The 56,432-nt window shown below is 69.1% G+C and carries 51 protein-coding genes, 2 pseudogenes and 1 riboswitch (1 of these 54 running past the window's edge); of the genes and pseudogenes, 25 read left to right on the top strand and 28 right to left on the bottom strand.

Annotated elements, in window-relative coordinates; genetic code table 11:
• The 3 genes in view from B5V46_RS18415 to B5V46_RS18405 are tightly spaced (at most 54 nt apart) and all read left to right on the top strand, a layout consistent with a single transcriptional unit that may run on beyond the window.
• Positions 1–311: the end of a TonB-dependent siderophore receptor gene (locus tag B5V46_RS18415; protein WP_080618154.1), read on the top strand. 1,834 nt of this gene lie to the left of the window's left edge; 311 of the gene's 2,145 nt are visible here — the last part of the coding sequence; its start codon lies off the left edge, out of view; its stop codon occupies positions 309–311.
• Complete coding sequence (locus B5V46_RS18410) at positions 305–1,396, top strand: hypothetical protein (protein ID WP_080618153.1); 1,092 nt, start codon at positions 305–307, stop codon at positions 1,394–1,396. Before B5V46_RS18415 ends, B5V46_RS18410 begins: the two co-directional genes overlap by 7 nt.
• A gap of 54 nt (positions 1,397–1,450) precedes the next feature.
• Entirely contained in the window at positions 1,451–2,521 is a 1,071-nt protein-coding gene (locus B5V46_RS18405) for a siderophore-interacting protein (protein WP_080618152.1), read from the top strand.
• 389 nt (positions 2,522–2,910) lie between these two features.
• Here the strand turns inward: B5V46_RS18405 and B5V46_RS18400 are convergent, their stop codons facing one another.
• Positions 2,911–3,897, bottom strand: a complete 987-nt coding sequence (locus B5V46_RS18400; protein WP_080618151.1) for an AraC family transcriptional regulator — start codon at positions 3,895–3,897, stop codon at positions 2,911–2,913.
• 144 nt (positions 3,898–4,041) lie between these two features.
• On the opposite strand from B5V46_RS18400, the gene B5V46_RS18395 reads away from it, so the two are divergent.
• From B5V46_RS18395 to B5V46_RS18375, 5 genes are all read left to right on the top strand, one after another.
• Positions 4,042–5,703: an AMP-binding protein gene (locus tag B5V46_RS18395; protein ID WP_080618150.1), complete on the top strand. Its 1,662-nt coding sequence runs from the start codon at positions 4,042–4,044 to the stop codon at positions 5,701–5,703.
• Positions 5,704–5,712: 9 nt separating this feature from the next.
• A complete protein-coding gene (locus tag B5V46_RS18390; RefSeq protein WP_080618149.1) occupies positions 5,713–6,471 on the top strand; it encodes an SDR family NAD(P)-dependent oxidoreductase in 759 nt (252 codons plus the stop codon).
• 10 nt (positions 6,472–6,481) lie between these two features.
• Entirely contained in the window at positions 6,482–7,663 is a 1,182-nt protein-coding gene (locus B5V46_RS18385; protein ID WP_080618148.1) for an acetyl-CoA C-acyltransferase, read from the top strand.
• Positions 7,663–8,787, top strand: a complete 1,125-nt coding sequence (locus B5V46_RS18380; RefSeq protein ID WP_369822856.1) for an acyl-CoA dehydrogenase family protein — start codon at positions 7,663–7,665, stop codon at positions 8,785–8,787. The genes B5V46_RS18385 and B5V46_RS18380 overlap by 1 nt, the downstream gene beginning before the upstream one ends.
• Before the next feature lie 567 nt (positions 8,788–9,354).
• Positions 9,355–10,071, top strand: coding sequence for a hypothetical protein (locus B5V46_RS18375; RefSeq protein WP_080618146.1), 717 nt, complete (start codon positions 9,355–9,357; stop codon positions 10,069–10,071).
• On the opposite strand, the gene B5V46_RS18370 is transcribed toward B5V46_RS18375, so the two are convergent.
• The 19 genes from B5V46_RS18370 to B5V46_RS18275 all read right to left on the bottom strand — a co-directional run bounded on the left by B5V46_RS18370 (position 10,049) and on the right by B5V46_RS18275 (position 29,989).
• Positions 10,049–10,498, bottom strand: a complete 450-nt coding sequence (locus B5V46_RS18370) for a hypothetical protein (protein ID WP_080618145.1) — start codon at positions 10,496–10,498, stop codon at positions 10,049–10,051. The two genes, B5V46_RS18375 and B5V46_RS18370, sit on opposite strands and share 23 nt — an antisense overlap.
• Positions 10,499–10,508: 10 nt before the next feature.
• Entirely contained in the window at positions 10,509–10,817 is a 309-nt protein-coding gene (locus B5V46_RS18365) for a hypothetical protein (protein WP_080618144.1), read from the bottom strand.
• A gap of 21 nt (positions 10,818–10,838) precedes the next feature.
• On the bottom strand, positions 10,839–12,179 hold the full coding sequence (locus B5V46_RS18360; RefSeq protein WP_080618143.1) for a PASTA domain-containing protein: 1,341 nt from the start codon (positions 12,177–12,179) through the stop codon (positions 10,839–10,841).
• Between the two features lie 4 nt (positions 12,180–12,183).
• The gene (locus tag B5V46_RS18355; RefSeq protein ID WP_080618142.1) at positions 12,184–12,738 is read right to left on the bottom strand and encodes a hypothetical protein; all 555 of its coding nucleotides are present in this window, start codon (positions 12,736–12,738) and stop codon (positions 12,184–12,186) included.
• Positions 12,725–15,256, bottom strand: a complete 2,532-nt coding sequence (locus B5V46_RS18350) for a baseplate J/gp47 family protein (protein WP_080618141.1) — start codon at positions 15,254–15,256, stop codon at positions 12,725–12,727. The genes B5V46_RS18355 and B5V46_RS18350 overlap by 14 nt, the downstream gene beginning before the upstream one ends.
• Complete coding sequence (locus B5V46_RS18345; protein WP_080618140.1) at positions 15,253–15,717, bottom strand: GPW/gp25 family protein; 465 nt, start codon at positions 15,715–15,717, stop codon at positions 15,253–15,255. Before B5V46_RS18345 ends, B5V46_RS18350 begins: the two co-directional genes overlap by 4 nt.
• The gene (locus B5V46_RS18340) at positions 15,714–16,043 is read right to left on the bottom strand and encodes a hypothetical protein (RefSeq protein ID WP_080618139.1); all 330 of its coding nucleotides are present in this window, start codon (positions 16,041–16,043) and stop codon (positions 15,714–15,716) included. Before B5V46_RS18340 ends, B5V46_RS18345 begins: the two co-directional genes overlap by 4 nt.
• A gap of 1 nt (position 16,044) precedes the next feature.
• Positions 16,045–17,526, bottom strand: coding sequence for a phage baseplate assembly protein V (locus B5V46_RS18335; protein WP_080618138.1), 1,482 nt, complete (start codon positions 17,524–17,526; stop codon positions 16,045–16,047).
• Entirely contained in the window at positions 17,523–18,338 is an 816-nt protein-coding gene (locus tag B5V46_RS18330; RefSeq protein ID WP_080618137.1) for a hypothetical protein, read from the bottom strand. The genes B5V46_RS18335 and B5V46_RS18330 overlap by 4 nt, the downstream gene beginning before the upstream one ends.
• Positions 18,339–19,634: 1,296 nt before the next feature.
• Positions 19,635–20,099, bottom strand: coding sequence for a phage tail protein (locus tag B5V46_RS18320; protein WP_042465649.1), 465 nt, complete (start codon positions 20,097–20,099; stop codon positions 19,635–19,637).
• A gap of 63 nt (positions 20,100–20,162) precedes the next feature.
• Positions 20,163–21,371, bottom strand: a complete 1,209-nt coding sequence (locus tag B5V46_RS18315) for a phage tail sheath subtilisin-like domain-containing protein (RefSeq protein ID WP_231119340.1) — start codon at positions 21,369–21,371, stop codon at positions 20,163–20,165.
• Between the two features lie 48 nt (positions 21,372–21,419).
• Positions 21,420–21,896 (bottom strand): hypothetical protein, encoded by a 477-nt coding sequence (locus B5V46_RS18310; protein WP_080618135.1) that lies wholly within the window; start codon positions 21,894–21,896, stop codon positions 21,420–21,422.
• A 570-nt stretch (positions 21,897–22,466) separates the two neighbouring features.
• Entirely contained in the window at positions 22,467–22,838 is a 372-nt protein-coding gene (locus tag B5V46_RS18305) for a hypothetical protein (RefSeq protein ID WP_080618134.1), read from the bottom strand.
• Between the two features lie 498 nt (positions 22,839–23,336).
• Positions 23,337–23,597, bottom strand: coding sequence for a PAAR domain-containing protein (locus B5V46_RS18300; protein ID WP_080618133.1), 261 nt, complete (start codon positions 23,595–23,597; stop codon positions 23,337–23,339).
• Positions 23,597–25,645 (bottom strand): type VI secretion system Vgr family protein, encoded by a 2,049-nt coding sequence (locus B5V46_RS18295; RefSeq protein ID WP_080618132.1) that lies wholly within the window; start codon positions 25,643–25,645, stop codon positions 23,597–23,599. Before B5V46_RS18295 ends, B5V46_RS18300 begins: the two co-directional genes overlap by 1 nt.
• 758 nt (positions 25,646–26,403) lie before the next feature.
• The gene (locus tag B5V46_RS18290) at positions 26,404–27,240 is read right to left on the bottom strand and encodes a metal ABC transporter permease (protein WP_080618131.1); all 837 of its coding nucleotides are present in this window, start codon (positions 27,238–27,240) and stop codon (positions 26,404–26,406) included.
• Positions 27,240–28,100, bottom strand: coding sequence for a metal ABC transporter permease (locus B5V46_RS18285; protein ID WP_080618130.1), 861 nt, complete (start codon positions 28,098–28,100; stop codon positions 27,240–27,242). The genes B5V46_RS18290 and B5V46_RS18285 overlap by 1 nt, the downstream gene beginning before the upstream one ends.
• A complete protein-coding gene (locus tag B5V46_RS18280) occupies positions 28,097–29,014 on the bottom strand; it encodes a manganese/iron ABC transporter ATP-binding protein (RefSeq protein WP_080618129.1) in 918 nt (305 codons plus the stop codon). The genes B5V46_RS18285 and B5V46_RS18280 overlap by 4 nt, the downstream gene beginning before the upstream one ends.
• A gap of 69 nt (positions 29,015–29,083) precedes the next feature.
• Complete coding sequence (locus B5V46_RS18275; RefSeq protein ID WP_080618128.1) at positions 29,084–29,989, bottom strand: metal ABC transporter substrate-binding protein; 906 nt, start codon at positions 29,987–29,989, stop codon at positions 29,084–29,086.
• 289 nt (positions 29,990–30,278) lie between these two features.
• On the opposite strand from B5V46_RS18275, the gene B5V46_RS18270 reads away from it, so the two are divergent.
• Complete coding sequence (locus B5V46_RS18270; protein WP_080618127.1) at positions 30,279–30,704, top strand: Fur family transcriptional regulator; 426 nt, start codon at positions 30,279–30,281, stop codon at positions 30,702–30,704.
• Between the two features lie 94 nt (positions 30,705–30,798).
• Positions 30,799–30,998, top strand: a riboswitch (cobalamin riboswitch).
• A 129-nt stretch (positions 30,999–31,127) separates the two neighbouring features.
• Complete coding sequence (locus tag B5V46_RS18265; protein ID WP_080618126.1) at positions 31,128–32,258, top strand: 5-methyltetrahydropteroyltriglutamate--homocysteine S-methyltransferase; 1,131 nt, start codon at positions 31,128–31,130, stop codon at positions 32,256–32,258.
• 342 nt (positions 32,259–32,600) lie between these two features.
• Here B5V46_RS18265 and B5V46_RS18260 read toward each other — a convergent pair whose 3' ends face one another.
• Positions 32,601–33,296: a Crp/Fnr family transcriptional regulator gene (locus B5V46_RS18260; RefSeq protein WP_155774199.1), complete on the bottom strand. Its 696-nt coding sequence runs from the start codon at positions 33,294–33,296 to the stop codon at positions 32,601–32,603.
• Between the two features lie 533 nt (positions 33,297–33,829).
• Between B5V46_RS18260 and B5V46_RS18255 the strand changes: the two genes are divergently transcribed.
• The 4 genes and pseudogenes from B5V46_RS18255 to B5V46_RS20950 form a co-directional block, all read left to right on the top strand.
• On the top strand, positions 33,830–35,011 hold the full coding sequence (locus B5V46_RS18255; RefSeq protein ID WP_080618125.1) for an NnrS family protein: 1,182 nt from the start codon (positions 33,830–33,832) through the stop codon (positions 35,009–35,011).
• A gap of 451 nt (positions 35,012–35,462) precedes the next feature.
• Entirely contained in the window at positions 35,463–36,176 is a 714-nt protein-coding gene (locus B5V46_RS18250) for an ABC transporter ATP-binding protein (protein WP_155774198.1), read from the top strand.
• A 27-nt stretch (positions 36,177–36,203) separates the two neighbouring features.
• Positions 36,204–37,322: a SufD family Fe-S cluster assembly protein gene (locus tag B5V46_RS18245; protein ID WP_231119339.1), complete on the top strand. Its 1,119-nt coding sequence runs from the start codon at positions 36,204–36,206 to the stop codon at positions 37,320–37,322.
• A 1,536-nt stretch (positions 37,323–38,858) separates the two neighbouring features.
• A pseudogene (locus tag B5V46_RS20950) lies at positions 38,859–39,032 on the top strand (transposase); the annotation flags it as partial.
• Between the two features lie 145 nt (positions 39,033–39,177).
• Here the strand turns inward: B5V46_RS20950 and B5V46_RS20615 are convergent.
• Positions 39,178–39,300, bottom strand: a pseudogene (locus B5V46_RS20615) (IS5/IS1182 family transposase); the annotation flags it as partial.
• Between the two features lie 155 nt (positions 39,301–39,455).
• Here B5V46_RS20615 and B5V46_RS18230 point away from each other — a divergent pair.
• From B5V46_RS18230 to B5V46_RS18185, 10 genes are all read left to right on the top strand, one after another.
• Positions 39,456–39,959, top strand: coding sequence for an RNA polymerase sigma factor (locus B5V46_RS18230; protein ID WP_080618123.1), 504 nt, complete (start codon positions 39,456–39,458; stop codon positions 39,957–39,959).
• Positions 39,956–40,861 carry a FecR domain-containing protein gene (locus tag B5V46_RS18225; protein WP_080618122.1) on the top strand — a complete coding sequence of 302 codons (906 nt, stop codon included), beginning with the start codon at positions 39,956–39,958 and terminating at the stop codon, positions 40,859–40,861. Before B5V46_RS18230 ends, B5V46_RS18225 begins: the two co-directional genes overlap by 4 nt.
• A gap of 98 nt (positions 40,862–40,959) precedes the next feature.
• The gene (locus B5V46_RS18220) at positions 40,960–43,362 is read left to right on the top strand and encodes a TonB-dependent siderophore receptor (RefSeq protein WP_231119338.1); all 2,403 of its coding nucleotides are present in this window, start codon (positions 40,960–40,962) and stop codon (positions 43,360–43,362) included.
• Entirely contained in the window at positions 43,359–44,240 is an 882-nt protein-coding gene (locus B5V46_RS18215; protein ID WP_231119337.1) for an ABC transporter substrate-binding protein, read from the top strand. The genes B5V46_RS18220 and B5V46_RS18215 overlap by 4 nt, the downstream gene beginning before the upstream one ends.
• Positions 44,237–46,180: an iron ABC transporter permease gene (locus B5V46_RS18210; protein WP_080618120.1), complete on the top strand. Its 1,944-nt coding sequence runs from the start codon at positions 44,237–44,239 to the stop codon at positions 46,178–46,180. The genes B5V46_RS18215 and B5V46_RS18210 overlap by 4 nt, the downstream gene beginning before the upstream one ends.
• Positions 46,177–46,974 carry an ABC transporter ATP-binding protein gene (locus tag B5V46_RS18205; protein ID WP_080618119.1) on the top strand — a complete coding sequence of 266 codons (798 nt, stop codon included), beginning with the start codon at positions 46,177–46,179 and terminating at the stop codon, positions 46,972–46,974. The genes B5V46_RS18210 and B5V46_RS18205 overlap by 4 nt, the downstream gene beginning before the upstream one ends.
• A complete protein-coding gene (locus B5V46_RS18200) occupies positions 46,971–47,405 on the top strand; it encodes a siderophore-interacting protein (RefSeq protein ID WP_080618118.1) in 435 nt (144 codons plus the stop codon). Before B5V46_RS18205 ends, B5V46_RS18200 begins: the two co-directional genes overlap by 4 nt.
• Positions 47,406–47,462: 57 nt before the next feature.
• Positions 47,463–47,729: a transposase gene (locus tag B5V46_RS18195; RefSeq protein WP_080618117.1), complete on the top strand. Its 267-nt coding sequence runs from the start codon at positions 47,463–47,465 to the stop codon at positions 47,727–47,729.
• A 337-nt stretch (positions 47,730–48,066) separates the two neighbouring features.
• Entirely contained in the window at positions 48,067–48,261 is a 195-nt protein-coding gene (locus tag B5V46_RS20945; RefSeq protein WP_196774422.1) for a hypothetical protein, read from the top strand.
• A gap of 34 nt (positions 48,262–48,295) precedes the next feature.
• On the top strand, positions 48,296–48,679 hold the full coding sequence (locus B5V46_RS18185) for an IS3 family transposase (RefSeq protein WP_155774197.1): 384 nt from the start codon (positions 48,296–48,298) through the stop codon (positions 48,677–48,679).
• Positions 48,680–48,721: 42 nt separating this feature from the next.
• On the opposite strand, the gene B5V46_RS18180 is transcribed toward B5V46_RS18185, so the two are convergent.
• From B5V46_RS18180 to B5V46_RS18155, 6 genes are all read right to left on the bottom strand, one after another.
• The gene (locus B5V46_RS18180; protein WP_080618114.1) at positions 48,722–49,504 is read right to left on the bottom strand and encodes an SDR family NAD(P)-dependent oxidoreductase; all 783 of its coding nucleotides are present in this window, start codon (positions 49,502–49,504) and stop codon (positions 48,722–48,724) included.
• A 14-nt stretch (positions 49,505–49,518) separates the two neighbouring features.
• Positions 49,519–50,835, bottom strand: coding sequence for a TRAP transporter large permease (locus B5V46_RS18175; RefSeq protein WP_080618113.1), 1,317 nt, complete (start codon positions 50,833–50,835; stop codon positions 49,519–49,521).
• Positions 50,836–50,908: 73 nt separating this feature from the next.
• Complete coding sequence (locus tag B5V46_RS18170; protein WP_080618112.1) at positions 50,909–51,451, bottom strand: TRAP transporter small permease; 543 nt, start codon at positions 51,449–51,451, stop codon at positions 50,909–50,911.
• Positions 51,452–51,455: 4 nt separating this feature from the next.
• Positions 51,456–52,541 (bottom strand): C4-dicarboxylate TRAP transporter substrate-binding protein, encoded by a 1,086-nt coding sequence (locus B5V46_RS18165; RefSeq protein ID WP_080618111.1) that lies wholly within the window; start codon positions 52,539–52,541, stop codon positions 51,456–51,458.
• Between the two features lie 53 nt (positions 52,542–52,594).
• Positions 52,595–54,106: a class I adenylate-forming enzyme family protein gene (locus B5V46_RS18160; RefSeq protein WP_080618110.1), complete on the bottom strand. Its 1,512-nt coding sequence runs from the start codon at positions 54,104–54,106 to the stop codon at positions 52,595–52,597.
• Positions 54,107–54,135: 29 nt separating this feature from the next.
• Entirely contained in the window at positions 54,136–55,311 is a 1,176-nt protein-coding gene (locus B5V46_RS18155) for a thiolase domain-containing protein (RefSeq protein WP_080618109.1), read from the bottom strand.
• Between the two features lie 115 nt (positions 55,312–55,426).
• On the opposite strand from B5V46_RS18155, the gene B5V46_RS18150 reads away from it, so the two are divergent.
• Positions 55,427–55,993, top strand: coding sequence for a LuxR C-terminal-related transcriptional regulator (locus tag B5V46_RS18150; protein ID WP_052677964.1), 567 nt, complete (start codon positions 55,427–55,429; stop codon positions 55,991–55,993).
• Positions 55,994–56,432: the final 439 nt, after the last annotated feature.

The following is a 56,432-nucleotide window of genomic DNA, read 5'->3' as shown; positions in this document are numbered from 1 at the left end:
TCGGCTCTCTCTGGCTGAACCGCAGCTTCGGCGGCGCGCTTGACGGGCTGGAACTGGGTGGCGGGGTGCGCTTCGTCGGGTCAAGCTATGGCGACGATGCGAACAGCCTGAAATCCGGCTCCTATACCCTGACCGATCTGGCGATCCGCTACGATTTGGGCGCGCGCAACCCCGCGCTTTCGGGGCTCGAGGCCACGCTGAACGTGCGCAACCTGTTCGACGAGACCTATTATTCCAGCTGCAGCTACGACTATTTCTGCCAATACGGAGAGGGCCGGATCGTCACCGTCGGGCTGCGCAAGACATGGTAGGCCGGCGCGCTGTGCTGATCGGGGCGGCGGCGGCGCTGGCCGCCCCGCGCCTGGCCCGCGCCCGGGCGGGGATCGAGGCCCGCGACGTGCTGGGAAACCGCCTCGCGCTGCCCGCGCCGCCCGAGCGGATCGTGCTTCTGGATGCGACCGACCTGATCTCGATGGCCGCCCTGATCCCGGAGCCGGGCGCGCGGCTCGCGGGCTGGGCCAGCGTGCCCCGGCTGGATCTCGGGCGTGCCGACTGGCTGGCGCCCGCGGGCCTGCCGGTGGTCGGCAAGCTCTCGCCCGACACCGTCTCGGCCGAGGGCATCCTCGCGCTGTCCCCGGATCTGGTGGTGGCCAGCGCCTATATGCTGCCGCCCGGCGGCTCGGTGCTGGAAGGCGTCCTGCGCGCGGCCGGGATCCCGCTGGCCTGGACCGGCGGCCATGACCGGGCGCTGCCGCCCGGCGAGACGCTCGAGCGCACGATGGGGTTCTGGGGCGCGGTGCTGGAGCAGCCGGGCGCTGCGCGCGATCTGGCGGCCTCGGGCCGTGCCCGGCTTGCGGCGGTGCGCGCAGCGGCTGCCGCCTCCGGATCGCGGCCCCGCACCTATATGGAGATCATGTCGACCTATGACACCTGCTGCTGGGCCGCGGGCCATGCCTTCTGGGGCGGGCTGTTCGGGCTCGCGGGCGGGCAGCTTCTGGAGGGCTCCGAGGGCTGGGGCGCAAAGCTCGGCCCCGAGGGCCTGATCGCCTTCGACCCCGAGGTCTATATCGCCACCGGCGGCAGCTTCGCCCCCGAGCTGCAACCCGGCATCGCGCCGGGGCTCGACCCGGATCAGGGCCGGGCAGGTCTTGTTCGTGCCGCCGCCCGCCCGGCGCTGAAGGACAGCACCGCCACGCGCAGGGGTCGGGTCCATGGCATCTGGTCGGGGCTCGCGACCGCGCCGCTGATGGCGCCGGTTCTGGCCGAATGCCTCGGGCGCTGGCTGCATCCCGAGACCGGCGCGGGCCTCGATCCCGGCCGGACGCTGGCGGCGCTGAACGCGCGCTTCGCACGGCCCCTGCCCGGCCCGCTCTGGCTGTCGCTGGACGCGGCCTGAGCGCGCCCCCCCCCACCCTTCCGGCACCCGCACGGCACTGAGAGGAGAGCTCCCTTGATCGACGTCGAAACCGAACTGGCCTTTGCCGGCGCCGAGGCGGCCCATGCCGCGCTGTCGGCCCATGCCAAAAGCCACGACATCCCGCCCGAGATCGACCGGGCCGGGCATCTGGCCTTTTCCTTCCAGGGCAACCGGCTGGAATTCCTGACCGTTCCGGGACGGATGCGGATCCGGCTCTCGGCGGTCAGCCGGAACACGCTCTATTTCCTCAAGGAGGCGGTCGTGCATCACCTCGAAGACGCCGATCCCGAGGCCGCGCGCAACCTGCGCTGGCCCGGAGACGGCGATGCCGACAGCCGCCGGACGCCACCGAACTTCCGGCTGCTGACGGTGCTCGACCGCTCGCGCCCCGTCGACGGCATGACCCGGCTGTCCCTCTCGGGTGAGGATCTCGGGCCGCTGACCCGCGACGGCATCCATGTCAAGCTGATGCTGCCCGCCGACCGGAGCCGGAGCCCGGTCTGGCCCGGGGTTGCGGCCAATGGTGCCACGCGCTGGCCCAAGGGCCCCGACCGGCTGCATGTGCGCTATTTTACCCTGCTCGGGCTGGAACCGGAGGCGGGCCGCGTGGCAATCGATTTCGCCGATCATCCGGGCGGGCAGATTTCGGACTGGGCCCGCGCCGCCCGTCCCGGCGACCGGATCGGCATCATGGGCCCGGGCGGCGGCCTGCCCCCCGGGACCGACCGGCCGCTGATCCTGATGGGCGACGAGACCGCGCTGCCCGCCCTGGTGCGGATCCTCGAGGCCCTGCCCGCCCGGGCCGAGGGCTGGGTGATCGCGCCGCTGCGCCCGGCCGATGCCGGCTATCTGCCCGCCTCGCCGCTCGAGACGCTGCTGTTGGGCCCCGAGGGTTTTGCCGCCTCTGCCGCCGCGCGCTTCGCCGAGGCGCTGGACGCCCGGCCCGGGGCGCGGGTCTGGGTCGGGGCCGAACACGGGCTGGTGCTTGAGGCCCGCCGGATCGCCGCCGCCCTGCCCCCCGGGCAGAAGGAAATCGGCACCTATTGGCGGCGCGGGCGGCCCGGCGACGCCACACGCGACGACCATGACGACCATGACGACTGAGCGGCCCCCCCGGCCCCGCCCCGGCGCGGGCCGGACCATGCCCGCCCGTATCTTTCAGGGCAGGAACAGGCGGGATCGGGTCCTTGCCCCCCCGCGCGCTGTCGGCAGGTCTGGCCAGAGGCCGCGCCGCTCTCATCCTCGCCTCCCGTGCCCCCGTGCCCCCGTGCCCCCGTGCCCCCGTGCCCCCGTGGTCCGGTGAACCAGTGAGCCGCTTTCCCCGGTCGCGCCCCGCCCTGTCCAGCGCAGGAAGGGTTCCCCTTTCACGGATCCGGGAACGAAGACATTCTTTCCGGGCCTTTCTCTGCGGCAGGGCCGGATGACGCCCAAAGCCCTGCCGCCGCGGCAGGCGGTCGTCCCGGCGGCTGAAGGCCGCGGGCGCCACCCCGGGCTCAGCCCGCGCGCGCCGCGCGAAAGGCCGCGGGGGTCTCGCCCGACCATTTCAGGAAGGCCCGGTGAAAGGCGCTCGGCTCGGCATAGCCGACGCGCAGGGCAATCGTCGCCACGCTCTCGCCGGTTTCGGCCAGAAGCCGCCGGCTTTCGGCAAAGCGCAGATCGTCGCGGATCGCCTGCCAGCCCTGACCCTCGGCGCTCAGCCGTCGCCTCAGCGTCGCGGGCGACAGCGCCAGCTCCTGCGCCAGCGCCTCCAGATCGGGCCAGAGCGCGGGCTCGCACCCGCGCAGCCGCGCCCGGATCCGCGCCGACAGCCCCTGATCGTGACGGTAGCGCACGAGAATGTTCGCGGGCGCCCCGGCCAGGAAGACCTTCAGCGCGCGTTCGTCGCGGATCGTCGGCAGATCCAGATAGCGCGCCGCGAAGCAAAGCCGGCTTTCGGGCTGGCCGAACTGCACCGGCGCGCCGAAGAAGCGCTGGTAATCGGCCCGGTTCGGCGGCGCCGCACAGGCGAAATCAAGCCGCGTCAAGGGGATCCGCCGCCCGATCAGCCAGCAGGACAGCCCCATCAGCACCAGCCAGTAGGTCCGGTAGGCAAAGGCCGAGCGCAGCCCGCGCCGGTCGCTCAGCACGATCTCGGCCTGCCCGTCGCTCACCCGTAAGGCGCCGCTCGGATCCTCGAGCAGGACGCCCAGAAAGCGCAGGGCGCGCCTGAGCGCGACATTCAGCGTCGCCGCATGCAGCACCGCATGGCCCAGGAACACGAAGCCGCCCGGCCGCATCGGCCGCGCCCCCAGCCCGAAGAACTCGTCGCCCAGGGCCTCGGCCACCGCCAGCCATAATCGGCCGTATTCCTGGTTGGTCACCGGCCCGTCCGCGGTCCCGATCCCGGCCCCGGCCAGCAGCGGGCCCGGGTCGATGCCGCGCTGTGCCAGAGGCGCCAGCGCATCCGCCACGAACCCGGCCGAGACGATCCGTCGTTGCATTTCCCGACCTGAATCCATTGCAAAACCGATCACCGATTTTGGACGATTGCGACATTGTTTGCAATGCGTCCCCGCGACAGTATGTCACCGGACCCCGGGAGGCCGCCCCGAAGACGCGGGCGGAGGGGTCAGGGAGGACGACATATGAAGATAGACCGGATCGCGCGCCGCGATTACGCCGATGCCCATGCCCGCTTCTCGATCAAGGACGAGATCGCCAGCCTCGCGGGCGATCTGGATGCCGGGCTGAATGCCGCCGTCGAATGCTGCGATCGCCATTGCGGGCGGAACCTGGTGGCCCTGCGCGCCGTCCCGGCCGAGGGCAACCTTGCCGAATACACCTTCGAGGACCTGCGCGAGCTTTCCGCCCGCACGGCCAATGTGCTCAAGGCCCATGGCGTCGGCCCGGGCGACGTGGTGGCCGGTCTTCTGCCCCGCACCCTCGATCTGATCGCCACCATCCTCGGGGTCTGGCGGCTGGGGGCGGTCTATCAGCCGCTTTTCACCGCCTTCGGCCCCAAGGCCATCGAGCACCGCCTGGTCTGCGCGGGCACCCGGATGATCGTCACCACCGCCGCCCAACGCGACAAGCTGGACGAGATCCCCGATTGCCCGCCTGTCGCACTGATCCGCGGCGCGGATGACCCGCGGCCGGCGGGCGATATCGATCTTTGCGCCGAGCGCGCCGCCGCCCCGGCCGAATTCGCCCCGGTCCTGCGCGACAAGGACGCGCCCTTCATGGTGATGTCGACCTCGGGCACCACCGGGCTGCCCAAGGCGCTGATGGTGCCGCAACGCGCGATGCTGGCCTTCGCGGTCTACATGCGCGACGGCATCGGCCTGCACGAGGAGGACAGCTTCTGGAACCTCGCCGATGCGGGCTGGGCCTACGGGCTTTACTACGCCGTCTGCGGCCCGCTGCTGCTGGGCGCCGCGACCACGCTGCACGAGGGCGGCTTCTCGGCCGAGACCACGATCCGGCTGATCGACGAGCTGGGCATCACCAGCCTCGCGGGCTCTCCCACCGCCTTCCGGATGCTGATCGCGGCGGGCCCCGAGGCCGTGGCCCCGATCAAGGGCAGGCTGCGCACCGTTTCATCTGCGGGCGAGCCCCTGAACCCCGAGATCATCCACTGGTTCGAAAAGCATCTCTCGGTCGCGATCCACGACCATTACGGCCAGACCGAGCTTGGCATGTGCGTGAACAACCATCACGGGCTTTCCCATGACGTGCGCCCCGGCTCGGCCGGATATGCCATGCCCGGCTACCGGATCGCGGTGCTGGACGAGGCGGGCAACGAACAGCCCCCGAACTGCCCCGGCGAACTGGCTGTCGACATCGCGAATTCGCCGCTTCTGTGGTTCACCGGCTATTACGGCACCGAGACGCCGGCGATCCGGGACGGCTATTACCGCACCGGGGATTCCGTCGAGATCGAGCCCGACGGCTCGCTCAGCTTCATCGGGCGGGCGGATGACGTCATCACCTCCTCGGGCTACCGGATCGGCCCCTTCGACGTCGAAAGCGCGCTGATCGAGCACCCGGCCGTGATCGAGGCCGCCGTGGTCGGCATCCCCGACCCCGAGCGCACCGAGCTGGTCAAGGCCTTCGTGATCCTCGGCAAGGGCCATGAGGCCAGCGACGCGCTTTGCGAAGAGCTGCAGCAACATGTCAGGAAACGGCTCTCGGCCCATGCCTATCCGCGGCTGATCGATTTCGTCGACAGCCTGCCCAAGACCCCCTCGGGCAAGATCCAGCGCTTCCTGCTGCGCAAGGCCGAGGTCGAGAAGCAGAACGTCAGGTAAGGATATCCCATGCAGATCGAGAACCGGGTTTTTCTGGTCACCGGCGCGGCCTCGGGCCTTGGCGCGGCGGTGGCCGAAATGGCCGTGGCTGCGGGTGGCCGCGTGCTGCTGGCCGACATCGATGCCGAGGCCGGCGCGGCACAGGCGCAAAAGCTGGGCCAGGCCGCCCGCTTCGTGCAGACCGACGTCACCTCGGGCGAGGACGCCCAGGCGGCCGTCGCCGCCGCATGCGAGAGCTTCGGCGGGCTCCATGTGCTGGTGAACTGCGCGGGCATCGCCCCGGGCGAAAGGCTTCTGGGCCGGGACGGGCCGCACGGGCTGGACAGCTTCCGGCGCGCCATCGGCATCAATCTCACCGGCAGTTTCAACATGATGCGTCTCGCCGCCGAGGCGATGGCGGGCAATGAGGGCGAGGAACGGGGCGTGATCGTCAATACCGCTTCGGTGGCCGCCTTCGACGGCCAGATCGGCCAGATCGCCTATGCGGCCTCGAAGGGCGGCATCGCCGCGATGACCCTTCCGGCCGCCCGCGAACTGGCGCGCCACGCGATCCGCGTCATGACCATCGCGCCCGGCATCTTCGCGACTCCGATGATGGCGGGCCTGCCGCAGGAGGTACAGGACAGCCTCGGCGCCACCGTGCCCTACCCGCCCCGGCTGGGCCGTCCGCAGGAATACGCGCAGATGGTCCGCGCGATCGTCGAGAACCCGATGCTGAACGGCGAGGTGATCCGGCTGGACGGCGCGCTTCGCATGGCCCCGAAATGAGGAAACCGACATGACCTCCGATCCCATCGTCATCACCGGCGCCCGGCGCAGCCCCATGGGCGGCTTTCAGGGCGATCTTGCCGCGGCGGATGCCCCGAGCCTCGGCGCCACCGCGATCCGCGCCGCCCTGAACGGGCTCGCGCCCGAGGCGGTCGAGGAGATCCTGATGGGCTGCGTGCTGCCCGCGGGCCAGGGCCAGGCCCCCGCCCGGCAGGCGGCGCTGGCGGCCGGCCTGCCCCTGGGCGCAGGCGCCACCACCGTCAACAAGATGTGCGGCTCGGGGATGAAGGCCGCGATGCTGGCCCATGACCTGATCGCCGCCGGCTCGGCGCAGGTGGTTGTCGCGGGCGGGATGGAGAGCATGTCGAATGCCCCCTATCTGCTGCCGAAGGCACGGGGCGGTTACCGGATGGGCCATGGCGAGGTGAAGGACCACATGTTCCTCGACGGGCTCGAGGACGCCTATGACAGGGGCCGGCTGATGGGCACCTTCGCCGAGGATTGCGCCGAGGCCTTCCAGTTCACCCGCGAGGCCCAGGACGCCTATGCCATCGCCTCGCTCGAGCGCGCCAATGCCGCCATCGCAGAAGGCCGCTTCCGGGCCGAGATCGCGCCCGTGATCCTTGCCACGCGCAAGGGCGAGCAGGTGATCGACACTGACGAACAGCCCGGCAAGGCCCGCCCCGAGAAGATCCCCGCGCTGAAACCCGCCTTCCGCGAGGGCGGCACCGTGACTGCGGCCAACAGCTCGTCGATCTCGGACGGCGCCGCCGCGCTGGTCCTGATGCGCGCCTCCGAGGCCGAGCGCCGGGGCCTGACACCCCTGGCCCGCATCCTCGGCCATGCCACCCATGCCGACAAGCCCTCGCTGTTTCCGACCGCCCCCATCGGCGCGATCCGCAAGCTGACCGAGCGCACCGGGCTGACGCTGTCCGAAATCGACCTGTTCGAGGTGAACGAAGCCTTCGCCGTCGTCGCCATGGCCGCGATCCGCGATCTGGGGCTCTCGCATGACATCGTCAACATCCATGGCGGAGCCTGCGCGCTTGGTCATCCCATCGGCGCCTCGGGGGCGCGGGTGCTGGTGACGCTGCTCGCGGCGCTCGAAACCCACGGGCTGAAACGCGGCGTCGCCTCGCTCTGCATCGGCGGCGGCGAGGCCACCGCCATGGCCGTGGAAAGGTTCGCCTGATGCTGACGGAAGAGCAGGACCAGATCCGCGAGGCCGCGCGCGCCTTCGCGCAGGGGCGCCTTGCCACCGGCGCCGCCGCCCGCGACCGTGACCATGCCTTCCCCCGCGCCGAGATGACCGAGCTGGGCGAACTGGGTTTCATGGGCATGCTGGTACCGGAGGCCCATGGCGGCTCGGATACCGGCATGGTGGCCTATGCGCTGGCGCTCGAAGAGATCGCCGCCGCCGACGGCGCCTGTTCCACCATCGTCTCGGTGCACAGTTCGGTGGGCTGCATGCCGATCCTGCGCTACGGCACCGAAGAACAGAAGGCCCGGTTTCTGCCGAAGATGGCCGCGGGCGAGTGGATCGGCGGCTTTGCCCTGACCGAGCCGCAGGCGGGCTCCGACGCCTCGGCGCTGAAGACCACGGCGCGGCGCGAGGGCGATCACTATGTCATCGACGGCGCCAAGCAGTTCATCACCTCGGGCCAGAACGGCGCGGTGGTGATCGTCTTCGCGGTCACCGACAAGGCGGCGGGCAAGAAGGGCATCTCGGCCTTCATCGTCCCGACGGATACCCCCGGCTACGAGGTCGTCTCGGTTGAGAGAAAGCTCGGCCAGAACGCCTCGGACACCTGCGCGCTGGCCTTCGACGGCATGCGCGTCCCGGCCGAGAACCTGCTGGGCGCCGAGGGCGAGGGCTACCGGATCGCACTGTCCAATCTCGAGGGTGGCCGGATCGGCATCGCCGCGCAGGCCGTCGGCATGGCGCGCGCGGCGCATGAGGCGGCGCTGGCCTATGCCCGCGAGCGGATCACCTTCGGCCGCCCCATCGCCGAGCATCAGGCGGTCGCGTTCAGGCTGGCCGACATGGCGACGCGGATCGACGCGGCGCGGCTTCTGGTCCTGCGCGCGGCCCGCCTGCGCGAGGCGGGCAGGCCCTGCCTGACCGAGGCCAGCATGGCCAAGCTCTTCGCCTCGGAAATGGCCGAGGAGGTCTGTTCGGCGGCGCTGCAGATCCATGGCGGCTATGGCTATCTGGCCGATTATCCCGTCGAGCGGATCTATCGCGACGTCCGGGTCTGCCAGATCTACGAGGGCACCAGCGAGGTGCAGCGCATGGTCATCGCCCGCGGGCTCTGACCCGGCGAGGGCGGTGCCGCAAGGGGCGTCCCGGGCGCGGGACGCCAGTGCAGGGCGGATCGGACCCGGGCCGCTGCGGTCGCGGCGCCCCGCATTCCCAGGTCGGTGCCGAATGGCTGGGCCATCCGAAGACGATGCCCCCGCAGAGGCTCCCACAGAGAGGCGTGCAGGGGGCCGCGATCATGCCGCCTCGCGCGCCCCGCGCCGGCCCCGGCATGGCGGAGACCGTCGCCTTATCCGCCCGGCACCGGTCCTCTGTGCCCCCGCCGGGACAGGCGGCCCGGCTCATCCGGACAGCGCTTCCGGAGCCGTCCCCAAGATGCGAAAAACCGGCCCGGACCCGGCCCGGACCCGACAAGGGCCGGGGACCGAAGCCCTGGCGCGCCAAGCCCCCTGCAACTGCGATGACTGCCCGCCGCCTTGTGCTTCCGCGACCCCTGCCCTGCCCGACGCCGGGCGGCGCCCGTCCCGACACCGCGCCCAAGAATGAGCCCGAGACTATGCTTGAGAAGGCCGCCTTCTGCGGTATCATGTCCCGACACGCTCGCGCAAAGGGGATGCCGCCCCGTGACCGAGACCCTCCGCATGCCGTTCTTCGTGCTGGCGCTGGTGCTGCTGGCCTTCGCGGTCTCCTTCGAGATCGGTCTGGCCCTGGCCTGGCCCGCGCTGGTGCCGCCACCGGGGGGAGGGCTGTCCGATATCTCGCCCGGCTTCGGCGTGCCCTACCTTGCCGCCATCGACCTGATCCTGGTCTATGCCACCTTGGCCATCGCGCTGGCCCTGCTCTGGCCCGCGCTGGCGGGACGGGTGCAGGCGGCCATCGGCATCCTGCTGGCGCTGATCGGCGGCCTTGCGGTGCTGGCCCTGATCCTCGCGGCCTTCGCGGCGCTGATGCTGATGTTGACCCTGCTTCTGGCGGTCCCTTTCGGCACCCTGGCCTATTTCGCCGCCTTCGCGGATTTCCCGACTGGAAAGGCCGCCGCCGCGCTGGCCCTGATCATGGCCTTCAAGCTCGGCTTCGCGATCTGCCTGATCCTCGCCCATCAGCGCTTCCTGAAGATGAAGACCCTGATGCTGGTGATTGCCAGCTCGCTGGCCCTGACCTGGCTGACGGCAGTCCTGCATGCCCTGGTGCCGGGCTTTCTCGCCTCGATCGCCGATGCGCTGGCGGCGCTGATCACCTCGGTCCTCGCGCTGGTCTGGATCGTGGCGCTGTTCATCGGCACCCTGCCGGGGCTGATCCGTGCGATCCGTTCGCTTCTCACCGCCCGTCCCGTAAGCTGAGCACCACCCGGCTGCTCTGGGGACGGACCAGGATCCGCCCGCCCGAGGGGAAGACCGCAAAGCTCACCTTGCCGAAATCGCGGGTCCCTTCCTCTGGCCAGACCTGATCCCCGTCGCATCCCGGGCAGGAATAGATCAGCCGCGCCCGTCCCTCGACCGCGAAACTGGCCCGCCGCATCGCCTCGCCCGAAATCCGCGGCAGCTCGATCGAGCCGGCCTCGGTAAAGACGAAGCGGGTCTGCGACAGGTCCAGCCGCGGCCGGAACGGCGCGACGAGCCGGTCCAGCGCCCCGGTCCATCCCGGGGCGCTGAAATTTTCGGGATCGGGCGGGCCGGTGCCGCGTCCGGTCATCAGCCCCGCCCCCAGCGTCAGGTAGAAGACGAGACCGAAGACCAGCAACAGCGCGACCGCGCCCTTCACCCCCATTGCGCCCGGCCTAGATCACGAAGCTCAGGACGATGCCCACCACCACGAGAGCCGCGATGCAATACCAGGCCCAGTCGGCGATCCGGGTGAATTTCGCCCCCACTGAGGGCGGGTCGATGCCGCCCCGGGGGCTGGCCGTCGCCCCGCCGAGCACGGCAAGGAGCGCCCCGGCCAGGAAGATCGCGCCCCAGGCGATTTCCAGCGGCGCCCTGGTGATGATCGCGCCGTGGATGATCAGGGCAAGCCCGGCCGCAGCCGCGCACAGGATACCGATCACATGAACCGCCTTCTTCATCGTCACAGGAAGTGCAAGCGCCATTTCTGTCTCCTTTCATAGAGTTCAGCGCAGGAAATACCGGAATTCGGGGTTCGGACGGCCGACGAAGCATTGCCGGGTGAAACCGTGCTTGCGGATCACCCTCAGCGCCGTCTTCGCCTCGTCCATGTTGCGAAAGAGGATCATCCGGCTGCGGTCGCTGACCAGCGTCACCCCCGAGCCGCCGCTTTCCAGATCCAGCGTCGCCGGATCGAAACCGATGCAATCCTCGCGGCCGATCCCCGCCGCCGCCAGTCTCTGCCGGGTCGCGGCGGTGGCGGCCGGGGCGCTGTCGCCGTTCAGGATATACATCATCGGTGGCTGCGGCCGGCTCACATAGCAGATCCGGTCGGCGCCATAGGCCTGCAGCACCGCCAGCGCCTTCTTCGCGCTGTCGCCATCGGTGCCGAAATCCAGCATCCAGTGGCTGCCCTCGACGATCTTCCAGCGGCCGCCGATCTGCTTTGCCGCGATGCGGCCCGGATCGTGGCGGATGCAGTCCTCGTCGACCGCCTCCTCCGGCGCGGCTGCCAGCACCACCGCCACCGCCGAGCCCGGCGCAAGCCCGGCGCTCGCTGCCGGGTCCTGGGCAAGCACCGTTCCCGGCGCAACGCCGCCGCTTTCCCGGGTCGAGATCCGTCCCAGACGCAGCCCGCGATCGCGCAGGATGTTCTCGGCGTTGGCCTGGCTCAGGCCAACCAGGTTCGGCACCTCGGCCCGGGTCGGCTCGATCGACACGGTCAGCGCCACCGCCGAGCCGCGCGCAAGCTCGGCGCCCTCGCCCGGATCCTGAGCGAGAACGATGCCCGGCGCAGCGCCGCCGGTTTCCCGATCCTCGACATCGCCCAGGACCAGATCGGCCTCTTTCAGGCGGGCCTCGGCCTCGGAAAGCTGCAGCCCGCTCAGCCCCGGCACCAGTGCCGTCCCGGGCGGCCAGAACAGATAGGCCCCGACCCCGATCACCAGAAGAAGCGCCGCGACCCCCGCGGCGATGAACGGCCAGAGCGGCGTCCTGGCGCCCCCGCCCCCGGGCAGATCGAAGCGGAAATCGGGGCTGCGCGCGACATCCTCGTCGGGGTTCGAGACCTCGACCGCCAGCAGCCGGAACCGCCGCGGACCGGTTGCCGCTTTGGTCGCCGCATCGGGCGGCGGGGTCACGCTCAGCGTGATTTCGCTGCGCTCGTTCGGTTGCAGGCTGCGTTCCTGCCAGGGCGAGATCGCGACCCAGCCCGCGGTCTCGGCATCTTCGGAGGCGATCTGCAGACGGCAGCTCCGGGCCTGGTTGGCCCGGTTGGAAATGCCGACCTGCACGCTGCCGGAAGGCTCTATCACAAGCTGGGGGGCGTCGATCTCGAAACTTGGCATTCCCTCAGGTTCCTTCCTCACGGTCTTCGGTTGCGGAGAATTCGACGATCTCGAAGCTGACGAAGGCCGGTTTCTCCAGCTCGGCCACCTCCCGGATCAGGGCGCGGACGGGGCTTTCGGGCCGGGGATATTCGATGACCACATGAAACGGGCGAAGGCCCGGGCCGTCGCCGGGTCGGCTTTCGCAGAGCTGCAGCGCCTCCAGCCCCGAGGCCGCCGCCAGCATGTCGCGCAGCCCGGCCTGGGTGCCGCGCCGGGGCAGCAGCGCGGGCGCGGCCAAGGCCAGCCGCCGGAGCCGCGCATCGCGCAGGGCCGGATCGCGGACATGGCGCGCGACCGCCGCGGCCACCGGCCCCAGATCCAGCCATCCCAGCAGCATCCCCAGCATCCGGTCGCGGCAGCGCCTGGGGTCGATCTGGACGTCGAGCCCGTCGATCTCGCGGTCGACCGGATCGGCCAGCCCGACCATCGCCTCGAGCAGCGCGCGGAAGGGCGAGGCGGGGCGGTCGGCCTCGCGCAGGATCTCGGGCAGGAGGGCTGCGATCTCATGGCGTGTCATCGGATCCGATCACCCTGATGCGATGGGGCTCCGAGGCGAAGAGCCAGGGCGCGGGCAGCCGGACCTCGTTCTCGAACAGGGTCGGCGAGGTGGCGGCGAAGGGCCCGCCGCCTTCGCCCCGCGCATAAAGCCCGCGCGGACCGGCCGCCATCATGAGTTCGGGCCCGCCGGGACCGGCGGCGCGCGCGGCCAGCGCCGCGACCGGCTCGAACAGGTTTTCGCGGCTGCGGAAGGGCAGGCCAATATCGACCTCGGGCGCGGTCCAGGACAGCGGATCGGCCGCCAGATCGGCCTCGAGCACCCCGGCATCGAAGGACCCGGCATAGGCGCGGCTGCCGAGAAAGGCGAAGCCGAGGCACGAGCCCCCCCGCCAGTGCGCGCGCAGGGGCTGCCAGGCGTCCAGATCCTGCGGCCGCTCGGGCAGGGTCAGCCGGAAGGCGCCCTCGCCCGCGCTGCCGCCGGTGGCCCGCGCACCCGCCCAGATATAACGCCCGCCCGCCAGATCGGCCGCGTCCAGCACCCGGATGTCGCTGCCCTCGAGCCCGGTCGCGACGAAGCTGCCCGGCTCCAGCGGATCGTAGGAGATCCACACCCCCCGCTGTTCCCGCGTCGCCAGCACCACCACCGGGCGGCCGAGCGCGGTTTCGGTGGCCAGGACCGCATAGGCGCCCACCGCATCCACCCCGGCCGCGACCGGAAGCCGCCGCTGCAGGGCCTCGGAGCGGAGCTGCCAAGTGTAAAGCCCCGAGCGGGTGGCGATCAGCAGCACCGGATCGGACGCCCGTCCCAGCCAGGCCAGGTCGTAGATCCAGCTGTCGAAGCGGATCGCGTCGCGTTGCCAAGTTTCGCCGCAATCGAAGCTGACCGCCAGCCGCGCGCCGTCCTCGGTATGGTTCCCGCCCTCGGCCCAGACCGCGGCGACCAGTCCCGGCCGCGTCGGATGCGGGCGCATCGCGACCGCCGGACAGCCCTCCTGCCGGGCGACGCTTTCCCAGCTGGCGCCGTCATTCAGCGACCGGAAGATGGCGTCGCCCGCGGCCGCGAACCAGGTGCGCGGCTGATGCGGGTCGGGCACCGCGTCGCGGACATCCGTATCGGGCGCCTCGGCGACCTCGAAGACCACCGAACGGGCGCTGCGCACCCCGGGTTCGGCCAGCACCGTGCCATAGACATCGGCGGGCCGGATCGGACGGCCCGGCGGCCAGTCGCGGAAGGGCGAGATCAGCCGGTCGAGCCTCGCCTCGATCCGGCGCAGGACCGCGTCCTCGGGCGCGTCGGGCTCGATCTCGACATCGACCCGGATCGACAGCGGTTTCAGCCGCGCCCAGGCGACATTGACCGTCACCCCCAGCGGCTTGCGCGCGGCGATGAGGCGGGCGATGCGGCCGCGCAGCTCTTCGGTCTGCAACGGCTCGATCCCGGCGCGGCGGCCCACCGCATCGGACTGGCCGGGCGCCGGTTCGGGCACCAGCAGCAGCTCGACCGTGCCCGGTTCGGCATGGGCCCAGAGCTGCACCCCGGTCCGCGCCTGGGCCCGCGCCACCCCGCCCTCGCCGGTGGCGATGGCCTCGAAATCGCGGGCAGTGACCGCGCGGCGGTCGGAAAACACCTCACGCGGGATGCGTTCCAGCGCCGCTTCCAGCGGCTCGGCGTCGCGCCCGCCCGCCGCGCGTTCGGGATTGCGCACCGTCAGCCCCGGGAGCGGGTCGCGCAGGTCGCTCAGCGTTCCGGCCGCAACATTGCCCGCCGCCCCGCCGCCGGTCAGATACCAGGCCCGGATCTGCGCATCGCGCGGGGGCACGCCCGCGCTGCCCGGGGCCGCGCGCGGCAGGAAGATCCGCCCCGCAGCCCGCGCGCAGTAAAAGCCCGGGCCGTCCGAGAACAGCTCGAACGGCGTCTCGAGCCCGGGCCAGAGCGCGAAATCCCGCCCGCCGAAGCGGCGCATCGGGCGCCCGCCCGCGCTTTCCTCGACGCCCAGAAGGATGCCGCTCTCATAGGGCAGAGGCGCGATCACCGGACCCTGCGCCAGCGCCAGCACCGCGCCGGGACCCTCGACCCCCTCGGAGAGCAGCTCTCCCTCGACCCAGGCGGCATGGATCGCGCGCACCGAGACGCTTGGGGCATCGGCCGCCAGCACCGCCTGTTCCAGCGTCACGAAGACCGGCGCGCCCTCGCCCCGGCCGCCGATCCGGGTGCCGGCGGGGATCGTCACGGCGGCCGGAGCCAGATCCGCCTCGCCTTCCTCGCGGCGGAACTCCAGCATCGCGGTCGCGGCCGAGGGCGGGCGCAGCTCGCCGCCCAGAAGGTTCAGGAAGGCCACGTAAAGCTTGCGCGGCAGCCGGTTCAGCCGGAAGATCATCACATCGGTCAGATGGGCGAAGGCCTCGATCAGGGCGCGGCCGGGATCGGCGGGCGACATGTCGGTCCAGTCCGGGCAGCTCTGCCGGGCACGGGCCAGCGCCTCCTCGACCAGGGCCGCGAAATCGCGGTCGTCCAGCTGCGGCAGCGGCAGGCTCATGGCGGGCCCCCCGCATCGAGATCGACCCGCAACACCAGCCCGTCCTCGGTCCGGCTGCGGCGGATCCGGTAGCTCAGCACGATCTCGAGCAGGTTGCCCGCCCCGGCTTCCGCATCCGGCCCTGCCCCGGCCGGGCGCCCGGCATCGAGGCCGACGATCTCGATCCTCGGCTCGAACCGGGCCACGGCCTGGCGCACGTAATGGATCGCAAGCCCCGCCAGCGTCGCGTCATTGGGCTGGAACAGCAGCCGGTCGAGATGGCAGCCGAAGGCCGGGCGCATCACCCGCTCGCCCGGCACCGTCAGGAGCAGCAGCAGCAGATCCTGGCGGATGCAGGCGGCCTCGGGCACAAGCAGCAGCGCGCCGGTATGGCCGATCCCCGGCCCCGCGGCCCGCGATGCGCCCCCGCCGGTCCCCAGGCCGAACCCGATCCCCTGCAGCATGGCGCTCCGGGCGATCATGCGCTGCACTCCACCAGGGCCTGTCCCGGCGCCAGCACGCGCCAGGTGCCGACCGGCGAGCCCTCGGTGAGCCCCGCCAGCGTGTCGAGGCAGACCGGCCGCCCGCCGACGGTCACGAAGCGCGAATAGCCCGCCGTGACGGTGATCGTGGTCAGGCATTTCTTCTGGGGCGGCGGCAGCGGGCAGAGATCGACCCGCCGCGGCACCGGATCGGGCCCGACCAGCACGGGGGCGCCCATCACCGTCACGAAACCCTGCGAGGCCCGCTGCGGGATCGTGCCGCCATGGGCACAGACGATTGTTGCCGGTTCGACCAGGACCCGCATGCTACCCCTCTTCGAAACCGATGCTTGCCGCCCGGATCGTGATCGCCCGGCCCGGCGCCTCGATCACCAGATCGCCCGCCGAATGCAGCTCGGTCCGGGACGGCCCGGCGGTCAGACGGCTGCCGCCGCTGGCGCGCAGCTCGACCCGGGCGCCCCGGTCGCTCAGCAGCAATTGCTGGCCGCGCGGCGTGCGCAGAAGATAGGGCCGCACCCCGTCCGGGCCGCGCCCCAGCCCCGGCACCTGCTGTTCGCCGTATAGCCCGCCCAGCACGAAACCATGGGCAGGGTTCTCGGCGAAGACCAGCGCCAGCACGCGGTCGCCCGGTTCGGGCAGCGCGATCATGCCCTTGTCGGCCCCGGCGCCGGGCAAAGCCACCGCCAGCCAGTCGGTTTCCAGCCCGTCGCAGAGGTCCAGTTTCAGCCGCAGCAGCGGATCGTCCCCGCCCGAGACCTCTGACACGCTGCCCGGCGCCGCCAGCATGCCCCCGGAGGGCACCCAGGCGGGCAGCCCGGTGCGGAATTCGGTGACCCAGCCCAGCCCCGGTTCGACCCGGTGCAGGGTCTCGGCGATGGTGCCCCCGGCGGTCCGACCCGGCTCCAGCCCAAGCGTGATCCGCCGCCCCGGCCTGAGCGCGGCATCGCCAAGGGCCACGCCCGAGATCCGGCGCGCGGCCGAGCCATGCTGGGCCGCGCGCGTGCCGCTCAGCCAGTCCGCGGTAACGGGCGGCTCGTAAAGCTCCGCCGCCAGCGTGACCTCGCCCGCCCGGCCCGGCACAGCGCCCGGGCTTTCCCCCGCAAGCGGCCGGTTCGGCCCCGTATCCCACAGCGTCAGCCGGGTGGCGGCAAAACCCGCAAGCGCGTTCTCCTCGATCTCGGCCTCGAGCAAGCCGCCTTCGAAGGACAGCTGCAAGGGCGCACCCAGCCCGTCCGCGCCGAACAGATCGACGGCCCGGCCCTCGGCGGCCAGATGAAAGCCCAGCTTCGCCGCCTGCCGGGCCAGAAACCGCAGATCGTCGGTGCCGTGCTGCAACAGCACCGCCGGACAGGGCGCCCCGCTTTCGCACCGCAGCGTCAGCCCGTGGCGGCCGAGGATCGCGCGGGCCAGCGCATCCAGCCCGTCGGCCTCGTGCCGCGCGGGCAGCGCGGAACGATAGAGCGCCACCAGCGGGTCATGCGCCCTGATCCGCAGTGTCCTTCGGTTCGGCCGCGCCCGGCCCGTGGCAACCGCGCCGATGCTGCCCTCGAACAGCACGGCCCCCGGCCCCGCCGCGATCTCGAGCCGCTGTCCCGTCAGTGCGCCCGGATCCAGCGGCAGAGTGCCGCCCGCCTCGAGGGACAGCTCGCAAAGCGCGGGCGCCGAGGCGGTCTGGCGCAGCTCGATCCCGGTCAGGGCATCGACCGCCGCGGGCGCCAGCGGCACGCCGTCGAGCCGCACCGTCAGCTTGCGTTCCAGATCGCGGCCGGGGCGGGGCATCTCGGTCATGGCGCGGCCCCCGTGGTCGGGGCGCCCGGAGCGGCGCCGGGCGGCGGCAGGCTCAGCACGCTGCCGGGCTCCAGCCGCAGCGGATCGGTCAGGTCGTTGAGGACGGCCAGCCAGCGCCAGTCGGCGGGCGAGCCCAGCCAGCGCGCGGCGATCTCATCGAGCCGCGCGCCGCCGGTCACGGTGACGCCGGGGCTTCGGTCCATCATCAGCCCGGGCAGATCCGGGTCGGGCGGCCCCGCCAGCGCCCCCGGCACCGGCGCCTCGTCCGGGAAGCTTGCCAGAACCGGCGCGGGCAGAGGCAGATAGCCGCGCGGGTCCTCCTCGGCCTCCTGGAACACCCGGAACCTCAGCGCCAGCCAGGACCGGCGCGGGATGCCCACCGCGTCGAACCGTTCCAGCCGTTCCGAAAGCCCCATCAGGCGGCAGCGCAGCTTGGTGGCACGGCCCCAGATCAGGAACAGCTGGGGCAGGTCGTCCAGCGCCTCGCCGCGCGCGTCCGCCGCCTCGGACAGCCGCCAGATCGGCGCGGTCAGCCGCCGCACGTCAAGACTGTCGCGGGGGGCGGGGGTGGACGGGCCGGGACCGGCAGGGGCCGCGAAATCGGCATCGAACAGCAGCTCCAGCTCGAGTTCGGTGACCGCGTCGCCCGCGAAGACCAGTGGCGCGTCGCGGCCGGTCCCGCCGACCACGGCCGCGCCGATCCGGCGCCGGGGACGCAGCCCGGACTGGCGCCGGAAGCTGAGGCTTGCGGGGTTCAGGAGGGCCGAGATCTGGTCCCCGGTCTCGTCGACCAGCAGCATCACACGGTCCATAGCTCACCTCCCTGCTCGCGCATGAGCCGCGCCCGGCGCGACTCGGGACCGTCCAGCCGCCGCTCGAAGGGCGGCAGCGGATCGGCCTCGCGCACCGGATCCAGGGCCGGGAACCGCCCGGCCGCATCGGCGATGCTTGCCGGCCCGGCCTCCCTCGTCCCGAAAACGGTCGGGGTTGCGGGCGGGGTTGCGCGCGGTCCGTCCGCCGCGAGCGCGGGGACGCAAGCGGGGGTCGGATCGACGCCCGGGGCCCGGACCGGCAGGCGGACCGTCCCGGCGCAGGCCTCCGCGCGCCCCGACCGTCGCGGCTGCAGGGGGAGGCCCGGTGGGAAGCCCGGCGGAACAGGCGCGGGGACGACATGCGAGACCGCAGCAGGGGCCGCGTGCTCCGGCAGAGGCAAGGGAGGATCCGGAGGCATCGAGGTCCCGGGATGCGGGTCGGCCTGCCCCTGTCCTTGCCAATCGTCGGGCCAGTCGCCTTGCCCTTTCTCAGACCCAGCCTGTCCGCCCTGTGGCCGCTGGTGTCCCTCGCCGTCTCTGTCGCCTTGTCCCTCCTCGCGGCCCCGGCTCTGGTCTGTACCCAAAAGCGCCCGATGGCGACCTGCCCGTTCCCGGGCCGCTCCTGCGTCAGGGTCCTCACTCGGCATCGAGGGGACGGCAGGGGCCGGCCAGGGCAGCACATGCACCGACGGGTTCCGGCGCGGCGGCGTCGCCGGAGCGCCCTCCCGCGCCGCCCGCTCCGTCTCTGCCAGGACCGCCGCAGCCGCCAGCGAGGTCGGGGGCAGAACCGAGACCCGGGGATACGGGCTGCGCGACCGCGCGGCGGGAGAACGGGTCACCGATGGAGAGGCCGGGTGCGGGCCCCGTGCGCCAGGCGCAAGTGGCGTCGCCGAAGGCGGGGAGGCGGCAGAGGCCGCAGACCCGGGGTCAGATACTGGCACAGATACCGGCACAGATACCGGCGCAGAGACTGGCATGGCCCCGCTTTCCGCTGCCCTCCTCTCTACGCCTACTGGAGGGGCCGCAGAGGGCGGCGATGCGCGTTCCGGCCCGGCGCTCCGGTTGGGGATGCCGCCCGCGAAATCGGCGATCAGCCGGGGGCCGTCCAGCTTGTCGGGCGCGGCGGCGCGGATCGCGGCCAGCCAATGGGCGGGTGGCCGCCCGTCCCCCGGCCCCGGCCCGTCCCCGGAGGCGGCCGCCGCCCCGCCGCGCTTCGACAGCAGGAGGGCGATCCGGCCCAGGATCCGCCCCAGCGCCGAAACCGTCCCGGCCAGCAAGCCCTGGCGCCCGGTCATCTCAGGTCGCCGCCGCGGCGCGCGGCACCGCCGCGATCTGTTCGAAGACCAGTTTGACGTATTCATAGGCCACGCCCTGATCGAGCGCGTCCAGATGCGCGCCCGCCCATTCGCAGGGCCAGGCGGCGGTCAGGTTGTAGCGCAAGGCCTCGTCGCCCCGGGGCGTATAGAGGATGATCGCCACATTGCGCCGCTCGACCGCGCCGGCGGCCGCGGTCATGATCCAGTCCCAGAGTTCGGTCGAATTGGTGACGCCGAAGCGCAGGCAGACCTCGCCATATTCGGTGTCGCCGGTCAGCCAGCGCACCGCCTCATGGGCGCCGCCCTCGCGATAGCGGATCGGTGCGATCCGCATCCCAAGATTGGTGCAGGCGGTGAAGGCCGCGATCTCGCGGTTCTGGATCTGCAGCGAGAACTGGTAGTTGCGCAGCGGCTCGGGCCGCGCGGCCGTGGCGTTTTCAGGCATCGTCCCCCTCCTCGTCCTGTCCCGGACCCGGCCTTGCGGCCGCGCCCTGCCCTCATGCCGGCCCTAGGCGGGCTCGGCCCCGGCCGTGACCTGGGCCAGCCGGAAGATCACGAATTCGGCCGGTCGCACCGGCGCGAAGCCGATCAGCGTCTCGACCCGGCCCGCATCGCGTATCTCGGGCGGGTTGGTCTCTTCGTCGCATTTCACGAAGAACGCCTCGTCCGGGGTCCGCCCGACCAGCGCGCCGGAGCGCCAGAGCCGGGTCATGAAGGCCCGCACGTCGAGCTTGATCGCCTCCCAGAGCGGATAGGAATTCGGCTCGAACACCACCCAGCCCGTGCCCTGTTCGATCGATTCCCTGATCATCAGCACCAGCCGTACCACCGGCACGTAGCGGTTGAGCGAATCCTCGGACAGCGTCCGCGCCCCCCAGACCTTCAGCCCTCCGCCCATGAACCGGATCGCGTTGACCCCGCGCGGGTTCAGCAGCTCCTGCTGCTGGCGGGTGATCCGGCGCTCGGCATCGATGGCGGCCAGCACCAGCTCGTTGGCGGGCGCCTTGTGCACGCCCCGGGTGGCGTCGACCCGGGCATAGATCCCCGCCACATGCCCCGAGGGCGGCGCCAGCACCCGTTCGCCGGGCTTCAGCGGGTCCTGCATCAGCAGCCAGGGCGCATAGCAGGCGCCGCAATCGATGCTGGAGGGGCGCACCGCCTTGGCCGTGGCCGAAGACGGGGCCGAAGACGGAGCAGGGGCGGGGCCGTCGCCACCGCCATCGGTCGCGGCCCCCCCGCGCCGGGTGGCGCCGCCGACCTCGGTCATCGCCTCGACCGGCGCGTCCTTGGGCAGATCGAACAGGGCAAAGCGGTCGCTGCAGCGCATCGCATGGGTCGCCAGGGCGTCATGGCTGGCCTTGGTGGCATAGCCCGGCGCTGCCACGATGGCGATCTCGTCGATCCCCTCGAGCGGCCGCAGATCGTCATCCGAGATCTCGGAGCCGGCCTCGGTCGGCATCACCCAAAGCCGCCGCAGCCCGTTGGCGAAGGCGCCGAAGGCGGCATTGCTCAGATCGGTGCTGGAGCTGTCCTCGTCGGTGAAGCGGCGGCGGAACTCCATCCAGCCGTTGACGGGGACCGGGGTTCCCGCCGCGACCCCGCGCAAGGGCACCCGCCCCACCAGCGCCGCGACGCTGGTGCCGACCGCCTCGATGGTCCTCGGGCCCAGCTTCTCTTCGAAAACATAGACGCCGGGCGCCGCTACCGTCATCACCATTGCCGTCCCCCTCCCCCTGAACGGGCCCCGATTGCGCGGCCCCTGTCGCTATCCCGTCTCCCGTTCCCCGGGGTGTCGTCCCGGGCGCAGTTCGACATTGTGGATCCTGACCGGCGGCGCTGCCGGCGCTGCACGGCGCCGTTCCAGACAGGCCCGGATCGCAAGCCCCGGCAGCGGCGCATCGGGTTGCGCCACGGCCTCGACCGCGAAGGCCGGATGCCCCGCGCCCCCGAGGATCAGATCGACCAGCGCCTGTTCGGCCTCGGCTATGCCCCCGGCTGCCAGATCCAGCCGGTAGCTCGCCCGGGCCAGCACCAGGTCGCGGCCCTCGCCATGGGGAACGGGGGCGATGTCGCCCAGCCGCAGCACCGCCCGCAGGCCCTCTCCGCCCGCGTCGTTTCCGGTTTTCTCGCCGGGCGCGCCGACCCGGCAGCCCGGCACGGTTGCGCCGATCCAGCCGACCAGCGCCGCGCGCAGTTCAGACGCCGTCCCGAACCTGACCGAAGGCAGCGGTGCCCGTTCCATGCGATCCCCTCCGCTTTGTCTCAATCATGGCGGGAATCAGTAGAATATTTCAACTAAAATTAACCTAGCGTCACCTTTGCCTGCAGCGCCGCGCCGGAGGCGCCGTCGATGCGGGGCCTGTCCTGCCGCCATCAAAGCCACTCTCCGGTCTCGTCTGGCCAGAACAAAACAGCCGCCACGAGCGCGGGCCCGGATGCCTCCGCACCAGGCATTGCCGGGCGCAAGCCGCGCTTTCGGGAGCGCAGATCCGCCGCCCCCGGCCACGACGCCGGTCATTCGTCCCGATGCACGGAAACGGCGGTCTTCCGACAGTGCCGGCTATTCAGGCAAGGTCGCGTTTCCTGCCAGATCGCGGACCCTTATTGCGCCTGAACACGTAAAACCGCCGATCAGGCGAATCGCAGCGGAGGGCACAGAGCCCGTTTGCCTCACAGCGCGGGGGCAGCGACAGGAGATGGGAAAGTCGGCAGCAGGCCCCCGAGCGGTGTGCCCCGGTCGCCGATCCGGGCCGCCGCGCGGCGCAGGCGTCCAGGAGCCAGGTTCGCGGCTGACCCGCCCCATGGCGCGACATTAGTAATCCAGGTGGAACCCGGGGCAATATGGTGCAAGCGCTTCGCGATAGGACGTGCTGGCCTGCTGAAATTGCCCGGTCGCCATCGGATGCGCCGGATCGCCCGGTTCTCGTCCCTGTGCGGCCTCCGCGACCGCCACCAGGTCATCGATGCGCGGCCAGACGCTTTCCGGAACCGTCGATTGAAGCCCGGAAAGCGCCGCGCGGGCGTCCTCGAGCGGCACCTTTCCGACCATCGACAGCTCGAGCTTCGACATGGCGTCCAGCACCGCGAAGCATTGTTCTTCGCTCAGAGTCTCCTGTGCCGAAGCGGCGGAGGCCGTGGCAGCGAAAGCAACCGCTGCAGCAAATGTGAGACGGGGAAGGCGCATCGCTTATCTCCCTGGGAAACAACAGTATTGCTTGGTTAACGCATTGTTCGGCGGATTTCGAGGAGAGCTGCCCGCGCCCCCTTGATGCCCCCCCTTGAAGACAGCGCCAACCGGCGGCTTTCCGCGCAGACTGCCCGCGCGATGCGGCCGGGCCTATCCTCCAAGGGCCGCCCTCCGTTACGGCCCCCTCGCCTCCGCAATGCAGGTCAAGCCGCTCTGGCGAAGGGCGGACAGGCCCGGCCTCTGGGGCAGGCCTGTCCGACGCGGCACGATGGCAGAAGCCACGGAATCCGTCATTGCCCTTGTCGATCCCGGCTGAGATTCGGCAGTGGGGCGGGAAGGAGAGGGTCAGCCGGATCGGCGCACAGTCTGTCGGTGACTGACAGGAACCATGCGGCCAAACCCGAAAGAGCCTCGACCCGCTTTCGGGAGTGTCCGGCCAGGGGCGCCTCTGCTTCCTTTTCCGCCGGGACCGTCATCGGCGGCCCCGGGCCACGGTCACATCGTCTTGTGATTCGGCGAGCCCGAAACGATCGTTCCGCCGCCGGAGGTCTTGGAGCCCAGGACCGCGACCGGACGGTCGTCGCAGGTCATCTGCGACGCGCCCGAGACGATGACACAGCCGCAGGCGCATTTGTCTCCGACCCGCGCGACCGGCCGGCCGTCGATCAGCGCAGAGCCGCCCGTCACGATGGCATTGGTCCCATGCCCCTTGCGCGGGCAGACATGGGTATCTCCGACGCGCGCGATCTGGCGCATCAGACCTCCTCCTTGATGGCGGCGCATTCCTCGCAGAGCGGCAGGCCTTCCTTGGCCGCCAGCTTCAGCGTCGGGACCTGGGCCGAGCCCGATCCGCCGACCGAGACATTGCCCTTGAGCCGGATATTGGCCGCTTCCAGCGTGATGCCCGAGCCGTCGATGGTGATCTTGCCGCCCGGCCCCTTGATCTGGAACCTCTCGAAGGCCATCAGCGTGTGCTTGCCGGTATTGTTGGTGATCGAGGTCCCGACATCGAGCACATATTTGCCCGCGACCTCGCCCTGGTAATTGCGGCCGACCTCGTAGAGGTGATCGGCCCAGACCGACTGCTTGTGAATATTGCCGACGCGGTGGATGTGGTCCTTGCCGTAATCTTCCTGCTGGTTGCGGCCGACGGTGTAATACATGTCCTGGCCGATGGATTCGCGATGGTCGTTGCCGACCGAGATGGTCTTGTCATGGCCGATGGCTTCCGACTGGTCGTTGCCCACCGATTTCGAGCGGTCATGTCCGATGGAATGGCTTTCGTCATTCTCGATGATGGTGTTGTGGTCCTTCTGCGCATGCAGGAAGACCTCTTCGCGGTCCTTCTCATCCTCGAAGCGGAACTCGTTATAGCCCGCGCCCTGATGGGTGTCGGACTTGAAGGTCGAGACCGTCTTGTTGGCGGGCAGATCATAGGGCACCGGGTTCCGGCCGTTATAGACGCACCCCGTGACCAGCGGCTTGTCGGGGTCGCCGTCGAGGAACTCGACCACCACCTCCATGCCGATCCGCGGGATCACCATCCCGCCCCAGCCCGCACCGGCCCAGCTTTGCGACACCCGGCAGCGCATCGACCAGGCCTCGTCCAGGTCCCAGTGGAACCGCACCAGGATCCGCCCGTATTCGTCGCAGTCGATCTCGCCTTCGCCGACCACCGTCGCCGTCTGCGGGCCCCGCACATCGGCCCGCGCGGTCTTCTGTTCGGGCAGAAGCGGAGCTTCGACCGGCATCAGGACATATTGCCCGTCATAGGCGCGGCCGTCGCCATCGTCCGACCCGCCCGAGCCATAGTTGTCGGCGGTGTAGGAGTGCCGGGCGCTCAGGCACATGTACTCGCCGCCGGTCCCGGGCACCGGATCGCCTGACAGCGTCACCCGGAGGCCCGCGCCAAGCGCGACGATATCGCCCTCGGCCTCGTAACGCCGGTCCTGGCCGCGTTCGCCCGCAGCGCGCAGCTCGGCCACCACCCGGCCCCGGCCCTGATCGAGGTAATCGCCCGGCCAGTCGAAGCTTTCGATCTGGCCCTGTTCGTAGGCGGCGTCGCCCAGGTGGTCGGTTTCCATCGCCGCCACCGGGGTCTTGAAGTTGTAGTCCGTCAGCCGGATGGCGCCGGTCGTGATCCGCCGCGCGGGCCGCCAGGCGCGGAAATGCGAGACCTCCTCCTGGTGGTGGCCCTCGGCCGGCCGGAAGGGCCGCGCGCCGATGCTGTCATGGGCCTCGACCTGGTCGGTCAGCACCATCTCATGGGCGCCGTCCGCGTGGCGGAAATGGTAGCTGATCCCGTGCCGCTCCATCATCCGGCAGGCGAAGGCCAGGTCGCTCTCGCGGTACTGCACGGTATATTCGAGCTCGGGGTAATCGTTCGCGAGCTCCACCGTCAGCGCGCCCGCATCCGCATAGGCCGAGAGCAGCTCTGTCAGGATCTCGACCACGGTCTTGTTGTGGAAGATCCGCTGGTTACGGCGGAGGCTGGCGAGGAAGGCCCAGGGCCGCAGGCGCAGCCGGTAGCGGTGGCCATTGTCGCCCGAGCCCAGCCAGCGCGCCTCGGTGACGATGCCGTCGAAAGGGCGTTCGCCTTCCTTCGTGGTGAGGGTGACGGTGGCATGGGTCCCGATCAACCGGTCGAAATCGATGTCGGCCGAGGCGGCGAGGCAGTCGGCCGAATAGTCGAACAGCGCGTTCAGATGATCGACGCCCTCGAACCGGCGGAGCACCAGGACATCCTGCCCCAGAACCGTGGAAATCCGGCCCATGCGGGCGTCCTGACGGAAGAAGCCACTCATGAAATACCCTCTTTTAATACCGCTAAGGTAGTAACGCGGGGCCTGTCATGGCAACCCTTGAGACGGGATTTTATTCCGGGGTCACGATCATTGGCAGCATCACGCCGACGCCATGGGACCGGCGGCAGATGCGTAAAACTCCTGGTGCGGCAGCCCTGACACCCCGGGACGCATTCGCGAGGTTTCCTTGCATTTCGCCGCCTCAGCCATCAAGCAGCCCCCTTCCTGCACCGGGCCGCGCCGGTGCAGGCGCCTCGCACCTGTTCCGCGCTACAGCTCGTTCTGCGCCGCCCTCGGGATGCGAAGCGATCCTCGACCGCCCGCGGCCTTCCCGGAAGGGGAAAGCCCGTCGGCCAGCCGCACCGGGCACGGCACTTCGCCCCCGCGGCAAATCGCGAGGTCTTCTTCGCGGATCTGGTTGCCCCGGAGATGGGCTCGGTCTTCAGGCACCTGATATGCTGGGTCTCCAGATCTCCGGGGGCGTGGCACCGCAGGGGTGGCTGGACGATCCTTCGGCCCCGCCCCCTTGGATCACGCGGGCAGGAGGCGCCCATACCGCCCGGCGCCATCGCCCATGGGCCGGGGCTTTTCCAGGCAGATCAACCGCAGGCGCCCGTCAGCGACCGGAACCACAGCCGCGCCGTCCACTTGTTCGGGGGCGCATGACACCGGCCCCGCCGACCTCCGTCAGAGCTGCATCGCCCGGGGCGCGCGCGGCGGCCCTCAGGGGCAGGTCGGCGGAAGGGCGTGGGGGCGCGTCAAGCGGCCTTGCGGGACGCGGCCCGGGTTTGCTGCAGGCGGCGCAGGAAGGCCAGAACGAACAGGCCCGTCAGCACCAGGATGATCGTGGCCGCCGGTGCGCTGTCGAGAAAGAAGCTGGCATAGGTTCCGCCCAGCATCGCCACGGCACAGACCAGGACCGACACGGCCAGCATGCGCCCGAAGCTCCGCACGATCAGGAAGGCGATGGCCCCCGGCGAGATCAGCAGCCCGACCGCCAGCACAAGCCCGGTGGCCGAAAGCGTCGCCACGATGGTCAGGGACAGGATTGCCAGCAGGCCGTAATGCAGCAACCCGACCGGCAGGCCCGAGGCTCTCGCCTGGGCCGGATCGAAGGCGTAAAGCATCAGATCCTTCCATTTCACGACCAGCACCAGGCTGACGCAGGCCGAAATCGCCCCCGCAGTCCAGAGATCCCCGGCCCCCACGCCCAGCATGTTGCCGAACAACACATGATCGAGATGCACATTGGTCCGGAGCGCGACGAACATCACGATCCCCAGCCCGAACATGCCCGAGAATACCACGCCCATCACCGTGTCCTGCTTGATCCGGCTGTTTCCGGACAGGAACCCCGTGGCGACCGCGGTCAGCATCCCGGCCGCGAAGGCCCCCAGGATCAGCGGCAGCCCGGCGACATAGGCCAGCACGATCCCCGGCAGAACCGCATGGCTGACCGCGTCCCCCATCAGCGCCCAGCCCTTCAGCACCAGAAAGCAGGACAGCAGCGCCGTCGGCACCGAGACGATCAGGGCGATCGCGAAGGCCTTCTGCATGAAGCCGAACTGGAACGGCATCAGAAACGTGTCGAGCATCACGCCCCCTCCGCCGTCAGGGCGGCTGCGGCCTTGCGCCGGGCGGCCAGAAGCCCGTGTTTCGGTGCCAGAAGGAAGGTCGCGAGGAAGATCAGGGTCTGCAGCACCACGATCACGCCCCCGGTGGCGCCGTCGAGGAAGTAGCTGAGATAAGTGCCCGCGAAGCCGGTCGCGGCACCGATGCCGACCGCAGTCAGGATCAGCCTCGGGAAGCGGTCGCAGAGCAGATAGGCCGTCGCGCCCGGCGTCACCACCATGGCGATCACCAGGAAGGCCCCGACCGTCTGCATCGCCGCCACCACGCTGGCCGAGAGCAGCACGAAGAACACCGCCTTCAGAAGCCCCGGGCGCAGGCCGATGGAGCGGGCATGGCTTTCGTCGAAGAAGGTGACCATGAGGTCCTTCCATTTCAGCACCAGCACCGTCAGCGACACGATGCCGATGATCGCCAGCTGCAGCGTGTCCCCGGGGGTGATGGCGAGGATGTTGCCCATGGTGATGGTCTGGATCGAGACCGACATCGGGTTGACCGAGGCCATGAACAGCCCCAGCCCGAAGAAGGAGGTGAAGATGATGCCGATGACCACGTCGGTCTTCAGCCCCGAGCGGTCCGACAGGAACAGCATCGCCCCCGCTGCCAGCCCGCCGGACAGAAAGGCGCCAAGCGCGAAGGGCAGCCCGAGGATATAGGCCCCGGCCACCCCCGGCACCACCGAATGCGACAGGGCGTCCCCGATCAGGGACCAGCCCTTCAGCATCAGGTAGCAGGACAGGAAGGCGCAGACACCCCCGACCAGCGCCGAGACCCACATCGCGTTGGTCATGTAGCCATAGGCGAAAGGCTCCAGAAGCGCGGTCATTCCCGCGTCTCCGCCTTGCGGGTGCGCTCGCCATATTGCACCAGCGGGCGCTCGTCATCGGTGAAGATCGAGACCTGCCGGCTGTCGTCATCCTCGTGCAGATCGGGCCCGCCCAGGGTGAAATGGCGCAGAACCCCGCCGAAGGCCGCCTCGAGATTGGGGCGGGTGAAGGTGGTCTCGGTCGGACCATGGGCCAGCACCGTGCCCTTCACCAGGATCGTGCGGTCGCAGAATTCGGGCACCGAGCCCAGATTATGGGTCGAGACCAGCATCACCCGGCCCTCGTCCTTCAGCGCGCGCAAAAGCGCGATGATCTGGTCCTCGGTCTTCACGTCGACGCCTGTGAAGGGCTCGTCGAGCAGGATCACCTGCCCGTCCTGGGCCAGCGCGCGGGCCAGGAAGACGCGCTTCTTCTGGCCCCCCGACAGCTCGCCGATCTGGCGGTGGCGGAACTCGAGCATCCCCACCCGGCCGAGCGCGGCATCGACAGCGGCGCGGTCTGCCGTCGCGGGCCGGCGCAGAAAGCCCATATGGCCGTAACGGCCCATCATCACCACATCCTCGACCAGAACCGGGAAGGACCAGTCCACCTCCTCGGATTGCGGCACATAGGAGACGAGGTTGCGGCGCAGCGCCTCCTTCACGCCGAGGCCCAGCAGGCGGATATCGCCCTGCGCCACCGGCACGAAGCCCATGATCGCCTTGAACAGCGTGGATTTCCCTGCGCCATTGACCCCGACAAGGGCGGTGACGGTGCCGCGCGGGATCCGGAACGAGGCGTTTCGCAGCGCGGTATGGCCGTTGCGGTAGGTGACGGTCACCCCGCGCGCCTCGATGCCGCCCGCGGTGTCTGCGGCGTCGGGATTCGCGGCATCTGGCGGCGGCGCCCCGTCCGTCTTCAGCTCATCCTTCATGCCGTCCCTCCTCCCGGAAAGACCCCGCCGGATGTCGCGCCCCGGCAGGGCCGTCTGCCCCACCGGGCGTCAGTTCGCGGTTGCACTCAGCCCGTCCGCCACGGTCTGCGACGTGACCCTCAGCAGATCGAGATAACTCGGCACCGGTCCGCCCGGTTCCGACAGGCTGTCGACATAGAGCACCCCGCCATATCTGGCGCCGGTCTCGCGCGCGACCTGTTCGGCCGGGGCGGTGTTGACGGTGCTTTCGCAGAAGACCACCGGAACATCGTTCTGCCTGACCCCGTCGATCACCGCGCGCACCTGTTGCGGCGTGCCCATCCGATCAGCATTCATCGGCCAGAGATACAGCTCCTTCAGCCCGAAATCCCGCGCCAGGTAACTGAACGCGCCCTCGCAGGTGACCAGCCAGCGCTGCGCCTCGGGAATGGTCGCGATCTCGGCCTTCAGCGGCTCGAGCGTGGCGCGCAGCGCGTCCTTGTAAGCGGTGGCATTCCGGACATAGGTCGCGGCATTGGCGGGGTCGTGCTCGGCAAAGGCGTCGAGGATATTGTCGACATAGACAAGCGCCGTCTCGAGCCCCATCCAGGCATGCGGGTTCGGCTTGCCCCGATAGGCGCCCTCGGCGATCGGGATCGGGTCGATGCCCTCGCTCAGCGTGACCGAGGGCACGTCGCCGAGATGGTCCAGGAACTGCTGGAACCACAGCTCGAGATTCAGGCCGTTCGACAGGATCAGGTCGGCATCCTGCGCCCGGAGGATGTCGCGCGGCGTCGGCTCATAGCCGTGGATCTCGGCCCCCGGCTTGGTGATCGAGACCACATCGGCCGCATCGCCTGCCACATGCCGGGCCATGTCGGCCAGGACCGTGAAGGTCGTCACCACCTTCATCCGGTCTGCATCCGCAAGTGCGGCGCCCGCCATCAGCCCGGCCGTAGCCGCCACCCCGATCAGGCCTGTCATCTTCAGGCTCATGGACCGTCCTTTCCAGGGTTCGGGCAATCGCCCTGCACGGGCCGCCCAGTTGCAAGAGAGTCGCAGATACAGATAGCAGCCCCATGGCTTGTTGCAAGTTATTTGCAATTGCAGCCCGCAACCGGAGGCCTGCCACCCCCTGCCTGCCTTCCCGGCCGCCCGGGTCCGGCGGCCCTGCCTGTCGTCAAGCCGGATGACCTTGCCACGCGTTCATGCTATGGCATCGCTTCAGCCCGACCGGCCCGCTCCGGTGTCGGGCACAGGACATCACCGACGGAGCGGACGCCCCATGACCAAAGCCAGCCCCGAGTCCTTGCTCGACATCTGTCGGCGGCACGGTCTTCGCATCACCGGGCAACGCCGGGTCATCCTCGAGGTGCTGGATGCGGCCGGGGATCATCCCGATGTCGAAGAGCTGCATCGCAGGGTCGCCGCCATCGAGCCGGGGATCAACATCGCCACCGTCTACCGGACGATGAACAAGCTTGCCGAGAAGGGGCTGATCGAACGCCACATGTTCGAGGACGGACGCCTGCGCTACGAACCGGCCCCCGAACAGCATCACGACCATTTCATCAATCTCGAGACCGGCGAGGTGGTCGAATTCAGATCCGACGAGATCGAGCGGCTGCAGGAAGAGATCGCCCGCAAGCACGGTTTCGAGATCGTCAGCCACAAGCTGGAACTCTATGTCAGGCCGCGCAAACCGCGCTGACCGGGCCGGGTCAGGTGCGGAACCTGCAGCGCCCTCATCATTGTCATGAAAACTTCTGAAAGCCCGGCGCATTGACAGTCGCGCGCCGCTCTCGCATCTCTGGCGCGGTTCAGGTGCCGGATCGATGTCCGGTGAAAAGGGAATCCGGGACGGCCCGTCGGCCGGAGCCGGAACTGCCCCCGCAACTGTAGGCGGACAGCCTGCCCGACAATGCCACTGGCCGCGCGCGCCGGGAAGGCCGGGCAAGGCGCTCATCCGCGAGTCAGGAAACCTGCCTGGACCGATCACCTGTTCCGGCCGCGTGGGGCGTGCCGGGAGCGGCCTTCCGCAAAGGTGACACCGCCGCTCCGCGACGCCGGTCGCGGGGTTTCGTTTCCAGTTCCGGCGCGCGCCGAGCGCGGGCCGTTCGAAAGGCATGTCACGATGACGACCGAAGATACCTCCTCCCTCCGCCCTGCGCTTCCTCGGGCAGATCATGTCGGCTCGCTGTTGCGCCCGCAGGCGATTGCCGGGGCCAGGATGCAGGGCCTGAAAGGCGCCGAGCTCTGCGCCGTCGAGGACCGCGAGATCCCCGACATGGTTGCGATGCAGAAGGCCGCCGGTCTCAAGGTCTTCACCGATGGCGAGGCCCGCCGCCAGTTCTGGCATTACGATTTCATGGGGATGCTGACCGGGCTGGACATGAAGCCCTCGACCCGCAGCCTGCCGTTTCAGACAAAGCACAAGACCCCGCCCATCGAGGCGCATCTGACCGGGCCGCTGGATTTCCCCGCCGATCACCCGATGCTGCGGCATTTCACCTATGTCAGGGATCTGGTGGCGCCGGGCGAGGGCATCGCCAAGATCTCGATCCCGGGGCCCTCGGCCTGCCATTACCGGATGGTTCCCGAGAATATCGAGCACAAGCCCTATCTGGATCAGGAGCTGATGTTCCATGACATCGCCGCGACCTACCGCAAGGCGGTCAGGGCCTTCTACGATGTCGGTTGCCGCTATCTGCAGCTCGACGACATCTTCTTCGCCTATCTCGGCGACGAGACCCAGCGCGAGGAGCGCCGCGCCATGGGCCAGGATCCCGACGCGCTGATCCGCAAATATGCCTGGATGCTGGAAGAGGCGATCAAGGATCGCCCGGCCGACATGGTGATCGGGATGCATATGTGCCGCGGCAATTTCCGCTCCTCGCATGTGGCCGAGGGCGGCTATCACGTCGCGGCCGACGCGATCTTCAACGGCACCTCGGTCGATATCTACCTGATGGAATACGACACCGGGCGGGCCGGCGGGCTCGAGCCGCTGGCCGCGCTGCCGAAGGGCCGCAAGCGGGTCATGCCCGGCTTCATCACCACCAAGACCGGCAAGCTGGAATCGCTGGACTGGATCAGGGCGAAATATGACGAGGTGTCGAAATATGTCGATATCGGCCAGCTCGGCGTCGCACCCCAATGCGGTTTCGCCTCGACCGAGCATGGCAACGAGATCACCGAGGACGACCAGAAGCGCAAGCTGGAATTGGTCGTGAAGAGCGCCGAGGCGATCTGGGGCGAAACCTGACGCAAAGGGGACGGGGCGGGGCGCCCGGAACGGAGGCAGGCCCGTCTTGTCTCCTGCGGGCGCCCTTTCGCCGGGATCTGCCGCAGAGGGTCCCGACCGGCCGGGGATGCGCCGCTCTCCGGCCGGGCGCCAGACCTCCAAGGCAGACGCCGACAAGGCCTGGATTCGGAAGGCCGTCGCTCCGCCCGGCGCCTGGATCGCGAACAGGCCCCTCGCGCCGAGAACATGCGCCGATGCCACCTTTCGCGACATGTCTCCGATGTCTTTCCGCCCCTCCCCCGGTGTCGCCCGGCGGCCGGGTCCGGGGCGCGGGGCCTGCGCCCATTCGCCCGGCGGTGCGGCTTACCGTCCGTCGCCGATCAGCCCCAGACGCTGCGGATCGGTCACGGTGACATGGCGCCGGCGGCTGGCCACGATGCCCGCCTTTTCCCAGGCGCTCAGCAGGCGGCTGACGCTGTGCAGCGTCGTGCCGGTCATGTCCGAGATGTCCTGCCGCGTCACCGGAAAGGCGATCTCGATCCCCGCCTCCACCTCGCGGCCCGACTGCGCGATCAGCCGCAACAGCGCCCCCGCCACGCGCTGCTGCACCTGTTGCGTGGCCATCTCGATCAGCCGCGCATTCATCTCGCCGACGCGGGTGCCGACGGTCCTGTAGCCCTCTTCGGCGAAGCCGTCATAGCGGGCCGTGAAACCGTCCCAGAGGCTCATCGGCCAGGACAGCGTCAGACAGTCCCGCGCGCAGATCGCCGTGGCGGGATAGCTCTCGCGCCGGAGCGCCCGGGCAATCCCGAAAAGCTGCCCCGACGGGATATGGAGCGCGGTCACCGCCGTGCCTTCGGCGGTGATGCGCATGACCCGGATCACGCCGTCCAGAAGCAGATGGAAACGCTCTGCCGGGTGGCCCTCGCGGAACACGGCCGCGCCCTCGTCAAAACGCCGGGCGGTGGCCAGATCGAGGATCTCGCGGATCTGTCCCCGGTCGAGCCGCCGGAACGGGCCGACATCCTGCAACAGGCTTTCATCCAGTTTTGCGACCATGAACCGGCCCCGAATTTGTCGAAACGCAATGAGGTCTGGCCCGCGACAGCGCAAAAGGGAAGGCATGAAAACGCATATGACGGCGAAAGGAGGCTTCCCCTGCGACATCTGCTGTCCCCCCTGTTGCGGCAGCCCCATCGCCCGTGCCGCATCGGCGCTCTCCCGGAAGGGGACAAGGCCCGGCCGCGGCGACATTGCGGGGCGGCCTTTCGTACCCGGGAACGGGCCGGATGCCCCGGAACTCGACGAGAGGCTGCCCACTCGCCGGACGACTGGCGGCGGCACGGGCCCCGGGCCGCGCGGTACCGGCCCGGCTATCCCCGGTGCGAACATCCCCGGCGCCAGGCGCGCGCCGCCCCTCGCAAGCGGCATGGCGGTGCCGCCCCGGATCGGCCTGGCCGGGACGCAACAGCCTGCCGGGACGGCCGGGCCCTTCGGGGAACTCCCGGCGCGGATGCCTTGACAGCGGCGACGAGGTCTTCGCAGGGCCGCAAATCCGGGCAGAGCCCCGCCCAATCCGGAAAGGAACCATCATGACCAGACTGTCGCGGCTTGCCCTGTTTTCCTACGGCTTCCGGCCGTTCTTCCTGTTGGCTGCGCTGTTCGCGGCGGCGGTCATCCCGCTCTGGCTGGCGGTCTGGGCCGGGCATGCCGCGATTGCCGGCCCCTTCGGCCCGCGCGACTGGCATATCCACGAGATGCTGTTCGGCTATGTGCCCGCGGTCCTGACGGGCTTTCTGTTCACCGCCATCCCGAACTGGACCGGACGGATGCCCCGACGCGGCCTGCCGCTGGTGGCGCTGAGCGGGCTGTGGCTGCTGGCACGACTGGCCGTCGCGGGGGTGATCGCCCTGCCCGCCTGGGCGGTGATGGCGCTCGACCTGTCCTTCCTGCTGGCGGTGGCGGCAATCGCCCTGATCGAGATCGTCGCGGGACGGAACTGGCGCAACCTCGCGGTGATCGTGCCGGTCGGGCTGATGGCCGCCGCCAATGCGACCTTCCATGTCGAGGCGATGACGCGGGGCGCGGCCGATATCGGCATTCGCGCGGGCTTTGCCTGCACCCTTTTCCTGATCCTGCTGATCGGCGGGCGGATCGTGCCGAGCTTCACCCGGAACTGGCTGAGCCGGCAGGGGCCGGGCGCCCTGCCCGCGCCCTTCGGCCGGTTCGACCGGCTGGCGCTTCTGGCAAGCGCCGCGGTGTTGACCCTGTGGTCCTTCGCGCCGGGCCTGCCCGGCCTGTCCGCCGCCTTTGCCGGGCTGGCGGGTCTGCATCTGGTGCGGCTGGCGCGCTGGCGGGGCTGGCGCTGTGGGCGGGCACCGATCCTCTGGACCCTGCATATCGCCTATCTGTTCCTGCCGCTGGGATTTGCCGCGCTGGCGCTGGGGGCGCCGGTGGCCGGGCTGCACCTGCTGGGCATCGGCGCGATCGGGGGGATGACGCTGGCCGTCATGATGCGGGCCTCGATGGGCCATACCGGCCGGCCGCTTCAGGCCGGAGGGCTGCTGACCGCCGCGTTCCTGTTGCTTTGCGCGGCGGCGGTGACACGCGCGGTCCTGCCCGATCAGGGCTTTGGCGCCATTGGCGGGCTGGCTCTGAGCGGCACGCTCTGGACCCTGGCCTTCACGGGCTTCCTGCTGAAGGTCGGGCCCTGGCTGACCCTGCCATCGGTGGCCCGGCGCCAGCCGAGCCCGGCCCCGCCGCCCCGCAACTGAACAGGGGGCGGCGCGCCCGGGGGCCGGGCTGAACCGGCAGGGGACGGCCCCGTCCGGGCAGAAAGCCCCGGATCCGCCGCCCGCCCATGGCAAAGGCGCAGCCCCCTGTCGGTCGGGCGAGCAGGGAGCGGGCCGCCGTCGCGCGGCGTGATCGCGGCGCGACTGTCCCTTGCCCCGTGCCGCGGCGCGCCGTCAGCAAGGCGGATATGTCGGTCGTCGCCGGTCCCGGCTGGGCAATGCAGGCTGCTGTTTTCCTTATGTCTTTCTACGGATTGCCTTTCCCGCATGAGGCCGCTCCCCACCGAGCGCCGCCCGGGGGGCTCGATTTGACGCAGTCGCCAGACCTCAATTCTGATTGAAACACTCGGGATCGCGGTTAGGCTTTTCCTGCCGGTCCCAGCGACAAGAGTCTCAAGCCAGGCCGAACCGCGCATCGATCATGTGAGGGGCCATGCTTGAGATTTCCGACCTGTGCGTCGAGGTGGCCGGGCAACCGGTTCTCCACGATATCAACCTTTCACTGGGCGACGGAGAGCTGCATGTGCTTCTCGGCCCGAACGGCTCGGGCAAGTCCAGCCTGCTGGCCACCATTCTCGGCCTGCCCGGCTATCGCATCACCGGCGGCGGGATCCGCTTCGACGGCACGCCGCTTCGCGATCTGAGCCTGCAGGACCGGGCCGGGCTGGGCATCGGGATGGCCTTCCAGCGCCCGCCCAGCCTGGGCGGCGTCTCGGTCTCGGCCTTTGCCGCGGCCCTTGGCGCCTCGGATATCCTCGCGCGCGAGGCGGCGGCACTGGATCTGTCCGATTTCGTGACCCGCGACATGAATGTCGGTTTCTCGGGCGGCGAGATCAAGCGCTGGGAGATCCTGAAACTGTTCCTGCAGGACCCGCGCCTGATGCTGTTCGACGAGCCCGAAAGCGGGGTCGATCTGGAACATGTCAGCGCCATCGGACAGGCGATCCGCCGGATCACCCGCAGCACCGACCGCAAGGGACGGTCCCGCGCGGGCCTCGTCATCACCCATACCGGGCTGATCCTGTCCCATGTCGAGGCCGACCGCGCCCATATCATGAAGGACGGGCGCCTGCTGCACTCGGGCGATCCCGGGGCGCTGTTCCGGCATGTCCGGTCCCATGGCTACACCGTGCCCGCCGCCGCCTGAGCGCGGGCCAAGCAGAAGGAGAGACAGATGGACTTGGCGACGACCCCCGAAAACGATCTGACCAATGCCGAACGCGACATCCTGCACGATGTCGGCTTCGCGGATGAGACGACCCGCGCCGGCACCTCGGTTCTGGCCGATCACCGGATGCGCATGGCGCTGTCGAACGATCCCGACGTGGTGATCCTGCCGCTGGCCGAGGCGCTGAAGAGCTATGACTTCGTGCAGGGGCTGATGTTCGGGCTGGTCGATCCGGAGGAGAACGACCACATCCGGCTGGTTGCCGAGCACATGCATGACCCGCTCGGCCATTTCATCTGGGTCAGGCCCGGCGCCCGGGTGCGGCTGCCGGTGCAGAGCTTCACCCTGATGGAAACGCCCCAGGCGCGGCAGTTCACCCATGACATCACCCTGATCGACGAGGGTGCCGAGGTCGAGATGGTTTCGGGCTCGGGCGTGCCGGCCGACCTGCGCAAGGGCCGCCACATCTCGATCGGCGAAACCTATCTGCGCAAGGGCGCCAGATGCAGCTCGGTCACGATCGAGCATTGGGGCCCGGAAATGGAGGTCTATTCCTACGGCTATTCGCAGCTCGACGCGACCGCGACCAGCAGCGCAACCGCGATCATGATGTCGCCGGTCCGCCATCACAGCAGCCGCTCGGTCTCGACGCTGGGGGCGGGCGCCTCTGCCGTCTCGCAAGCGATCGTCTTCGCGCCCGAGGGCACCGAACGGGTGCTGGTCTCGGAAACCCGGTTAGCCGCGACCGGAGCCAAATCCAAGGACGTCACGCGGATGGTCTCGGCGGGCGGAACCATCGTCAACGAGGCGCTTCTGATCGGCGATGCCGCGGGCAGCGAGGGGTTCCTGGGCTGCGACGGGCTCAAGCTGAAGGAAAGCGGCGAGATCCGCGCCGTGCCCTCGCTGCGCGCCCTGGCCGAGGGCTCCCAGCTGTCGCATGAGGCCTCGGTGGGCATGATCGACAGCGAGAAGCTGAGCTATCTCGTGGCCTCGGGCATGGCCGAGGACGCGGCGCGCGACCTGATCGTACAGGGCTTTCTGGCGCTGAACGACGAGCAGATCCCGGAGACCCTGCGCCGCCGCGTGACGGAGATGGTGGCCGAGGCGAAATCCGGGGGAATGTAGCCGCGCGCCGACATCGACCGCCGAGATTGACCCGGGGCGGGGGTGGCCCGATCTGGCGACGCTGCCACCGCCTCCCGGACCTGTCCGATCCTGCGGGCGCACCCGACAGTCGCAGGCTTGCCCGGCATGGCCCGCCGGGCGGGCTGTTTTCCGTCTTGAACCGTGACGAAAGATAACGGGACAAAGCCATTTCCCGGGCCGGCCGCATCGCAGGCGAAGACCGCGCCCGCCATGCCTTGCACGGATGCGACGGTCTTCGGAGCAAGGACGGGGCGCCGATGAGCCTCCTCCGGGCCGCGATGCCCCTCTGGATGCGCGGGGGCAAGGCGGCCTCGTTGTCGCAAGGGCTGCGGCGGATTGCATCGCACAACGCCGGCAGAGGCTTGTATCGTGACGGAACCGCAGCAGGGACAAAACGCCTTGAAGCTCGGGACGAGCATGGCCGATCGACGGGATATCGAGGGGATCGCCTGCATTCTGCATCTCGGCGGGTTCCGCGAGGTGCATACCATCCCGGTCTCGGGAATGCCGCTTTGTACCGCTTTTCCAGCGCAGGGCGCGGCGGCGGAACAGGAGCACTCTGGAAAGGAACACCCGCCCGCGGTGACGGTCCGAAGCACGGACCGCCGGTTGGAGGCGCGCTGGGGACACCATTGGCTGCCTCCCTCCCTGACGCTGCTCCCGATGCCTGCGCCCGGAAGGGCGCGCGGAACGACCGCTCAGCGGCGCTTCCCGGACGCGGCGCAAACGGGCTCGAGGAGAATGGCACCGGGCTGACCGCCGCGCGGCGCCGGACGCAAGGGACCTTCCCCGCCGGGAGGGGTCTTGCCCCGTCCCCTGCCCGTCAGCCCGGCTGATCCAGCATCAGCCGCACCGCCTTTTCCAGCCTGCGACGCTCCATGACCGGGAAAACGCGCGCGATCCGGATCTCGAGGCGGCCATTGGCGACGATGCATCTGGCGCGCCCCTCGCGGCGGTCGATCTGAAACTGATCCGGGCGCCGTGCCGGACCCGGCAGGCAGCGCCTTGCGCCCGGAAAAGGGCCCGGGGAAAGGCGCGGGCGCGCTGCCGGCAGGCTCCTCCTGTCCCGCCGCCCGGTGCAGCACGCAGAGCTCGCCGGTCTCCGAGCGGTTGGCCCAGCCCTACAGCTTGTCGCGGATCGCGACGGCGAGCTCGGGATCAGCCTCGAGCCGGGCAGCCAGCACCAGCCGGAACGCGCGCGGGATCGCCGGGGCATGGTCGAGACAGGGGCCGAGGTGCAAACGACCACGGCCGTGCCCCTAGGCGTGGCGCGCCTGGAGGGCACTGATGGCATTTTTGGTTGCGGGGGCAGGCAACCGCCGCAAGATACCGGAACTCATTTGCGCCGTCTGACTGCTTTTCCAGAAAATAGACACAAGGGCGGGGAGCAGGCGCTTGAGGTTGTAGCCGTGAACCGCCCTGGTATCCGCAGAGCAGACCTTCAGCACGCGACAGAGATCGGCTTGCGCCACCACTGGCTGCGTGATTCACGCTCTCCAACCGTGGGAAGGTGTGATGGGCAATCTTCTCCGGCTGACGGACGAGCAGATGGCACGGCTCAAGCCGTTTGTCGGGGAAACATTCCCCCGGACTGTTTTCTGATCCTCCAAAATCCCGAAGAGCCATGGCCGCCCCCGGGTGGATGATCGCCGTGGTCTTAGCGGAATAATCTTCTTCAATCGCAATGGGTAGCGCTGGCGCGATGCAGCGAAGGAATACGGTCCTCCCAAGACCTGTTCACTCCCGGCATTTGGTGGATCGGGTTCAGGATGAATCTGTCGGGCTCGGACGAGGCGCGCAGGATCTCGTTGCGCGCGGAAGCTCCGGCAGTTTACGGCGTCCACGACCTCGCGTCGCGACCTTCTGCGGCGCCCCGGGCTGCAATGGCAGCGTGGCTGGCGCGCGTGTCGACGGCGCCGTCGGCGGTGGCGATCTCTTCGCCCCACGGGATTCGGGCACCTCCCCGTCCCGGCAGGCCATCGGGCTACCCATGCGCCCGCCCCGTCCGCGCTCGCCCAGCGATCGCTTGCAAGCCTTGCCTGATTGAATTAGTCGGATTTGAGAGCCAGGGCGATCCCGTCCTCCTGCCAGCGGATCCCAGAGACTGCCCCGATGACCGACACTGTCCATCTTGCCTGCCTCTACATGAAGGAACGGCCCGGCCTGCGGCGGTTCCTGACATCGATGACCGGCAACCTGTCCCTTGCCGAAGACCTGGTGCAGGAGACCTTCCTGCGCGTGCTGGAGCGCGACTCCGCCGGTGGCGAGATCCGCGATCCGCGCGCCTATCTGCTGCGCTCGGCCCGCAATCTTGCGCTCAACACGCTGGCGGTTCAGCGCCGCAGCGCGGATATGGACGAGATGCCCGACATTGCCGACCCCGCGCCCGCCGCCGTCGAGCGGATGATCGCCCGCGAGGAACTCCTGCTGGTCATGCGCGCCATTGCGGCCCTTCCGGCGCGGCGGCGGCAGGTCTTCGTCCTGTCGCGGGTCGACGATCTGACCTATGACCAGATCGCGGCCCGGCTGGGGATCTCGCGCAATACGGTGATGGTCCAGATCGTGCGGGCGCTGTCGGATCTGCGCAAGGCGCTGCCGATGCCGGAACCGGCATGAGCGCACCCGACGATCAGGCCCTTGAATGGCTGGTGCGCCTGAATGACGACCGCGCCGATGACAGGCTGCGCGCCGAATTCGCGCGCTGGCACGAGGTGCCCGAACATGCCGCCGCCTGGGACGAGGCACAGGCCTTCTGGACCCGGCTCGCCCCTGTCACGGCCGAGATGCGCCGCCAGCGGCAGGTCTCGCGGCGGGCGGCGATGGTGGCGGTCGGGGGCGCGGCGCTGCTGGCGCCGCTTGCCTTCTGGCTGACCCGCCCCGGCCGCTTCGCCGATTACCGCACCCTGGCCGGCGAGACCCGCCGGCTGCAGCTTGACGATGGCAGCCGGGTCGATCTGGCCGCGGGCTCGGCGCTGTCGGTCGATCTCGGCCCCCGCGCACGGCATCTGAGCCTGCACCGGGGCGAGGCCTTCTTCCAGGTCGTCCCCGATCCAGCCCGACCCTTCGTCGTTTCCGCGGGCGGGGCCGATTTCACCGCGCTCGGCACCGCCTTCAACCTGCGGCTGGTGGCCGACCGGGTCAGCCTCACCGTCACCGAGCACCGGGTCCTGGCCCGGCGGGACCGGGAGGAGACCACCGTCGAGGAGGGCCAGATGCTGGATCTGGGCCAGAACGGACGCGGCCCCCGGCCGCGCCCGCAACCCGTCGATCCCGGGATCGCGACCGCCTGGCGCCACGACCGGCTGGTCTTCGCCGCCGCGCCGCTGGGAGAGGTGATGGATGTGCTCGGCCGCAATGCGGGCTGGACCGTCATGCTCAGCCGGGCGGCGGCCGGGATCCCGGTCACGGCGATGTTCAGCCTCTCGCGCCTCGAGGAGGCCCCCGAGACCATCGCCCGCACCCTGCCGGTCCGGCTCTCGCGGCTGCCGGGCAGCGTCCTCGTCATCCGCGCCCGCTAGCGGGGCCGCGAAAAAAATCCCGGCCCGCTGTAATGACCTGCCGCCGCGAGACTGTCTTCTCTTTGTAACCGGCTGATGGGGAAGACGGAATGCAAGGAATGACGGGAAGGCTCGTGGCACTGGCCGCGCTCGGATCCGTGCTGGCGGCCGCCGCCAGTGCCGAGGAGGCGCAGCGGATCGAGATCGCCGCACAGCCTTTGGCCAGCGCCGTGCTGGAACTGGGGCGCAAGACCGGGCTTCAGGTGGTGGTCGATGACCGGCTGATGGCCGGACGGCAGAGCGTGGCGGTCTCGGGTGTCACCACCCCGCGCGAGGCGCTGCAGATCATGCTGGGCGACACCGGCCTGAAACCCGCGCTTGTCAATGACGACACGCTGAGCATGGGCCCGCAGGGCGGAGGCCGGGCCGGCGCGCTGGCCGCGGACGGCTCGGTCATGCTCGACACCATCACCCTGATCAGCGAAGATCCGTTCGGCGAGGTCTCGGGCTTCGTGGCGCGGACCAGCGGCACCGGCACCAGGACCGGCGCCGATCTGCGCGACGTGCCGCAGGCGGTGAATGTGGTCACCGCCGATCAGGCCGAGGCGCAGGGCGCGCGCTCGGTGGTGTCGGGGCTGGCCTATACGCCGGGCGTCGTCGGGCAATATGGCGACACCGACCTGCGCCATGACTGGCTGACCATCCGCGGCTTCCGCCCGGACCGCTATGCCGACGGGCTGCGGCTGAATTTCGGCGCCCGCGGCTATGCCCAGTCGCGCGCCGAACCCTTCGGGCTGGAGCGGATCGAGGTTCTGAAAGGCCCGGCCTCGGTGCTGTACGGCCAGGCCACGCCGGGCGGCATCGTCAATGTCGTCAGCAAGCGCCCGGTCGATCGCGAGGTCCGCCAGGTCGAGCTGAGCTACGGCTCTTATGACCGCAAGCAGGTCGGGGTCGATTTCGGCGGCAGGCTGGATGAGGCGGGCGACCTGCTGTACCGCTTCGTCGCCATGTCGCGGGACGGCAACAGCGAATATGACCATGTCAGCGAGCGCAAGCTCTACGTCGCCCCCTCGCTGACCTGGAAGCTCGACCCCAGCCTGTCGCTGACTGTCTTCGCCGAATACCAGAACATCGACGCGCCCGGCGGCGGCGGCGCGCCCGCGCTTTCGGCCAACGGTACCCTCTACCGCGATGCCGACAATGGCTGGCTGCCGCGCTCGACCTTCGTCGGCGAGCCCGGCTACGACCATTTCGAAAGCACCTCGAAACAGCTCGGCCTGCGGATGGAAAAGCAGATCGGCACGGGCTGGGCCTTCAACCAGGTGCTGCGCTACAGCGAGGTCGATGTCGATACCCAGCGGGTCCAGCTCTATTGCCAGACCCTCGACTGCGGTCCGACCGAGGCGGTGCGCTATGCCTGGGGCTTCCCCGAGACCTCGAAGCTCTGGTCCTGGGATGCGCATCTGACCGGCAAGGTCGGCACCGGCCCGCTGGAACACGAGCTGCTGTTCGGCATCGACGCCTCGCGCGAGAAAAGCCACTTCGACGAGACCGCGCTCGATTATGTGTCGATGGGCTGGGACGTGTTCGATCCGGTCTATCTGGGCGGCGGCATCGACCGGCCGCCGGTGGCGATGAGCATCGACCAGACCCGCAAGCAGGTCGGGGTCTATGCCAGCGACCAGATCAGCTGGGGTCGGGCCGTGTTCTCGGCGGGGCTGCGCTATGACTGGGCCGACACCACCACCCGCACCGTCACCGCCTCGGCCGACCGCACCGTCGATCAGAGCGACGGCGAGCTGACCGGACGGCTCGGCGCGGTCTACCATCTCGACAACGGGCTCTCGCCCTATCTGGGCTACTCGACCTCGTTCTACCCGGCCGGCGGCACCGACCGGAACGGCAAGGCCTTCGAGCCGACCAGTGCCGACCAGATCGAGCTGGGCCTGCGCTACGCCCCCGAGGGCCGGCCGGTCATGGTCACGCTCTCGGCCTTCCAGCTGACCCAGGAAAACGTGCTGACCCCCGATCCGCTGAATACCAGCTTCAACACCCAGACCGGAGAGGTGCGGGTGCGCGGGATCGAGCTCGAGGCCAAGGCCGAACTGCCCCACGGTTTCAGCCTGATCGGCTCCTGGGCCTATAGCGATGCCGAGATCACCGAGGACAACCGCTATCAGGGCAACCGCCCGGCCTTCGTGCCGCGCAACCAGGGCTCGCTCTGGCTGGATTACGCGCTGCAATCGCCCGGCGCCTGGGGCGGGCTCAGCCTCGGTGGCGGGCTGCGCCATGTCGGCCAGACCTATGGCGACAATGCCAACCAGTTCAGCGTGCCCTCCTTCACCCTGCTCGATGCCGCGATCCGCTACGACCTGGCCGCGATCGGCTATGACGGGGTCAAGTTCAGCCTCAACGTCACCAATCTCGAAGACAAGCGCTATGTCTCGACCTGTCTCAACGCCTCGGGCTGCTACTGGGGCGCGGGCCGGGCGGTGACGGCCAGCCTGGATTACCGCTGGTGACGGCAGCGCCTGCCCTGTCCCGGCGGCGGCTTGTCGCCGGGGCCGCCGCGCTGGCGATGATGACCGGCCGTGCCGCCCGCGCGGCTGCGCCCGGCGGTCCTGATCGCCCCGCCCCACCTGAGCGCCCCGAACGCATCGTGGCGCTGGACTGGGCGCTGGCCGAGACGCTGATCGCGCTTGGCGTGACGCCGCTGGCGGTGGCCGAGGCCCCGCTTTATGCGAAACGCGTAGTGGTCCCGGCGCTGCCGCCCGGCACCGCCGATGCGGGCCTGCGCAGCTGGCCCAATCTCGAGGCGCTGCGCGCGCTGCGGCCCGATCTCGTGGTCGCGCTGGAAGGCTATGGCATCGCGCCCGCGCGGCTGGAGGCGATCGCCCCGGTGCGCGCCCTGCCGATCTACACCGCCGGGCGGCGCCCGCTTGCCCTGGCCCGCGAGGCCGTCACCGCCCTGGCCGGTCTTTGCGAACGCGAGGCGCAGGGCCGGCAGCTTCTGGAGCGGCTCGACGCGGCCCTCGCCCCCCTGACAGCGGGGCCGCGCCCCGTCCTGATCGTGAAATTCGCCGATGAAAGGGTTGTCGACATCTACGGGCGGGGCAGCCTTTTCGACGATGTCGCGCGGGCCAGGGGGCTTGAGAATGCCTGGACCGGGCCGACCAATATCTGGGGCTTCGCCTCGGCCGGGCTCGAGGAGCTGGCCCGCCATCCCGAGACCCGGCTGCTGGTGATCGAACCGGCGCCGGCCCGGTTGCTGCGGCAAAGCGCGATCTGGCAGGCCCTGCCCCAGCAGCGTGCGGGCCGGGTCGAGCTGCTGCCACCGGCCTGGGTCTTCGGCGGCGTGCCCTCGGCGATCCGCTTCGCGCGGCTTCTGGAGGCGGCATGACCCGGCCCCTCGCAATGCCTGGCTTTCTGGCCCCTGCCCTTCTGGCCTGCGGGCTGGCGGCGCTTGCCTTCGGCCTGGCCGCCCTGAACCTCACCCTGCCAGAGCCCGGTCAGGCCGGGCTGCCCGCCGAGTTCCTGCGGATCTGGCAGAGCGAGGCGCAATGGCCGCGTTTCTGGATGGCGCTGATCGCGGGCGCGGCGCTGGGTCTGTCGGGCCTGATGTTCCAGCAGGTGCTGCGCAACCCGCTGGCCGAACCGGCCACGCTGGGGGTGCTGTCGGGCGCCCAGCTTGCCATTGCGCTCTGCCTGCTGCTGGCGGGCAGCACGCCCTGGCTGCGCGAGGCGGCCGGGCTTGGGGGTGGCCTTGCGGCCCTTGCCGCGGCGATCCTTCTGGCCGGGCGCGGCGCGACCGGGCCACGGCTGCTGGTCTCGGGGCTTGTCGTCAATCTGGCGATCGGGGCGCTGTTCGTGGTGCTGGCGCTGCAGCGGCAGGATTACCTGCGTTCGGTCTTCATCTGGGCCAGCGGCAATCTGGCCCAGGACGGCCATGGCGATCTGGCCGCGCTCGGCCTGCGGCTTGCGGTGCTTCTGCCCGCGGCAGGGCTGCTGACCCGCGCCATGACGCTGTTTGCCGTGCAGGATGACAGCCTGCGCAGCCTGGGGGCGCGGGTGACTGGGCTGCGGCTGACGGTGCTGCTGGTCGCCACGCTTCTGTCGGTGGTGGTGACGGCGCGGATCGGGGTGATCGGCTTCATCGGGCTCGCCGCGCCGCTGCTGGTCTCGGGGCTCGGCATCCGGAGCCTCGGCACCCGGGTGATCGCGGCCCCGCTGGCGGGGGCGGTGATCCTGCTTCTGGCCGACGGGGTGACGCAGATGCTGGGCCGGGCACTGACCGGCGAGCTTCCGGTCCTGTTGCCCACGGGCGTGCTGACGCCGATCCTGGGCGGGGTCCTGATCCTTGCCCTGCTCTGGCTGAACCGCATCCCCGAACAGCCCGCAACCCAGCCCGCGCCCTCGCGGATCTTCCCGCTCGGGGCCACGATCCTGGCGCTTCTGCTGCTGGGCGCGGCGCTTGTGCTCTCGGCCTTCGAGACACTGCATCTGCCGGGGCTTTCGGCATCCGAACTCTGGACCGGGCGCTGGCCGCGCATCGTGACGGCGCTCTCGGCCGGGGTGATGCTGGCGCTGGCGGGCGTCGTGATCCAGGGCGTCACCGGCAACCCGCTGGCCAGCCCCGAGAGCCTCGGCATCAGCTCGGGCGCGGGGCTTGGCATCATCCTGGCGCTGTTCGCGGGTGGCATGGCCACGCTTTTTGCCGGGGCGGGGGCGGGGGCGGGGCTGGCCTTCGGGCTGGTCGTGCTGATCGGCGCACGCAACCGCTTTGCCCCCGGCGCGCTGCTGCTGACCGGCGTCGCCTTCGGCACCTTTGCCAGCGCGCTGATCTCGCTGATGATCGCCAGCGGCGACCCCCGGGCCTTCTTCGTCCTGGCCTGGAGCATGGGGCCGACCTACCGGGCCGAGCCTGTGGGCGCGCTGGCGGGCGCGGGCGGCGCGGTGCTTGCGCTCATGGTCTTTCCGCTGTTCCTGCGCTGGCTGCGGCTGCTGCCGCTGGGGGCCGAGCAGGCCCGGGCCCTTGGGGTGCGGGTCGGAGCGGCCCGACTGGTCCTGATGGCCTATGTCGCGCTCCTGACCGGGCTTGCCACCCTCGCGGTCGGGCCGATCAGCTTTGCCGGGCTGATCGCGCCGCATCTGGCGCGCGCCTCGGGCGCGGTCAGGCCCGGCCCGCAGGGGCTTTGCGCCACCGCCTGGGGCGGAGCGATCCTGGTGCTGGCCGACCTCGCCGGGCGACTGATCTGGTTTCCCTATGAAATTCCCGCCGGGGCGCTGGCAGCCCTGCTGGGCGCGCCCTTCTTCCTCTGGCTGATCGGACGGAACCGATGACCCTGTTTACCTGCCATGCCCTCGAGCGCCGCGCCGGACGCCGCACCCTGCTGGGCCCGCTGGATCTGAGCATCGCGCAAGGCCGCCTGACCGCGATCCTGGGCCATAACGGATCGGGCAAGTCGACCCTGCTGAAGGCGCTGGCCCGGCAGGACCGCCCCGATGGCGGCCGGATCGACTTCATGGACCGGCCGCTCGGCGCCTGGCCGGGGCGCGAGCTGGCCCGGCGTCTGGCATGGCTGCCGCAGTCCCCCGCGCTTGCCCCCGGCATGACGCTGCGCGGGCTGGTTGCCCTTGGCCGCTTTCCCTGGCACGGGCTTCTGGGCCGCCGCTCGAGACGCGACCGCGAGGCCTGCGACGAGGCGATGGCCCTGACCGGCACCACCGCGCTGGCCGACCGGCAGGTCGACACGCTCTCGGGTGGCGAGCGGCAGCGCGGCTGGATCGCGATGCTGCTGGCGCAGGGGGCCGAGGTGCTGCTGCTCGACGAGCCGGTTTCGGCGCTCGACATCGCCCATCAGGTCGAGGTGATGGAGCTGCTGGCAAATCTCAACCGCCGCCGGGGCCTGTCGGTGATCATGGTGCTGCATGACCTGAACCTCGCGATGGGCTGGTGTGACGAGGCCATCGCGCTCCGGGGCGGCAGGCTGGCCGCGCATGGGCCGATCTCCGATCTGCACGACCCGGCGCTGCTGCACCGGCTTTACGGGCTGGAGATGGAAACCGTCACCTGGCGCGGCAGCCGTCTGGTGATGCCGGCCCGCCTGCTCGGCCCCGGGGCCGCGGTGGAATGAGTGCGGTCCTCCCGGTCGCGGTGAAGACGATCCGTGACCTGTCGCCTTCGATGATGCGGCTGGTCTTCGAGGCCGAGGATTTCGGGCGGCTGCAGGCGACGCCCTGTCCAGATGGATGGGGCCGCCTGTGCTTCCCCGATGCGGCGAGCGTCCTGCCCCGGCGGCCCCATTTGACAGGCCGTCTCGAGGGCGCCTGCATCCTGCGCCGGATCGCTCCCCCCGGGGCCGTCACCATCGACATCCTCCGCCCTGATCGCGGGCTAACAGCCGTATGGGCAGCCCGCGCCCGGCCCGGCGACCGGCTGCTGATGAGCCAGCCCGAAGGCCGCTTCCCGCTTCCGGCCGGGTCCGGACGGCTGCTGGCCTTTGCCGACATCACCGGCCTGCCGACCCGACCGCATCTGTCGGCCGGGATCGCCCTGCCCCGGTGAGCTTGCCCGCGGATCCCGGACCGGGAGTTATCGTACTCGCAGAGAAAGGGATCCCACATGAGCAGACACCCCCGCCGTCACTTCACCGCCGGGTTCAAGGAACAGGCCGTCGCCCGCCTGTCGGAGCCCGGCGCCACCCGGACCGGTGTCGCGCACGAGCTCGGCGTGACGTCGTCACAGCTGAAAGGGTGGCGGCTCGAAATGGCCGCCGCTGGCTCGGCCGAGGCGATCCGTCGGCAACAGGCGGAGGCCGCAGAGCTGGCCGAACGTCGCAAGGAGAACCGCCGCCTGAAGGAAGAAGGTGGAGGTTATGCGAAAGGGTGAGCAGGCGAACGCCATGCCTTCGAGTGAACGCTTTTTTCGCTCAGTGGGCGGCGAAACAATGAACGCGAAGCTCGAGTTCATTGTCGCCCACGCTGCCGAGCACGCCGTGACCGTCATGTGCCGGGTGCTCTCGGTCAGCACGAGTTGGTTCCACGCCTGGCGCGCCGCTGCCCCCGAACGGGCGGCGCGCCAGACACGGCGGGACGCTCTGGCACCACGGATCCGGGAAATCTCCGATGCGAGCCACCAGCGATACGGCGCGCCACGCAGTTGCCATTGACGCGCCACTGGTCCGAGCGGCAATGGCGACGCCGAACTTCGCGATCAAGGCATCCGGGTGGCCAGGAAGACGGTGGCCAGGCTCATGAAAGATCACGATATCCGTCTGCCGGGCCGCGCCGGGGCAGCCGCGTTCCGCGGACGACCGACAACCGGCACAATCTCGGCATCGCGCCAAACCTGCTGCGGCGGAATTTCCGCGCCGCGGAGCCGGACAGCATCTGCCCGCCTACATCAGCTACGTGCCCACTGACGAGGGCTGGGTTTTCCTGGCGGCGGTGAGAGACATGGCGACCATGGAGATCGTGTGGTGGTCGATGTCGGACCGCCTGAAAAGCAGCCTCGCCGTCGACACGATGCGCATGGCGCTACAGAACCGGCGGCCGGTACCGGGACTGGTTTGTCACTCCGATCGTGGAGTTCAATACGCCAGCGGATCGAACGGTCCGGGGGACCGTTCGAAGGCGCAGAACGCGCCGATGGAGAGCTTCTTCGGCTCGCTCAAGTACGAACCGGTCCACCGCACCAGGTTCCGGTCGCGCCAAGAGGCGAAGGCCGCGCCGTTCGAGTACATAGCGATTTTCTACAACCGCCGGCGCCGCCATTCGAGCATCGGTTCCCGCACGCCCGAACAGGCAAGGATCGACATGGCCGCCTTGATGGCCGCATAGTGAACATCACCCCAGTCCGGGATCCGGGGGCAAGCTCAGCATTCAGGTTTCCAGATTACCGGTCTGCGTCATGCCAGATGCAACATAACCGCCATCGACAGTTAGAGTTTCGCCGTTCACATATGATGCTGCGGGGCTTGCAAGAAAGGCGACCGCTTCGGCTATGTCCTCTGGCTGGCCACGACGGTGAGCAGGGATCATCTCCAGGACGCGCTTCCAGGTGTCCTCACTATAGGCCGCCAGCGTCATCGGCGTTTCGATAATCCCCGGAGCGATTGCATTTGTCGTGACGTTTCTGGAGCCCAATTCCAAGGCGAATTGCCGTGTGAGACCGATAATCGCGGCCTTCGACGTCCCATACGCGGCCCGTCCGACACCAGCGCGCAGACCGGAGATGGAGGCGATGTTTATGATCCGACCATAACCGCGCGCTGCCATGCCGCGGGCGATATGCTGACTCACCCGAAAGGTGCCGGTGACATTGACCTCCATGATCCTGTTCCAGGTCTCGGGGGCGAAATCCAGAAGCGGTTCGACCAGAATGATCCCGGCGCTGTTCACCAGAATGTCGATGGGACCAAGCTGCTCTTCGGCCTGTGCAACGACGCCCGGCAGAACGCCAGCATCCGCGACATCATGATCGAACGCGATTGCCTCCCCCCCATGCGACCGGATCTCGTGAGCGACCTCTTCGGCCGCCTCGAACCTCAGGTCGGCCACGGCCACGCGGGCCCCCAGTGCGGCCAGCCGCAGGGCGCTGGCACGCCCGATGCCGGAACCGCCGCCGGTGATGAAGGCGGTGCCATAGTCTTTACGCTGTGTCATGGGAATCTCCTGTCTTATCGGGCCATCATCGTGTCGGGCAGCCAGGTGACGATCGCGGGGAAGGCGAACAGCAGGACGATGGTCACCATCTCGATCGCCACGAACCAGAGCGCCCCGCGGAACACATCCGGCAGGGGCGTGTCGCGGTCGATGCCCGCGATCACGAAGCAATTGAGGCCGACAGGCGGAGTGATCAGCCCGATCTCGCACATTTTCACGCAGAGAATGCCGAACCAGATCGGATCGAACCCAAGCCCCGAGACCGTTGGAAACACGATAGGCAGGGTGATGACCATCATCGAGAAGGCATCTAGGAACATTCCGAGCGGGATATAGAGCAACAAGAGCACGGCGACGATCAGATGGGGCGGGATGCCGCTTTCGGTGATCGTCTCGGCGATCATCTGCGGCACCTGAACGAGGGTCAGGAAAAAGCTGAAGATGCCCGCGCCGATCATCGTGAAGAGGATCATCACCGTGGTGGTGGCCGTCGAGCGGAAGCTCTCGGACAGGTAGTGACCGAGACGCCCGCGTGCCGATTTCGCGAAGACCAGCATGACGAGGGCGGCCAGCGCACCTATGGCGCCGGCTTCGGTCGGGGTGACGAGGCCGAGGTAAATCCCGCCCAGCACGATTGCGAACAGGACGGCCACCTGCCAGGCCTGCGTCGTCGAGGACAGCCTCTCTCCCCACGAGGCCTTGGGGGCGCGGGTGGAATGGTTCTGCACCCGGCGACCGATCAGGGCGACGCCGATCATGAAGGCGACTGTGGTGATGATGCCGGGCACGAACCCCGCGATCAGCATCTTGCCGGCAGAGACTTCGGTCAGGGCGGCATAAAAGATCAACAGGACAGAGGGCGGGATCAGGACGCCCAGCACACCGCCTGCGGCCACTGCCCCGGCCGAGAGGCGCGGATCGTAGCCCTTTTCCTTCATTTCGGGGATGGCGACCGCCCCCACCGTGGCCGCCGTCGCCACCGAGGAGCCCGAGGTCGCGGCAAAACCGGCAGAGGTCAGGATGCTCGCCATCGCGAGCCCGCCGCTCAGATGTCCGACCCATTTATTGGCGACATGGAACAGGCGTTTGCCGACCTGCGCATGATGCGCGAAGGCCCCCATGAGGATGAAAAGCGGGATGACAGTGAGCGCGTAATTGGCGGTATGGCTGAAGGAAAAGGATTTCAGCCGCGCAAGCAGGAAGCCCAGGTTTTCCACCATGACGATGCCGAAGGCGCCCGAGAGCGCCAATGCGGCGAAGACCGGGGCGCCCAGGGCCATGAGGAAGAAGATCAGCCCGACGGCGAGCAGGGTGATGAGCGTCACATCCATTGTCGATGTCCTGTGAAATGCTGGGTCGCGATCCCGGCGACGTGGCGCCGGGACCTCTCGGGCCGCGTCCTGCTCATTGCAGGGGCTTGTCTTCCGGGGCGGAGCGCAGGCTGTCGATATACGGCAGCTCGATTTGCCTCAGCGCGATGCGCAGGCTGTGCAGGGCGGCTTGCAGCGCGGCAAACCAGAGGCCCGCGGCCACCGCGATCTTCGCCCACCAGATCGGCACCTGGAAATAACCCCAGCGGAATTCCCTGATCGAGAAGGAGTAGGCTGCCTCCTGTGTCGCGGGCCAGGCCAGCATCAGGAAGGTCAGGGCGGCAAACAGCCAGGCCAGTGCCGTGCATCCGCGCGAAAGCGGCCCGGGCAGGGCATCGGTCATCATGGTGACCCGGATGTGACCGTCATCGAGCAGGGTCGCCCCCAGCCCCATGAAGACCACCATCACCATGGACATCTCGGTCAGCTCGAAAAGCCCCGGCACGGCGCGACCGAAGGTGGCGCGGGCCACCACATCCACTGTGATGGCCACCATCATGAAGGCTAGGAACCCCAGCGCCACCCATGATGTGATCCGGGCAAGTCCGTCGAACAGGCGGTTCAGGCGTGCCAGCATCGACTTACAGGTCTGCCGCGATTTCGATCGGGCGCTTCATCGTTCCGGTCCCCGCGTGACGGGCGATCGCCTCTTCGACCACTGCCTGCATGGCCGCACCGTCGATCCCGTTGGGCCTGGCCACGGTCTCGATCCACTTGTCGACCTGTGCGGGCTGGACAAGCGCCTTGGTCTTCGCCTTTTCCTCGTCCGACAGGGAGGCGAACACCACGCCCTCGGCAACGGCCTTGCCGACGTAATCGGCCAGCACCTTGTTGTAGATCTCGGCGAATTTCCCGGCATACAGCTCATCGGCCAGATCGGTGCAGATCTGTTGATGTTGGGCGGGCAGGCCCTCCCAGACCCGGCGGTTCATGATCGTGACGGCGGGGGCGTGCGGGCCGTCGCCGATATCGTAGAAATTCGGCGCGATCTCATGCAGCTTGTAGGCGACGGCGGTGACGAAATCGAAGCCGTAGACCCCGTCCAGGACCCCGCGTTCGAGCGCCTGATAAACCTCGCCCGCCGCCATCGGCACGGCAATGCCGCCGAGGCTTTCGATCACATCCGTGGCCACGCCATAGCCGCGGATCTTCTTGCCCTTGATGTCGGCGATGGAGCTGATCGGATCGCGCATCACCAGAGGCGCGTAATTCCAGTTGGTCCAGTAAAGCACCTTGCTGCGGTGGCGCTCTTCCCATTCCTGCCGCAGCGGAGCGAAATTCGCGTAGACATCGCGGCAGACGAGTTGCAGCTCATCGGCGCGGTCCATCCGGAAATACCACTCGAGGCCGCGCGTGACCGGCAGCTCGGCCTGGTAATAGCCCGGCGCGATCAGTGTCATTTCGCTGGTGCCGTCGCGTACCGCCCCCAGATGTTCACCGACCCTGTTGAGGCTGCCGGCCCAGTAATACTTGATGCCGATTTCGCCATCGCTGCGCTTGGCGAGTTCTTCGAGGAACCAGCGGTCGACCCAGGACGGACCGGCGGTCTCGCTGACATAGCTGTCGAATTTCAGCGAGGTCGCGGCATTGGCAAGCCCGGGCAGACCCGAGATCAGCCCCGCCCCGGCGAAAGCCCCCGTCGATTTCAGAAAGTCACGTCTTTTCATGGTTGTCTCCTCCCTTTGGGCCGGGCTCCTCCTGCCCGGTATTGTTTCTCGGCCTATGCCGTGGCGGTCGCGGCGCCTTTGCCGGACCTCAGATCGGATTTCAGAACCTTGCCGTAGCTGTTCTTCGGCAGTTCCTCGACGAACAGGTATCGCTTCGGCCGCTTGAAGGCCGCGATCTGCTGGCGGCACCAGCTGTCAAGCTCGGGCACGCTGGCGCTTTTGCCGGGTTCGAAGACGATATAGGCCACGACCTGCTCTCCCCAGTCGGGCTCCGGCTCGCCGATCACGGCAATTTCGAACACTGCCGGATGGGCCAGCAGCGCTTCCTCGACCTCACGCGGGTAGATGTTGGTGCCGCCGGAGATGATCACGTCCTTGGAACGGTCGGTCAGGTAAAGAAAGCCGTCCTCGTCGAGATGGCCGAGATCGCCGGTGCGAAGCCAGCCATCCTGCAGCGCCTTTGCGCTGGCCGCCTCGTTGCGCCAATAGCCTGTCATCACCGTCGGCCCCTGCACACAGATTTCTCCGGTATGACCGGGGGGCAAGGAGGTTCCGTCGGGGCCAAGAACCGCAAGGGTCACGGCCCCCTGCGCAATGCCGACCGAGGCGCGGCGCGCGCGCCAGCGCGGGTGGGACTGATCCGCCACCAGATCGCGCGGCAGCACGGAGATTGTCATCGGCGTCTCGCCCTGACCGTAGATCTGCACGAAACGCGGCCCGAAACAGGCAAGCGCCTCGTCGATGTCATGAGCATACATCGGCCCGCCGCCATAGATGATCGTCCGGAAGCCCGTCCCGTCATGACCCTGCTGCTTTGCCTTGGCGATCAGGCGCTTGACCATGGTCGGAGCGGCAAAGAACACGAGATTGCCACGGGTCTTCGCAAGGGCGATGATCTCGTCGCTGTCGAAGCCATGAGAGGCGGGCACGAGATGTGCGCCTCCGGCACGGATTTGCGCGAACATGTAGAGCCCCGCGCCGTGAGACATCGGGGCGGCGTAAAGCATGTGATCCTCGGGCCGGGCGGTGTCGACATCGAGCGCATAGCACAAGGTCATGTGCCGCAGATTGTCATGGCTGAGCATGACGCCCTTGGGGGTGCCCGTCGTGCCCGAGGTGTAGAACAGCCAGGCCAGGTCGCGATCCCCGACCCGGGCGGGGGGCACGATCTCTTTTGTCCCGGAGACGGAACTGCCGAGAGCGGCCTCGCGGATGTCCTGTCGATCCGCGAAGACCTTGCCGCTTTCGGTCAGGGTCAGGGCCGCGCCGGAATCGCGAATGATCCACTCCGCCTCGCGCGGGTGCAGTTTGCAATTGACCGGCACGACGACGGCTCCGAGCCACCAGCAAGCATGCAGCAGTTCGATATATTCCGGGGTATTCTTGGCAAAGATCGCAACCCGGTCGCCCTTTTCGATCGCATGCACCGCCTGCATCCACGCAGCCCGGTCGCAGGTCGCCTGCAGCAAGGCGTGATAGGTCTGGCGCAGGCTGTCGCCCTCATAGAGCGCCGGGCGGGAAGGCCATGACAAGGCTGTCTGATATAGCCAGTTCGCGATGTTCATCGTCTTCGAAATCCTTGGAACGTCTGCTGTCAGGCGCGGTCGGCCTGCAGGATCGTGGCGTAATTGGCGACGGCGGCACCGCCCATGTTGAAGGTCAGCCCCCATTCCGCGCCCTTGCGCTGCATGTCGCCGGCGCGTCCGGTCAGTTGCCGGAAGCCCAGAGCATTCATCGACACGCCGGTCGCGCCCACCGGGTGCCCCTTGGCCTTGAGCCCGCCAGAGAGGTTCACGGGTGTACGGCCATCGGCATGAACCGTGCCGTCATCAAGCGCGCGCGCGCCCTGGCCTTTCGGTGCAAGCCCCATGGCCTCGTAGATGAGCAGTTCCGCCGGGGTGAAACAGTCATGGACCTCCGCAAAATCGAGATCGTCGACAGTGATGCCCGCTATTTCATAGGCGCGGCGAATGGCGCGTTCCGGCCCCTCGAAAGCGACGAAATCCCGGCGGCTCATGGGAAGGTAATCGGAAACATGTTCGGCAGCGGCGATCCGCACGCGGGCGGTGGCGTCCCGGGCATGGGCATCCGCAGCACTCAGGACGATGGCGGCGGCGCCGTCCGTCACCAGCGAGCAATCGCTCAGCCGCAAGGGGGGCGCGATCAGCGGATTCTTGTCGCTCACCTCGCGACAGAACTCATGGCTCAACGGCTTGTGCATATGCGCCAGAGGGTTCTTCATCGCATTTTCATGGTTCTTCGCCGCGATCTGCGCCATGGCGTCCATCGGGTCGCCGTAGCGGTCGGCATATTGCCCGGCCGCGATGGCGAAGACCTGCGGAAAGCTCAGCGCCGCTTCCGCTGCGTCGTTCTGATACCCGGCCCCCGCCAGCGCGGCGGTGACATCTGCGGTCGGCCGATGGGTCATCTTCTCGGCGCCGACGACGAGCACGTTGCGGGCGCGTCCGGCGGTAATGGCATTCAGCCCGGCATGAAACGCAGCAGCGCCAGAGGCGCAGGCGTTTTCACAGCGCGTCGCCGGTTTGAACCGCAGGTCGGGATGTGCCTGCAAGATCAGCGAGGAGGCAAAACCGTCAGGCACCAACCCGGAATTGAAGTGGCCGAGGAACACGGCATCGATTTCCGCCGGCGGGATCCGAGCCTCTTCCAGCGCCTCGCGCGCCGCCTCTACGATCATATCCTCAAGCGTGTCTTCGAGCCGTCCGAAACGGGTGTGGCCGGAGCCGATGATAAAGATGTCCTGCGTCATATGTCGTCCTCCAGCCCCGACAGTGATGTGAAAAACGCATGGCAGATATTGGTGAAACTACGTAGAAATATACGTAGCACTTACGTAGATGCAGATGCAGCGAAGGGGGCGACCGATGGCTTACGACCAGATATCCGACGCAGATCTCAACCTTACCGGCTTCATGGATGCGCCCATCGGTCTGATGGTGTTGTCGAACCGGGTGATCCAGCGAATCAATACCGAGATCGAACGGATCTTCGGCTGGACCCGCGACGAGCTGGAAGGCCGGTCGATCCGGGCGCTCTACCCCTCAAGCGTGGATTACGAGAAAACCGGTTCACGCTGGCGGCGCTGGCTTGACGAGCGTCCACGCTATACCGACGAGCGCTTCATGCAGTGCCGCAGCGGAGAGATCATCTGGACGCGGGCATCCGGGCGGACCCTGACCCCGGGGGATCCCTTTCGGCTCATGGTCTGGACCTTCGAACATCTCGAGAACCGTCCGCCGAATTCGGCCACGCTGACCCCCCGCGAACGCGAGGTCGCGCGCTACATCGTGAATGGTTACACCAGCAAGGAAACAGGCCTTGCCATGGGCATCTCGCCACGGACGGTCGAAGTGCATCGCGGCTCGGTGATGAAAAAGCTGGGCGTGCAGAATGCAGCCGAACTCGTTGCAAAAATGATCGTGCAAAACTGAACGTGGCATGGTCGTCACCCGGTCCGGTTGCGCGACATCGAAGCTCGGAAGGAATGGCCTCTTTCCCTGCAGGCTTCCGAGTGACCTTGACCTTCCCCCTGAACTAGGGCCGCGTTGATCCAGAAATTTCCGGTCGATTTGCAGTGTTGAGCGACAGCGCGGAGACCGCAAGAGTCTCGAGCGCTGTCGCGGCGGTCGTGGTCAAAAACTCCGTTGGGGACAGGTATTCACCTAAACTCTACAAACCGAGCAACAGGCTTCGACCACAACAGCCCTGATTGGCGAGATACTGGACGTTCGGGATAGTACTTCGTAGTGCATCTGTGGCGTTGCGGAGCTGATTTCGATCTGCGCTAGCTGTTTGGACGCGATCTCGGCACGACAATAATGCTTCGCTAATGGTGCAAGCCCAATGCCAGCGATGGCGAGATCCTTCAAA

Source organism: Rhodovulum sp. MB263, from assembly GCF_002073975.1.
GTDB lineage: Bacteria > Pseudomonadota > Alphaproteobacteria > Rhodobacterales > Rhodobacteraceae > Rhodovulum.
This window is presented reverse-complemented; position numbering and strand designations above follow the sequence as displayed.

Bases quoted from the DNA above. Each gene is read 5' to 3' on its own strand.
- B5V46_RS18410 (WP_080618153.1), top strand. From the start codon at position 305: ATGGTAGGCCGGCGCGCTGTGCTGATCGGGGCGGCGGCGGCGCTGGCC.
- B5V46_RS18400 (WP_080618151.1), bottom strand. From the start codon at position 3,897: ATGCAACGACGGATCGTCTCGGCCGGGTTCGTGGCGGATGCGCTGGCG.
- B5V46_RS18395 (WP_080618150.1), top strand. From the start codon at position 4,042: ATGAAGATAGACCGGATCGCGCGCCGCGATTACGCCGATGCCCATGCC.
- B5V46_RS18390 (WP_080618149.1), top strand. From the start codon at position 5,713: ATGCAGATCGAGAACCGGGTTTTTCTGGTCACCGGCGCGGCCTCGGGC.
- B5V46_RS18385 (WP_080618148.1), top strand. From the start codon at position 6,482: ATGACCTCCGATCCCATCGTCATCACCGGCGCCCGGCGCAGCCCCATG.
- B5V46_RS18380 (WP_369822856.1), top strand. From the start codon at position 7,663: ATGCTGACGGAAGAGCAGGACCAGATCCGCGAGGCCGCGCGCGCCTTC.
- B5V46_RS18370 (WP_080618145.1), bottom strand. From the start codon at position 10,498: ATGGGGGTGAAGGGCGCGGTCGCGCTGTTGCTGGTCTTCGGTCTCGTC.
- B5V46_RS18365 (WP_080618144.1), bottom strand. From the start codon at position 10,817: ATGGCGCTTGCACTTCCTGTGACGATGAAGAAGGCGGTTCATGTGATC.
- B5V46_RS18360 (WP_080618143.1), bottom strand. From the start codon at position 12,179: ATGCCAAGTTTCGAGATCGACGCCCCCCAGCTTGTGATAGAGCCTTCC.
- B5V46_RS18355 (WP_080618142.1), bottom strand. From the start codon at position 12,738: ATGACACGCCATGAGATCGCAGCCCTCCTGCCCGAGATCCTGCGCGAG.
- B5V46_RS18350 (WP_080618141.1), bottom strand. From the start codon at position 15,256: ATGAGCCTGCCGCTGCCGCAGCTGGACGACCGCGATTTCGCGGCCCTG.
- B5V46_RS18345 (WP_080618140.1), bottom strand. From the start codon at position 15,717: ATGATCGCCCGGAGCGCCATGCTGCAGGGGATCGGGTTCGGCCTGGGG.
- B5V46_RS18340 (WP_080618139.1), bottom strand. From the start codon at position 16,043: ATGCGGGTCCTGGTCGAACCGGCAACAATCGTCTGTGCCCATGGCGGC.
- B5V46_RS18335 (WP_080618138.1), bottom strand. From the start codon at position 17,526: ATGACCGAGATGCCCCGCCCCGGCCGCGATCTGGAACGCAAGCTGACG.
- B5V46_RS18330 (WP_080618137.1), bottom strand. From the start codon at position 18,338: ATGGACCGTGTGATGCTGCTGGTCGACGAGACCGGGGACCAGATCTCG.
- B5V46_RS18320 (WP_042465649.1), bottom strand. From the start codon at position 20,099: ATGCCTGAAAACGCCACGGCCGCGCGGCCCGAGCCGCTGCGCAACTAC.
- B5V46_RS18315 (WP_231119340.1), bottom strand. From the start codon at position 21,371: ATGGTGATGACGGTAGCGGCGCCCGGCGTCTATGTTTTCGAAGAGAAG.
- B5V46_RS18310 (WP_080618135.1), bottom strand. From the start codon at position 21,896: ATGGAACGGGCACCGCTGCCTTCGGTCAGGTTCGGGACGGCGTCTGAA.
- B5V46_RS18305 (WP_080618134.1), bottom strand. From the start codon at position 22,838: ATGCGCCTTCCCCGTCTCACATTTGCTGCAGCGGTTGCTTTCGCTGCC.
- B5V46_RS18300 (WP_080618133.1), bottom strand. From the start codon at position 23,597: ATGCGCCAGATCGCGCGCGTCGGAGATACCCATGTCTGCCCGCGCAAG.
- B5V46_RS18295 (WP_080618132.1), bottom strand. From the start codon at position 25,645: ATGAGTGGCTTCTTCCGTCAGGACGCCCGCATGGGCCGGATTTCCACG.
- B5V46_RS18290 (WP_080618131.1), bottom strand. From the start codon at position 27,240: ATGCTCGACACGTTTCTGATGCCGTTCCAGTTCGGCTTCATGCAGAAG.
- B5V46_RS18285 (WP_080618130.1), bottom strand. From the start codon at position 28,100: ATGACCGCGCTTCTGGAGCCTTTCGCCTATGGCTACATGACCAACGCG.
- B5V46_RS18280 (WP_080618129.1), bottom strand. From the start codon at position 29,014: ATGAAGGATGAGCTGAAGACGGACGGGGCGCCGCCGCCAGATGCCGCG.
- B5V46_RS18275 (WP_080618128.1), bottom strand. From the start codon at position 29,989: ATGAGCCTGAAGATGACAGGCCTGATCGGGGTGGCGGCTACGGCCGGG.
- B5V46_RS18270 (WP_080618127.1), top strand. From the start codon at position 30,279: ATGACCAAAGCCAGCCCCGAGTCCTTGCTCGACATCTGTCGGCGGCAC.
- B5V46_RS18265 (WP_080618126.1), top strand. From the start codon at position 31,128: ATGACGACCGAAGATACCTCCTCCCTCCGCCCTGCGCTTCCTCGGGCA.
- B5V46_RS18260 (WP_155774199.1), bottom strand. From the start codon at position 33,296: ATGGTCGCAAAACTGGATGAAAGCCTGTTGCAGGATGTCGGCCCGTTC.
- B5V46_RS18255 (WP_080618125.1), top strand. From the start codon at position 33,830: ATGACCAGACTGTCGCGGCTTGCCCTGTTTTCCTACGGCTTCCGGCCG.
- B5V46_RS18250 (WP_155774198.1), top strand. From the start codon at position 35,463: ATGCTTGAGATTTCCGACCTGTGCGTCGAGGTGGCCGGGCAACCGGTT.
- B5V46_RS18245 (WP_231119339.1), top strand. From the start codon at position 36,204: ATGGACTTGGCGACGACCCCCGAAAACGATCTGACCAATGCCGAACGC.
- B5V46_RS18230 (WP_080618123.1), top strand. From the start codon at position 39,456: ATGACCGACACTGTCCATCTTGCCTGCCTCTACATGAAGGAACGGCCC.
- B5V46_RS18225 (WP_080618122.1), top strand. From the start codon at position 39,956: ATGAGCGCACCCGACGATCAGGCCCTTGAATGGCTGGTGCGCCTGAAT.
- B5V46_RS18220 (WP_231119338.1), top strand. From the start codon at position 40,960: ATGACGGGAAGGCTCGTGGCACTGGCCGCGCTCGGATCCGTGCTGGCG.
- B5V46_RS18210 (WP_080618120.1), top strand. From the start codon at position 44,237: ATGACCCGGCCCCTCGCAATGCCTGGCTTTCTGGCCCCTGCCCTTCTG.
- B5V46_RS18205 (WP_080618119.1), top strand. From the start codon at position 46,177: ATGACCCTGTTTACCTGCCATGCCCTCGAGCGCCGCGCCGGACGCCGC.
- B5V46_RS18200 (WP_080618118.1), top strand. From the start codon at position 46,971: ATGAGTGCGGTCCTCCCGGTCGCGGTGAAGACGATCCGTGACCTGTCG.
- B5V46_RS18195 (WP_080618117.1), top strand. From the start codon at position 47,463: ATGAGCAGACACCCCCGCCGTCACTTCACCGCCGGGTTCAAGGAACAG.
- B5V46_RS18185 (WP_155774197.1), top strand. From the start codon at position 48,296: ATGGCGACCATGGAGATCGTGTGGTGGTCGATGTCGGACCGCCTGAAA.
- B5V46_RS18180 (WP_080618114.1), bottom strand. From the start codon at position 49,504: ATGACACAGCGTAAAGACTATGGCACCGCCTTCATCACCGGCGGCGGT.
- B5V46_RS18175 (WP_080618113.1), bottom strand. From the start codon at position 50,835: ATGGATGTGACGCTCATCACCCTGCTCGCCGTCGGGCTGATCTTCTTC.
- B5V46_RS18170 (WP_080618112.1), bottom strand. From the start codon at position 51,451: ATGCTGGCACGCCTGAACCGCCTGTTCGACGGACTTGCCCGGATCACA.
- B5V46_RS18165 (WP_080618111.1), bottom strand. From the start codon at position 52,541: ATGAAAAGACGTGACTTTCTGAAATCGACGGGGGCTTTCGCCGGGGCG.
- B5V46_RS18160 (WP_080618110.1), bottom strand. From the start codon at position 54,106: ATGAACATCGCGAACTGGCTATATCAGACAGCCTTGTCATGGCCTTCC.
- B5V46_RS18155 (WP_080618109.1), bottom strand. From the start codon at position 55,311: ATGACGCAGGACATCTTTATCATCGGCTCCGGCCACACCCGTTTCGGA.
- B5V46_RS18150 (WP_052677964.1), top strand. From the start codon at position 55,427: ATGGCTTACGACCAGATATCCGACGCAGATCTCAACCTTACCGGCTTC.